General features: G+C 72.2%; 46 protein-coding genes and 2 pseudogenes (1 of these 48 running past the window's edge). 31 read left to right on the top strand and 17 right to left on the bottom strand.

The features are described 5' to 3' along the window. Positions 1 to 109: 109 nt before the first annotated feature. The 4 genes from tsf (at position 110) to I4Q55_RS11450 (ending at position 3,654) form a co-directional block, all read left to right on the top strand. Positions 110 to 925 (top strand): translation elongation factor Ts, encoded by an 816-nt coding sequence (tsf, locus tag I4Q55_RS11465; RefSeq protein WP_206786878.1) that lies wholly within the window; start codon positions 110 to 112, stop codon positions 923 to 925. A gap of 117 nt (positions 926 to 1,042) precedes the next feature. Continuing rightward, positions 1,043 to 1,786: a UMP kinase gene (gene pyrH, locus I4Q55_RS11460; protein WP_013223864.1), complete on the top strand. Its 744-nt coding sequence runs from the start codon at positions 1,043 to 1,045 to the stop codon at positions 1,784 to 1,786. Between the two features lie 48 nt (positions 1,787 to 1,834). Continuing rightward, a complete protein-coding gene (gene frr, locus I4Q55_RS11455) occupies positions 1,835 to 2,392 on the top strand; it encodes a ribosome recycling factor (protein WP_003065592.1) in 558 nt (185 codons plus the stop codon). A gap of 377 nt (positions 2,393 to 2,769) precedes the next feature. Further along, entirely contained in the window at positions 2,770 to 3,654 is an 885-nt protein-coding gene (locus I4Q55_RS11450) for a phosphatidate cytidylyltransferase (RefSeq protein WP_307793192.1), read from the top strand. On the opposite strand, the gene I4Q55_RS11445 is transcribed toward I4Q55_RS11450, so the two are convergent. Next, positions 3,651 to 4,496: a VOC family protein gene (locus tag I4Q55_RS11445; RefSeq protein ID WP_206786867.1), complete on the bottom strand. Its 846-nt coding sequence runs from the start codon at positions 4,494 to 4,496 to the stop codon at positions 3,651 to 3,653. The two genes, I4Q55_RS11450 and I4Q55_RS11445, sit on opposite strands and share 4 nt — an antisense overlap. Before the next feature lie 114 nt (positions 4,497 to 4,610). Here I4Q55_RS11445 and I4Q55_RS11440 point away from each other — a divergent pair, with 114 nt between their 5' ends. Continuing rightward, entirely contained in the window at positions 4,611 to 5,420 is an 810-nt protein-coding gene (locus tag I4Q55_RS11440) for a class I SAM-dependent methyltransferase (RefSeq protein WP_206786865.1), read from the top strand. Here the strand turns inward: I4Q55_RS11440 and I4Q55_RS11435 are convergent. After that, on the bottom strand, positions 5,360 to 5,980 hold the full coding sequence (locus I4Q55_RS11435) for a PadR family transcriptional regulator (protein ID WP_206786863.1): 621 nt from the start codon (positions 5,978 to 5,980) through the stop codon (positions 5,360 to 5,362). The genes I4Q55_RS11440 and I4Q55_RS11435 overlap by 61 nt on opposite strands. Positions 5,981 to 6,141: 161 nt before the next feature. Between I4Q55_RS11435 and I4Q55_RS11430 the strand changes: the two genes are divergently transcribed. From I4Q55_RS11430 to I4Q55_RS11405, 6 genes are all read left to right on the top strand, one after another. After that, a complete protein-coding gene (locus I4Q55_RS11430; protein ID WP_206786854.1) occupies positions 6,142 to 7,149 on the top strand; it encodes an iron ABC transporter permease in 1,008 nt (335 codons plus the stop codon). Next, complete coding sequence (locus I4Q55_RS11425) at positions 7,146 to 8,174, top strand: iron chelate uptake ABC transporter family permease subunit (RefSeq protein ID WP_206786852.1); 1,029 nt, start codon at positions 7,146 to 7,148, stop codon at positions 8,172 to 8,174. Before I4Q55_RS11430 ends, I4Q55_RS11425 begins: the two co-directional genes overlap by 4 nt. Positions 8,175 to 8,182: 8 nt before the next feature. After that, complete coding sequence (locus I4Q55_RS11420; RefSeq protein ID WP_206786851.1) at positions 8,183 to 9,001, top strand: ABC transporter ATP-binding protein; 819 nt, start codon at positions 8,183 to 8,185, stop codon at positions 8,999 to 9,001. Next, complete coding sequence (locus I4Q55_RS11415; RefSeq protein ID WP_206786849.1) at positions 8,991 to 9,998, top strand: ABC transporter substrate-binding protein; 1,008 nt, start codon at positions 8,991 to 8,993, stop codon at positions 9,996 to 9,998. The genes I4Q55_RS11420 and I4Q55_RS11415 overlap by 11 nt, the downstream gene beginning before the upstream one ends. A gap of 24 nt (positions 9,999 to 10,022) precedes the next feature. Further along, positions 10,023 to 10,433: an Lrp/AsnC family transcriptional regulator gene (locus I4Q55_RS11410; protein WP_206786847.1), complete on the top strand. Its 411-nt coding sequence runs from the start codon at positions 10,023 to 10,025 to the stop codon at positions 10,431 to 10,433. Positions 10,434 to 10,540: 107 nt separating this feature from the next. Then, positions 10,541 to 12,835 (top strand): pyruvate dehydrogenase, encoded by a 2,295-nt coding sequence (locus I4Q55_RS11405; protein ID WP_242545749.1) that lies wholly within the window; start codon positions 10,541 to 10,543, stop codon positions 12,833 to 12,835. Here the strand turns inward: I4Q55_RS11405 and I4Q55_RS11400 are convergent. After that, on the bottom strand, positions 12,828 to 13,391 hold the full coding sequence (locus I4Q55_RS11400) for a hypothetical protein (protein ID WP_206786845.1): 564 nt from the start codon (positions 13,389 to 13,391) through the stop codon (positions 12,828 to 12,830). The genes I4Q55_RS11405 and I4Q55_RS11400 overlap by 8 nt on opposite strands. A gap of 152 nt (positions 13,392 to 13,543) precedes the next feature. Between I4Q55_RS11400 and rlmN the strand changes: the two genes are divergently transcribed. From rlmN to I4Q55_RS11380, 5 genes and pseudogenes are all read left to right on the top strand, one after another. Then, the gene (gene rlmN, locus I4Q55_RS11395) at positions 13,544 to 14,650 is read left to right on the top strand and encodes a 23S rRNA (adenine(2503)-C(2))-methyltransferase RlmN (RefSeq protein WP_206786844.1); all 1,107 of its coding nucleotides are present in this window, start codon (positions 13,544 to 13,546) and stop codon (positions 14,648 to 14,650) included. 34 nt (positions 14,651 to 14,684) lie between these two features. Beyond that, the gene (locus I4Q55_RS11390) at positions 14,685 to 14,957 is read left to right on the top strand and encodes a hypothetical protein (protein WP_206787425.1); all 273 of its coding nucleotides are present in this window, start codon (positions 14,685 to 14,687) and stop codon (positions 14,955 to 14,957) included. Positions 14,958 to 15,093: 136 nt separating this feature from the next. Then, a pseudogene (locus tag I4Q55_RS50565) lies at positions 15,094 to 15,291 on the top strand (cold-shock protein); the annotation flags it as partial. Between the two features lie 30 nt (positions 15,292 to 15,321). Further along, on the top strand, positions 15,322 to 16,035 hold the full coding sequence (locus I4Q55_RS50960) for a cold-shock protein (protein WP_374194465.1): 714 nt from the start codon (positions 15,322 to 15,324) through the stop codon (positions 16,033 to 16,035). Between the two features lie 525 nt (positions 16,036 to 16,560). Next, the gene (locus I4Q55_RS11380) at positions 16,561 to 17,859 is read left to right on the top strand and encodes an NAD(P)/FAD-dependent oxidoreductase (RefSeq protein ID WP_206786831.1); all 1,299 of its coding nucleotides are present in this window, start codon (positions 16,561 to 16,563) and stop codon (positions 17,857 to 17,859) included. 92 nt (positions 17,860 to 17,951) lie between these two features. Here the strand turns inward: I4Q55_RS11380 and I4Q55_RS11375 are convergent, their stop codons facing one another. Then, complete coding sequence (locus I4Q55_RS11375; RefSeq protein ID WP_242545748.1) at positions 17,952 to 18,263, bottom strand: hypothetical protein; 312 nt, start codon at positions 18,261 to 18,263, stop codon at positions 17,952 to 17,954. A gap of 45 nt (positions 18,264 to 18,308) precedes the next feature. On the opposite strand from I4Q55_RS11375, the pseudogene I4Q55_RS11370 reads away from it, so the two are divergent. Beyond that, positions 18,309 to 18,455, top strand: a pseudogene (locus I4Q55_RS11370) (23S rRNA (adenine(2503)-C(2))-methyltransferase RlmN); the annotation flags it as partial. A gap of 31 nt (positions 18,456 to 18,486) precedes the next feature. Beyond that, on the top strand, positions 18,487 to 18,753 hold the full coding sequence (locus I4Q55_RS11365; RefSeq protein WP_103343090.1) for a hypothetical protein: 267 nt from the start codon (positions 18,487 to 18,489) through the stop codon (positions 18,751 to 18,753). Between the two features lie 10 nt (positions 18,754 to 18,763). On the opposite strand, the gene I4Q55_RS11360 is transcribed toward I4Q55_RS11365, so the two are convergent. Genes I4Q55_RS11360 through I4Q55_RS11335 form a run of 6 tightly spaced genes read right to left on the bottom strand, consistent with a single transcriptional unit; the run spans position 18,764 to position 25,009 of the window. Then, on the bottom strand, positions 18,764 to 19,555 hold the full coding sequence (locus I4Q55_RS11360) for a creatininase family protein (protein WP_206786829.1): 792 nt from the start codon (positions 19,553 to 19,555) through the stop codon (positions 18,764 to 18,766). Beyond that, on the bottom strand, positions 19,552 to 20,886 hold the full coding sequence (locus I4Q55_RS11355) for an FAD-binding oxidoreductase (protein WP_206786826.1): 1,335 nt from the start codon (positions 20,884 to 20,886) through the stop codon (positions 19,552 to 19,554). Before I4Q55_RS11355 ends, I4Q55_RS11360 begins: the two co-directional genes overlap by 4 nt. A gap of 11 nt (positions 20,887 to 20,897) precedes the next feature. Then, on the bottom strand, positions 20,898 to 22,088 hold the full coding sequence (locus I4Q55_RS11350; RefSeq protein WP_206786824.1) for an ABC transporter substrate-binding protein: 1,191 nt from the start codon (positions 22,086 to 22,088) through the stop codon (positions 20,898 to 20,900). A 26-nt stretch (positions 22,089 to 22,114) separates the two neighbouring features. Next, entirely contained in the window at positions 22,115 to 22,975 is an 861-nt protein-coding gene (locus I4Q55_RS11345; RefSeq protein ID WP_206786822.1) for an ABC transporter permease, read from the bottom strand. Then, positions 22,975 to 23,742, bottom strand: a complete 768-nt coding sequence (locus I4Q55_RS11340) for an ABC transporter ATP-binding protein (protein ID WP_206786819.1) — start codon at positions 23,740 to 23,742, stop codon at positions 22,975 to 22,977. Before I4Q55_RS11340 ends, I4Q55_RS11345 begins: the two co-directional genes overlap by 1 nt. Positions 23,743 to 23,752: 10 nt before the next feature. After that, positions 23,753 to 25,009 (bottom strand): amidohydrolase family protein, encoded by a 1,257-nt coding sequence (locus I4Q55_RS11335; RefSeq protein ID WP_206786816.1) that lies wholly within the window; start codon positions 25,007 to 25,009, stop codon positions 23,753 to 23,755. 109 nt (positions 25,010 to 25,118) lie between these two features. Here I4Q55_RS11335 and I4Q55_RS11330 point away from each other — a divergent pair, with 109 nt between their 5' ends. From I4Q55_RS11330 to I4Q55_RS11300, 7 genes are all read left to right on the top strand, one after another. After that, positions 25,119 to 25,772 carry a helix-turn-helix domain-containing protein gene (locus I4Q55_RS11330; protein ID WP_206786814.1) on the top strand — a complete coding sequence of 218 codons (654 nt, stop codon included), beginning with the start codon at positions 25,119 to 25,121 and terminating at the stop codon, positions 25,770 to 25,772. Beyond that, positions 25,769 to 26,074, top strand: coding sequence for a hypothetical protein (locus I4Q55_RS11325; protein ID WP_242545747.1), 306 nt, complete (start codon positions 25,769 to 25,771; stop codon positions 26,072 to 26,074). The genes I4Q55_RS11330 and I4Q55_RS11325 overlap by 4 nt, the downstream gene beginning before the upstream one ends. 7 nt (positions 26,075 to 26,081) lie before the next feature. After that, positions 26,082 to 27,377, top strand: coding sequence for an amidohydrolase family protein (locus I4Q55_RS11320; protein WP_206786812.1), 1,296 nt, complete (start codon positions 26,082 to 26,084; stop codon positions 27,375 to 27,377). A 104-nt stretch (positions 27,378 to 27,481) separates the two neighbouring features. Beyond that, positions 27,482 to 27,643 carry a hypothetical protein gene (locus I4Q55_RS11315; RefSeq protein ID WP_206787477.1) on the top strand — a complete coding sequence of 54 codons (162 nt, stop codon included), beginning with the start codon at positions 27,482 to 27,484 and terminating at the stop codon, positions 27,641 to 27,643. Next, positions 27,640 to 28,119 (top strand): hypothetical protein, encoded by a 480-nt coding sequence (locus I4Q55_RS49085; protein ID WP_242545746.1) that lies wholly within the window; start codon positions 27,640 to 27,642, stop codon positions 28,117 to 28,119. The genes I4Q55_RS11315 and I4Q55_RS49085 overlap by 4 nt, the downstream gene beginning before the upstream one ends. Positions 28,120 to 28,214: 95 nt before the next feature. Beyond that, the gene (locus tag I4Q55_RS11305) at positions 28,215 to 28,595 is read left to right on the top strand and encodes a hypothetical protein (protein ID WP_206786806.1); all 381 of its coding nucleotides are present in this window, start codon (positions 28,215 to 28,217) and stop codon (positions 28,593 to 28,595) included. A 9-nt stretch (positions 28,596 to 28,604) separates the two neighbouring features. Continuing rightward, positions 28,605 to 29,642: a hypothetical protein gene (locus I4Q55_RS11300; protein ID WP_206786804.1), complete on the top strand. Its 1,038-nt coding sequence runs from the start codon at positions 28,605 to 28,607 to the stop codon at positions 29,640 to 29,642. 138 nt (positions 29,643 to 29,780) lie between these two features. On the opposite strand, the gene I4Q55_RS11295 is transcribed toward I4Q55_RS11300, so the two are convergent. The 3 genes from I4Q55_RS11295 to I4Q55_RS11285 form a co-directional block, all read right to left on the bottom strand. Next, a complete protein-coding gene (locus I4Q55_RS11295) occupies positions 29,781 to 30,869 on the bottom strand; it encodes an MAB_1171c family putative transporter (protein WP_206786802.1) in 1,089 nt (362 codons plus the stop codon). Beyond that, entirely contained in the window at positions 30,866 to 31,381 is a 516-nt protein-coding gene (locus tag I4Q55_RS11290; protein WP_206787414.1) for an ImmA/IrrE family metallo-endopeptidase, read from the bottom strand. The genes I4Q55_RS11295 and I4Q55_RS11290 overlap by 4 nt, the downstream gene beginning before the upstream one ends. Positions 31,382 to 31,555: 174 nt before the next feature. Then, positions 31,556 to 33,187, bottom strand: coding sequence for a DUF2079 domain-containing protein (locus I4Q55_RS11285; RefSeq protein ID WP_206786798.1), 1,632 nt, complete (start codon positions 33,185 to 33,187; stop codon positions 31,556 to 31,558). A gap of 169 nt (positions 33,188 to 33,356) precedes the next feature. Between I4Q55_RS11285 and I4Q55_RS11280 the strand changes: the two genes are divergently transcribed. Further along, complete coding sequence (locus I4Q55_RS11280; protein WP_307793183.1) at positions 33,357 to 34,559, top strand: MFS transporter; 1,203 nt, start codon at positions 33,357 to 33,359, stop codon at positions 34,557 to 34,559. 10 nt (positions 34,560 to 34,569) lie between these two features. On the opposite strand, the gene I4Q55_RS11275 is transcribed toward I4Q55_RS11280, so the two are convergent. Further along, positions 34,570 to 35,001, bottom strand: a complete 432-nt coding sequence (locus I4Q55_RS11275; protein WP_206786797.1) for a MerR family transcriptional regulator — start codon at positions 34,999 to 35,001, stop codon at positions 34,570 to 34,572. A 24-nt stretch (positions 35,002 to 35,025) separates the two neighbouring features. On the opposite strand from I4Q55_RS11275, the gene I4Q55_RS11270 reads away from it, so the two are divergent. Then, a complete protein-coding gene (locus I4Q55_RS11270) occupies positions 35,026 to 36,414 on the top strand; it encodes an MFS transporter (RefSeq protein ID WP_206786794.1) in 1,389 nt (462 codons plus the stop codon). Here the strand turns inward: I4Q55_RS11270 and I4Q55_RS11265 are convergent. After that, entirely contained in the window at positions 36,389 to 36,673 is a 285-nt protein-coding gene (locus I4Q55_RS11265; RefSeq protein WP_206786793.1) for a ubiquitin-like small modifier protein 1, read from the bottom strand. The two genes, I4Q55_RS11270 and I4Q55_RS11265, sit on opposite strands and share 26 nt — an antisense overlap. Before the next feature lie 3 nt (positions 36,674 to 36,676). After that, positions 36,677 to 37,759: an exo-alpha-sialidase gene (locus I4Q55_RS11260; RefSeq protein WP_206786787.1), complete on the bottom strand. Its 1,083-nt coding sequence runs from the start codon at positions 37,757 to 37,759 to the stop codon at positions 36,677 to 36,679. Positions 37,760 to 37,930: 171 nt separating this feature from the next. On the opposite strand from I4Q55_RS11260, the gene I4Q55_RS11255 reads away from it, so the two are divergent. From I4Q55_RS11255 to I4Q55_RS11240, 4 genes are all read left to right on the top strand, one after another. After that, the gene (locus I4Q55_RS11255) at positions 37,931 to 38,302 is read left to right on the top strand and encodes a YciI family protein (protein WP_206786785.1); all 372 of its coding nucleotides are present in this window, start codon (positions 37,931 to 37,933) and stop codon (positions 38,300 to 38,302) included. A 141-nt stretch (positions 38,303 to 38,443) separates the two neighbouring features. Further along, the gene (locus tag I4Q55_RS11250) at positions 38,444 to 39,322 is read left to right on the top strand and encodes a M48 family metalloprotease (protein ID WP_206786781.1); all 879 of its coding nucleotides are present in this window, start codon (positions 38,444 to 38,446) and stop codon (positions 39,320 to 39,322) included. Between the two features lie 84 nt (positions 39,323 to 39,406). Next, the gene (locus I4Q55_RS11245) at positions 39,407 to 39,757 is read left to right on the top strand and encodes a YciI family protein (RefSeq protein ID WP_206786776.1); all 351 of its coding nucleotides are present in this window, start codon (positions 39,407 to 39,409) and stop codon (positions 39,755 to 39,757) included. Between the two features lie 5 nt (positions 39,758 to 39,762). Beyond that, positions 39,763 to 41,028: an RNA polymerase sigma factor gene (locus I4Q55_RS11240; protein WP_307793182.1), complete on the top strand. Its 1,266-nt coding sequence runs from the start codon at positions 39,763 to 39,765 to the stop codon at positions 41,026 to 41,028. Between the two features lie 132 nt (positions 41,029 to 41,160). On the opposite strand, the gene I4Q55_RS11235 is transcribed toward I4Q55_RS11240, so the two are convergent. Beyond that, positions 41,161 to 41,445, bottom strand: the end of a protein-coding gene (locus I4Q55_RS11235; protein ID WP_206786770.1) for an enoyl-CoA hydratase/isomerase family protein. It continues 336 nt past the right edge of the window; only the last 285 of its 621 coding nucleotides appear in the window; its start codon lies off the right edge, out of view — the gene reads right to left on this strand; its stop codon occupies positions 41,161 to 41,163.

Raw genomic sequence — 41,445 nt, 5'->3', positions numbered from 1 at the left:
CCGGCCCCCCCCCCCACCGGCCCCCCCCCCGCCGGGGGGGCCGCCCCCGGGGGCCGCCCCCACCGGCGTAGCAACCCACAGATTTCCTGCAAAGGACGGATTTACCAGAATGGCGAACTACACCGCCGCTGACGTGAAGCGCCTGCGCGAGATGACCGGCGCCGGCATGATGGACTGCAAGAAGGCCCTCGAGGAGAACGGCGGCGACTTCGACAAGGCCGTCGAGTTCCTCCGCATCAAGGGCGCCAAGGACGTCGGCAAGCGCGCCGAGCGCGCCACCGCCGAGGGCCTGGTCACCGGCGACGGCGGCGTCCTCATCGAGCTCGACTCCGAGACCGACTTCGTCGCGAAGAACGCCGACTTCCAGGCGCTCGCCGCGAAGATCGTCGAGGTCGCGAAGACCCTCAAGACCTCCGACGTCGAGGCGCTGAAGGGTGCCGAGCTCGACGGCAAGACCGTCAACGAGGTCGTCCAGGAGCTGTCGGCCCGCATCGGCGAGAAGCTCGAGCTGCGCCGCGTCGTGGCCTTCGAGGGCCAGACCGCCACCTACCTGCACCGCCGCGGCTCCGACCTGCCGCCGGCCGTCGGCGTGCTCGTCGAGTTCACCGGTGACGACGCCGAGGCCGCCCGCGGTGCCGCCATGCAGGTCGCCGCGCTGCGCGCGAAGTACCTGACCCGCGAGGAGGTGCCGGCCGAGATCGTCGAGAACGAGCGCCGCATCGCCGAGCAGACCGCCCGCGAAGAGGGCAAGCCGGAGCAGGCCATGCCGAAGATCATCGAGGGCAAGGTCAACGCCTACTACAAGGACAACGTCCTGCTCGAGCAGCCGTCGGTCAAGGACAACAAGAAGACCGTCAAGGCCCTGCTCGACGAGGCCGGCGTGACCCTGACCAAGTTCGCGCGCTTCGAGGTCGGCCAGGCCTGACTTCAGGCCAGGGCGTAGGTTCTACACCCACAGTGCCCCGTCTCCGTCCATCGGGGACGGGGCACTGTCGGGTCCAGAGAAGAAAAGCACGCGCGAAGGGCGTAGGAGGCGACATAGATGGGTGACCGGGTCGAAGGTGGCTACCGGCGGGTGCTGCTGAAGCTGGGCGGCGAGATGTTCGGCGGTGGTTCGATCGGTGTCGATCCGGACGTCGTCCACTCGGTCGCCCAGCAGATCGCCGACGTCGCCCGCACCGGTGTCCAGGTCGCGGTCGTGATCGGCGGCGGCAACTACTTCCGGGGCGCGGAGCTGTCGCAGCGCGGCATGGACCGCGACCGCGCCGACTACATGGCGATGCTGGGCACCGTGATGAACTGCCTGGCGCTGCAGGACTTCCTGGAGAAGGAGGGCCTGCCCACCCGCGTGCAGACCGCCATCACGATGGGCCAGGTCGCCGAGCCCTACATCCCGCGCCGCGCCGAGCGTCACCTGGAGAAGGGCCGCGTCGTGATCTTCGGCGCCGGGGTCGGCATGCCGTACTTCTCCACCGACACCGCGGCCGCGCAGCGGGCGCTCGAACTGGGCTGCGAGGCCGTGCTGATGGCGAAGGCCGTCGACGGCGTCTACACCGCGGACCCGAAGGCCGACCCGACCGCCGAGATGTTCCGCGAGATCACCCACCGCGAGGTGCTGGAGCGCGACCTCAAGGTCGCCGACGCGACGGCGTTCAGCCTGTGCATGGACAACAACATGCCGATCATCGTGTTCAACCTGCTCACCGAGGGGAACATCGCCCGCGCGGTGAGTGGTGAAAGAATCGGCACGTTGGTCAGCACCCCCACTGCCGGGGTGCCGGCCTAGACCTGCTGGGATCAGCAAGCGCCACCCATCACAACTACGGGAGTGACCGTGATCGACGAGACCCTCCTCGATGCCGAGGAGAAGATGGAAAAAGCGGTGTCCGTCGCCAAGGACGAGCTGCAGTCGGTTCGCACCGGCCGGGCTTCGTCGGCGATGTTCTCGCGGATCGTCGTCGAGTACTACGGCTCGCCGACCCCGCTCAACCAGCTGGCCAGCGTGAACGTGCCGGAAGCCCGGATGGCGCTCATCAAGCCGTACGACCAGTCGCAGCTCGGCGCGATCGAGAAGGCGATCCGGGAGTCCGACCTCGGGGTCAACCCGAGCAACGACGGCCAGGTCATCCGCATCGTCATCCCGCAGCTCACCGAGGAGCGGCGCAAGGAGATGGTGAAGGTCGCCAAGGGCAAGGGCGAGGACGCCCGCGTCTCGATCCGCAGCGTCCGCCGCAAGGCCAAGGACGAGCTCGACCGCATCGCCAAGGACGGCGAAGCCGGTGAGGACGACGTCGCGCGCGCGGAGAAGGAACTGCAGAACCTGACCGACACCTACGTGCACAAGGTCGACGAGCTGGTCAAGCACAAGGAAGCCGAGCTGCTCGAGGTCTGATGGCACAGGTGAGCGAGGAACGCGAGGACCGGGTGGACGCCACCGGAGCACACCCGGCGGCCGCGCCCGGGACGCCGGAGCCGGGTGACGCCGGCACCCCGGCCACGCCGGAGTTTCCGGGCACGGCCGGGGCTTCGGCGACCTCGGAAACCGGTGGGACGGCGGCGACGCCGGTCGTGCCGGAGACCTCGGGCACCGGCGAGGCGGCGCGGTTGTCGGCCGCCGGCACCGCCGAGGCGGACACGCCGGCAGCCTTGCGGACTGGCGAAGCGGGCGGCGCTGCGGCGGACACGCCGGCAGCCTTGCGGACTGGCGAAGCGGGCGGCGCTGCGGCGGACACGTCGGCAACCTTGCGGACCGGCGAGGCGGGTGGCGCTGTGGCACAACCGCCCGCGGCTTCGGACTCGGGCGCGTCGGACACGCCGGCGCCGGCGGAGGCCGTCAAGAAGGCCTCCAAGGCCGGTCGCAACCTGCCCGCCGCCATCGGGGTCGCGTTGCTGCTCGGCGCCGCGATCATCGTTTCGCTGCTCACCGTTCGCTACCTCATGATCGGGATCATCGCGATCGCGATCGCGGTCGGCACCTTCGAATTCGCCGGGGTGCTGCGCCGGGTCGCCGACATCCGGGTCGCGATGATCCCGGTGCTCGTCGGCGGGCAGGCGATGATCTGGCTCGCCTGGCCGTTCGGGCGGGAAGGCGCGCTCACCGCGTTCGTCCTCACCGTGCTCGCTTGCCTGCTCTGGCGGCTGCCCGGCGGGGCGAAGGGCTACCTGCGCGACATCAGCGCCTCGACGTTCGCCGCCGCCTACCTGCCGCTGTTCGCCGCCTTCGCGGCGATGCTCGTGCCGCCGGAAGACGGCGTCGGGCGGGTTCTCACCTTCCTGATCGGCGTCGTCGCGTCGGACACCGGTGGCTACATCGCCGGTGTGCTCGGCGGGAAGCACCCGATGGCGCCCACCATCAGCCCGAAGAAGACCTGGGAAGGCTTCGCCGGTTCGCTGATCGGCGGGGTCGTGGCCGGGGCGCTGACGCTCAGCCTGATGCTCGACGGCCACGTCTGGCAGGGCGTGATCTTCGGTGTCGCCATCGTGCTCACCGCGACCCTCGGCGACCTCGTCGAGTCGCTGATCAAGCGCGACCTCGGCGTCAAGGACATGGGCACGCTGCTGCCCGGGCACGGCGGGATCATGGACCGCCTCGACTCGCTGCTGCCCTCGGCCGTCGTGTCCTGGCTGCTGCTTTCGGCTTTCGTTCCGGTCTAGTCGTCGTACGGGTCGTCGACCTCGGCGCGGCCCCAGCCCTCGGTGGCGCGCGAGTGGTCGATCACCGCGAAGACCGCGCCCTCCGGGTCGGCGAGGATCGACATCCGGCCGAACGGGGTGTCGTAGGGCTGGATCACCACCGTGCCGCCGTGCATGATCGCCTCGCCCGCGACCGCGTCGACGCCGCGGGCCGGGTCGATGTCGAAGTACACGAGCCAGTGCGGCGGGGTGTCCAGGCTGTACTCCGAGCCCATCACGTACCGGTACAGCACCGGCTCGTGCTCGATGAGCCATTCGACGTAGTCGAGCGTCTCGCCGTCGCCGATCTGATGGCTGCCGTAGGTGAACAGCTTGGTGTAGAAGTGATCCGCCGCGACGCCGTCGTGGGTGTTGAGGTCGGCGCCGCTGAAGGTGTTCGGGATGCCGGTGATGAACTCCCAGTTCGGCGGCACCTCCCAGAACACCACCGGCGCGCCGCACGCGTCGAGGGCGTGCATGATCGTGCCGCGGTCCGGGATGGTGACCGGCCCGAGGGTGATCTGCCCGCCGAGGTGCTCCACCCACTCGGCCGCGCTCGCGGTGTGCGGCACGGAGATGTGCGGCACCCACCCCAGCGGGGCGCCCTGGGCCGCGCGGTAGAGCCCGCCGACGGGGACGGTGTTGAGCGCCGCGATGGCGTACCGGCCGTCGGAGGTCGCCGGGTCCCGCTGAGTGGTGTACTCCCAGCCGAAGAGGGCACCGTAGAATCTCTCCGCCACGGCCTGCTCGCGGCAGGCCAGCTCGATCCAGCACGGAATTCCGGCCGGGACCGGGGACGGGGTACTGGACGGGCCGATTGCCATGGGTGCTCCTCCCGATACCCACCGGATTCTAGGCGTGATCGGGGAGTTTTTCCGCCAAGAATCCGCCACCGGGAGAGCACGGGCCGGCGACGAGGACCCGGAAGGAGCAGCGGGGTGCGGTGGTCGTCGCGGCGCGCGGAGGTCGTGCCCAGCCCCAACATCTGGTACTACCAGGCCGATTACGAGCTGGAGAACCGGGCGCAGGACAGCACCGGCGAGATCTGGCGGGTGCTGCGCGAGGAGCACGACTGGACCGGCCGGGACGTGCTGGACGTCGGCTGTGGTGACGGGTTTCACTTGCCGCGCTTCGCCCGTGACGCGCGATCGGTGCTGGGGGTGGAGCCGCACGAACCGTTGGTGCGCAGCGCACTCGAGCGGATCGAGGGACTGTCGAACGTGGACGTCCGGATGGGCCGGGCCCAGCGGCTGCCGGTCCGCAGCGCGAGCGTCGACGTCGTGCACGCGCGCACCGCGTACTTCTTCGGGCCCGGGTGCGAGCCGGGGCTGGCGGAGGCCGAGCGGGTGCTGCGGCCGGGCGGCGCGATCCTGATCGTCGACCTCGACGTGACGAGCGAGCCCTATGGTCGCTGGATGCGCGCCGACCTACCGCACTACGACCCGGCCGCCGTGGAACGGTTCTTCGCCCGGGCCGGGTTCGGCTGCCGCCGCGTCGCGACCGAATGGCGGTTTGCGACCGCCGCGGACCTCGAAGCGGTGCTGAAGATCGAGTTCAGCAAGCGGGTCGCCGAACAGGCGATCGCGGAGTCCTTGCAGCGTAACGGGAATCGCGGCGAAGACCTGACGCTGCCGGTGGGCTACCGCGTCCACACGCGGGTGAAGCCCACCGGCCTCGTCCTGCCAGGTCACTCGGCCGCCGCCTCGCCCGAAGCGGACTCGTCCTCGTCTTCGCCGAGGATGCCGTAGAGCGAGCGCCGGGCGTCGTTGAGGACCTCGGCCGCGCGGGCCTGCTGGCTTTCGGTGCCCGCGCGCATGATCTGCACGACGGCGGCGGCGAGGTTCTTGCCCGCCTTCGCGAGCCCGACCTCGACCGGGTCGACGTCCTGGGCGATCTGCTCCCACGGCGGCGTGCTGTCCTGCTGCTCCGCGGCGGCGCGGCCGGCGTCGGTCAGCTCGAACAGCTTCTTGCCGTGCTCGTCCTTGCTGATCACCAGGCCTTCGTCGGCCAGCAGCTGCAGCGTCGGGTAGACCGAGCCGGGGCTGGGCCGCCAGAAGCCGCCGGAGCGCTCGCCGATTTCGCGGATGATCTCGTAGCCGTGCCGGGGCTGCTCGGCGAGCAGCGCCAGGATCGCGGCGCGGACGTCACCGCGGCGGCTGCGCCGTCCGCCGTGACCCCGCCGGTGCGGGCCGTGGCCGCGACCGCGGCCACCGGGGCCGAAGCCCGGGGGGAACTCGCCGAAACCGCCGAAGGGCCCGAAAGGTGCGCGCCCACGCTCGTGGGCGAAGGGGTGTCGTTGCCTACGCATGTCGTGTTCCTTTCTCGAACTGTTGCGACACGTTCACGATATATCGAAAACAGTCGGCTGGCAACCCGCCTCCGGTGAGCTCGCTCACGGAACTTGAGTCTCCAAGATCCGGCGACCTAGATTAGGCACGCCTAACCACCTGTTAGCAGAGGTAACGACCAGTGCGGACCCGCTCGCTCCCGCTCACGGCCGGGCTGCTGGTCCTCACCGCGGCCGTGGCCGCCGCCGTGCTGCTCAGCATCGGTGTCGGCACCCGGGGTCTGAGCCCGGGCACCGTGCTGGACGCGCTCTTCCACTTCGACGCGGGCAACCCCGACCACCTCGTCGTCCGCGAACTCCGGCTCCCGCGCACCCTCGCCGGGGTGCTCGCCGGCCTCGCGCTGGGCCTGTCGGGCGCCGTCATCCAGGGCGCGACGCGCAACCCCCTGGCCGATCCGGGACTGCTCGGCGTCAACGCGGGCGCCGCCCTGTTCGTGGTGCTCGGCATCGGCACGTTCGGCCTCACCAGCGTCGGCGGGTACGTCTGGTTCGGCTTCCTGGGCGCCGCGGCGGCCGGGGGTGTCGTCTACGGCATCAGCTCCCTCGGCCGGGCCGGCGCGACACCGGTGAAGCTCGCCCTCGCCGGCGCCGCGGTGACGGCGGCGCTGGCCTCGGTGACGAGCGCGCTGCTGCTCACCGACCAGACGACGTTCGACCAGTACCGCTTCTGGCAGGTCGGCTCGCTGACCGGCCGCGACGCGGCGACGATCACCCAGGCCGTGCCGTTCGTGGTGGCCGGCGTGCTCCTCGCGCTGGTCGCCGCCCGCCAGCTCAACGCGCTCGCCCTGGGCGAAGACGTCGCCCGCTCGCTCGGTCAGAACGTGCCCGTCGCGCGGCTGGTGTGCGCGCTCGCCGTCGTCGTGCTCTGCGGTTCCGCGACGGCGATCGCCGGGCCGATCGCGTTCGTCGGGCTGACCGTCCCGCACGCCGCGTGGCTCGTCACCGGGCCCGACCACCGCTGGCTGCTGCCGTACTCGGCGTTGCTCGCGCCGCTGCTCCTGCTGGTCTCCGACGTCGTCGGCCGCGTGGTCGCGCGCCCGGCCGAGGTGCAGGTCGGGATCGTCACCGCGCTCGTCGGCGCGCCCGTGTTCGTCTTCCTGGTGCGGCGCCGGAAGGTCGTGGCGGTGTGAACGCCGTCGAGGTGGTCGCCGCCGCGCGTCGGCGCGGCTCGGTCCGGGCCGTTGTCGTTTCGGCCGCGCTGACGCTCGCGATCGTGGTCGTCTTCGCGGTTTCCCTGGCCGTTGGCGACTTCCCGGTGCCGCTCGGCGACCTCCCCGGCCTCCTCTTCGGAGGGGACGGTGTCGGTCGCGCCGCGTACGTCGTCACGGAGCTGAGGCTGCCGCGCGCGATCACCGGCGTCCTCGTCGGCGTCGCCTTCGGGACGTCGGGCGCGCTCTTCCAGCGCCTGCTGCGCAATCCGCTGGCCAGCCCGGACGTCATCGGCGTGACGCAGGGCGCGAGCGCGGCGGCGGTCGTGGCGATCGTGCTGTTCGGCGCCGGGGGAGCGGTCGTCTCGGCCGCGGCGCTGGCCGGCGCGCTGCTCACCGGCGTCACGATCTACCTCCTCGCCCGCCGCGGCGGCGTGCACGGCTACCGGCTGGTGCTCGTCGGCGTCGGCATCGGCGCGGTCCTGTCCAGCGTCGTGTCCTACCTGATGACCTGGGCCGACGTCACCCTCGCCCAGCAGGCCCTGGTGTGGCTGACCGGCAACCTCAACGGCCGGAGCTGGGACCACGTCGTGCCGCTCGCGGTGGCGCTCGTCGTCCTGCTGCCCGCGGCGCTGCTGCGGAGCCGCGCCCTCGCCGGGCTCCAGCTCGGCGACGACACCGCGGCCGGGCTCGGGCTCGACGTCGAACGCAGCCGCGTCACCCTGCTGCTGATCGCCGTCGCGCTCGCGGCCTTCGCGACGGCGGCCGCCGGCCCGGTCGCGTTCGTCGCCTTCGTGGCCAACCCGATCGCGACCCGGCTCGTCGGCGGGGCCCGCGCGGGACTGCTGCCCGCGGCGCTGACCGGCGCGCTCGTGGTGCTGCTGGGCGACTTCGCGGCCCAGCACCTGCTCGGCGAGCAGGTGCCGGTCGGCGTCGTCACCGGCGCCGTCGGTGCCCCGTACCTGCTGTGGCTGCTGGCCACCGCCAACCGCGCCGGCCGAGTGTGAGGAACGCCGTGACACTGCACACCGAGAACCTCGACCTCGGCTACGGGCCGCTGCGCGTGGTCAAGGACCTCTCCGTCCGGATCCCGCCCGGCAAGGTCACCATGATCGTCGGGACCAACGCCTGCGGGAAGTCGACGCTCCTGCGCGGCCTCGCCCGGCTGCTCACCCCGACGGCGGGCGCGGTCTACCTCGACGGCAAGGGCATCACGACGTGGCGCAGCAAGGACGTCGCCACGGTGCTCGGCCTGCTCCCGCAGTCGCCGACCGCGCCCGAGGGCATCACGGTCGCCGACCTCGTCGGCCGCGGCCGCTACCCGCACCAGGGCGTCTTCCGCCGCTGGAGCGCCGAAGACGACGAAGCGGTGGCCCGCGCGCTGACCGCGACCGACACCGTCGAGCTGGCCGCCCGCCCGGTCGACGAGCTGTCCGGCGGGCAGCGCCAGCGCGTCTGGATCGCCATGGCCCTGGCGCAGCGGACGCCGTTGCTGCTGCTCGACGAGCCCACGACGTTCCTCGACATCGCCCACCAGGTCGAGGTCCTCGACCTGCTGTCCGACCTGAACGCCGAGGACGGCCGCACGATCGTCATCGTCCTGCACGACCTCAACCTGGCCGCCCGCTACGGCGACCACCTGATCGCGATGAAGGACGGCCGGATCGCCGCCGAAGGCGCGCCCGCCGAGATCCTCACCGCCGACCTCGTCGCCGACGTCTTCGGCATGCCCTGCCAGGTCATCGAAGACCCGGTCTCCGCCACGCCCCTGGTCGTCCCGATCGGCAGGCGGCGGGCCACACCCCGAGAAGAAGGAACCCCCGATGCGTCCTAAGTGGACACCTTTGGCCGCCGTCCTCGTGTCGGTCACGCTCCTCGCCGCCTGCGGCCAGCCGGAGAAGCCGAGCAGCTCCGGCGTCGGCGACACCGACGTCGCCACCGGCGGCCGGCTGTTCTCCACCGCGGACACCGAGACGGCCAAGCTCGGCGCGGACGTCGGCCCCGGCGTCTTCCCGCGCACGGTGACCCACGCGCTCGGCAAGACGAAGCTGGACAAGAAACCCACGCGGGTCGTCGTGCTCGACAGCGGCGAGCTGGACGACGTCCTCGCGCTCGGCGTCACCCCGGTCGGCATGGCCACCACGGCCGGGCAGAGCGGTGTGCCGTCCTACCTCGCCGACCGCGTCAAGGGCATCCCGGCGGTCGGGGACATCAACAACCTCAACCTCGAGCAGATCGCGGCGCTGACACCGGACCTGATCGTCGGCAGCAAGCTGCGCGCCAAGGACCTCTACCCGCAGCTGTCGAAGATCGCGCCGACGGTGTTCAGCATCCGGCCCGGGTTCCCGTGGAAGGAGAACCTGCTGCTGGCCGGGGCGGCGCTGGGCGACGAAACGAAGGCCGTCGGCCTGCTGAACGACTACCAGAAGCGCGCCAACGAGGTGAAGGCTTCGGTGAAGGGCGCGCCGAAGATCTCGCTGCTGCGCTTCCTCTCCGGCAACATCCGGCTCTACGGCAACCTGTCCTTCATCGGCGTGATCCTCAAGGACGTCGGCCTCGCGCGGCCGGCCAACCAGAACATCAACGAGCTCGCGGCGCAGATCTCCAAGGAGCGCATCGACGAGGCCGACGCCGACTGGATCTTCTACTCCAGCTACGGCGCGGGCCCGAGCGCGGACGAGAAGGCCGTCACGAGCAGCGGGTTGTGGGCCGGGCTCGGCGCGGTGAAGGCGCAGCACGCGATCCCGGTCGCCGACGAGGTGTGGTTCCTCGGGCTGGGCCCGATCGGGGCGATGAAGGTTCTCGACGACCTCAAGAAGTACCTCGGCTGAACAAGGTTCTGAGAAGATCGGCGCGTGCCGGACACCATCGACGAGATCGACGCGCGCCTGCTCGAAGCGCTGGGTGATGACCCGCGGGCCACGGCGGTCGCGCTGGCCGAGCGGCTGGGCCTGTCCCGCAACACGGTGCAGGCCCGGCTCGCGCGGCTCGAGCAGCGCGGCGTCCTCCGGTCGTTCGAACGCCGCATCGACCCCGCGCGGCTGGGCTACCCGCTGCGGGCGTTCGTCAACGCGCAGGTCGACCAGCGGCGCCTCGCCGAGATCGTCGTGGCCGTCGACGCCGACGACCTCTACCGGATCGCCGGGCACATCCTCGCTTCGCCCGGGGTGGAGCGGACGAACATCTCGCTCGTCATGCGGGAGCTCGTCCCGTACCGCCTGACGCCCCTGCTGGAGCGGGTGCATTCTGCGCAGCCGGAGGCCTGAGCTCTCCGGCTCCACTGCGCATTCTGCGCACTTTCGACCGCATCGGTTGTGCGATGCGTCCACCGGTGCTGTTCTGGTGTGCGCTTCCTGCACGAAAGGTGTCGACGATGACCCATGCCCCCGTGACCGCCCCGGCGCTCACCGCGATCGAGCAGCGGGTCCTCTGGCTCGCCACCGCGATCGTGCACCAGGCCAACCGGGTCCGGCCCAACCCCTCGGGGCTGAAGGTCGGCGGGCACCAGGCGTCGTGCGCGTCGCTGGTCTCGATCATGACGTCGCTGTGGTTCCGGCACCTGCGCCCCGAGGACCGCGTCTCGGTGAAGCCGCACGCGTCGCCGGTGCTCCACGCGATCAACTACCTGCTCGGCGAGCTGGACGAGGTCTACCTGCCGACCCTGCGCGAGTTCGGCGGCCTGCAGAGCTACCCGAGCCGCGCGAAGGACCCCGATCCCGTCGACTACTCGACCGGCTCGGTCGGCATCGGCGCCACCGCCCCGATCTGGGGCGCGCTGGCCCGCCGCTACCTGACGACCCGGGGCTCGGACGCGGGCACCGGCCGCCAGTACTCGCTGGTCGGCGACGCCGAGCTGGACGAGGGCGCGATCTGGGAGGCCATCCTCGACCCGGCCGTCGCCGAGCTGGGCGAGATCGTCTGGATCGTCGACCTCAACCGCCAGTCGCTCGACCGGGTCGTCCCGAACATCGCCGCCGGGCGGCTGCAGGGCATGTTCGACGCGGCCGGCTGGCAGGTCCTGACGCTGAAGTACGGGCGGCTGCTGGAGGAACTGTTCACCCGGCCGGGCGGCGCCGAGCTGCGTGCCCGCATCGACGCCATGCCGAACCCCGAGTACCAGCGGCTGCTGCGCTGCGACGCCGCCCAAGTGCGCGACCGGCTGCCCGCCGGCAACGCGGCCCTCGCCGGGCTGGTCGCTTCGCTGGACGACGAGACGCTGCTGGCCGCGATCCGCAACCTCGGCGGCCACGACCTCGGCTCGCTCGACGAGGTCTTCGCGTCCATTGCGGACGACCGGCCGACGGTCATCTTCTGCTACACGGTCAAGGGCCGCGGCCTGCCGACGCAGGGACACCCGCAGAACCACTCGTCGCTCCTGACCGTGGCGCAGATGGAAGAGCTGGCCGCTTCGCTGGGTACGGACCTCGCTTCGCCGTGGGAGGGCTTCGCTCCCGAGTCACCCGAAGCCGCGTTGTGCGCTGAAGTTGCTTCGCGCCTTCGCCGTCCGGACGTTCCTTCGGCGCCTTCGCTGAACCTGCCCGTCGACATCGGGCGTACGCCGTCCGGGACCGCGACGACGCAGGCGGCGCTGGGCCGCGTCTTGCTCGACCTGACGCGCGAAGCGCCCGAAGCGGCGAAGCGCGTCGTGACGGTCAGCCCCGACGTCAGCTCGACGACCAACCTCGGCGGCTGGGTCAACAAGGTCGGCGTCTGGTCGGCGACCGAGCGCCGCGACTGGTTCGAGGACGACCCCGAGACGATCATGCACTGGCGGGAGAAGCCGACCGGCCAGCACGTCGAGCTGGGCATCGCCGAGACGAACCTCGTCGGCCTGCTCGGCGAGCTGGGCGCGACCTGGAGCCGCTGGGGCGAGCCGCTGCTGCCCATCGGCGTCATGTACGACCCGTTCGTCGAGCGCGCGCTGGAGCCGTGGTCGTTCGGCATCTACGCGGGCGGCCAGTCGATCCTGATCGGCACGCCGTCCGGCGTCACGCTCGCCCCGGAGGGCGGCGCGCACCAGTCGATCACCACGCCGTCGATCGGCATCGAGCAGCCCGGCTGCGTCAGCTACGAACCGGCGTTCGCGATCGACACCGAGTGGACGCTGCTGGCCGCGCTCGGCCGGCTCGGCAAGCCGGGCGGGACGTCGTCGTACTTCCGGCTCTCGACGCGGCCGGTCGACCAGACCCTGGCCGCGGTGCCCACGGACCCGGCCGCCCGCGAACGCCGTCGCCGCCAGGTCGTGGCGGGCGCGTACCTGCTGCGGCGTGCCGCTTCACCCGCGGTCACGCTGGCGGCGATGGGCGCGCTGGTGCCCGGCACCCTGGCGGCGGCCGAGCGGCTGGCCCAGGCCGGCGTCGAGGCCGACGTCGTGTGCGTGACCAGCCCGGGCCTGCTGTTCGAGGCGGTCCAGGCCCGGTCCGGCCGGGGCGGCGCCGAGTCGTGGATCCTCGACCAGGTCTTCCCGGCCGCGCGGGCTCGCCCGTTGGTGACGGTGCTCGACGGTCATCCGCACACGCTGGCGTTCCTGGCCGGGATCAACCGGGTCCCGTCGGTCGCGCTCGGCGTCACCGGCTTCGGGCAGTCGGGCTCGCTGGAGGACGTCTACCGCTACCACGGCATCGACACGGACGCGATCATCCGGGCCGCGCTCGACGCCGTCAGCTGAAGGTCGCGCCGGCGAGCAGGGTGTCCATCTTGGCGTCCCAGCCCGGGAAGGAGCCGTACTGGACGATCAGGACCCGGCTCGTCGGCAGCCACCACATCCGGACCTGGTTGTTCTGCGCCGAGTTCTCGCAGGTGACCTGCCAGCGGGCGTACTCGGCCTTCTTCGGCCCGATCGGCGCGAACCCGGAGTCGAGGAGCTTGCTGCCGGTGGCCTCCGCGGCCTTCCCGGGCGGCGACGCGGGCGTGATGCAGGTCGGCGTGTCCGTGCCGGTGTACCAGCCGAAGGGCCGTTTCGCGCTCGGCGGGTTGATCGGCGCGGCGGGGTCCGCCGTCCGCAGGTCGAGGACGCGCGCTTCGCAGACGACGGTGCCTTCGGCGATGCAGCCGTCCAGTAGGCCGTCCGGGCTGTGCGCGGTGTAGGTCGCGCCCGGCGGGAGCGGCAGGTGCAGCGACCCGACGTTCGCCTGCGGCACGCTCGGCGCGTTCTCGGCCGGAGCGCCGCAGGCGGCGAGGCCCAGGGTGACCGCGACCACCAGGACAAGGTGCCGGAAGGACACGCGCTCACCTCTTTCGTCGGACGCCGCGTTCACGGTGGATCATCCCGGTGGGTGAGGCGGCCCCGCCGGCCGGGGGCCGCCCGTGACCTGGGGTACACGTCGTGGGGGCGCCGAGGGCGGCCCGGGCAGGCACGTGGGACACTGGACCGGTTATGACTGCCCTCCCGCTTGTCTTCGACGCGCCCAAGCGCGGCCTGCCGCCGCGCCACCTCGCCGACCTTTCGGTGTCCGAGCGCGCGGCCGCCGTCGCCGAGCTGGGGGAGAAGCCGTTCCGCGCGAAGCAGCTGTCGAACCACTACTTCTCCCGCCTGACAGTCGACCCGGCGGAGATGACGGACATCCCGGCGGCGTCGCGCGAGCGCCTGGTCGAGTCGTTGATGCCGACGCTGCTGACCGAGGTCCGCGCCCTGGCGGCCGACGACGGCGCGACCCGCAAGACGCTGTGGCGCGCGCACGACGGCACGCTGCTGGAGAGCGTCCTGATGCGCTACCCGGACCGCGCGACGCTGTGCATCTCGAGCCAGGCGGGCTGCGGCATGGCGTGCCCGTTCTGCGCGACCGGCCAGGGCGGCCTCGACCGCAACCTGTCGACGGCGGAGATCGTGGACCAGGTCCGCTCGGCGGCGGCGGTCATGCGCGACGGCACGATGCCGGGCGGGCCCGGCCGGCTGTCGAACATCGTCTTCATGGGCATGGGCGAACCTCTAGCGAACTTTGTCCGAGTCGTGAAGGCCGTTCGCCGAATCACGGACCCCGCGCCGGGTGGCCTCGGCATCGGGCAGCGGTCGGTGACGGTGTCAACCGTGGGTCTGGCGCCGGCGATCCGGAAGCTTGCCGACGAGAAGATGCAGGTGCGTCTCGCGGTGTCGCTGCACACGCCGGATGACGAGCTGCGGGACACGCTGGTGCCGGTGAACAATCGCTGGTCGATCGACGAGGTCCTCTCCGCGGCCCGGTACTACGCCGATACCTCCGGACGGCGGGTCTCGATCGAATACGCCCTCATCCGGGACATCAACGACCAGCCGTGGCGGGCCGAGTTGCTCGCGAAGCGTTTGCGCCAGCACCTGGGCCAGCTGGTCCACGTCAACGTCATCCCGCTGAACCCGACGCCGGGCAGCAAGTGGGATGCCTCGCCGAAGCCGGTCGAGCGCGAGTTCGTGCGCCTGGTGAACGCGGGCGGAGTCGCTTGCACCGTCCGGGACACCCGTGGTCAGGACATCGCGGCTGCCTGTGGTCAGCTGGCCGCTGAAGGCTGATTCTGTTCGTTTCGATGATGGAGTGTTTGTCGTGATGTATGCGCCCAGCCTGTTGGATCCGGCTGCGGAGGAGCTTCGGCTCGCGGACGTGGTCGGCCGCGGCGCGACCGAGGTGGCGCGTGAAGCGCGGACCCTGTTGGGTGAGCGGTTCAGCTCGGTGACGTTCATGTACGTGTTGATGCGGGCGTTCGAGGTGGAGTACACCGCCGCACGGGACGCGTCGCGGTGGCACGAGTTCCATGGAGGGCCGCGGGCGCTGTCGGACGCTGATCTGGAGGAGCTGCTCGCTCCGTGGCTTGATCGCTGATCGGCCGCCTGAGGTGGGCGCCCGCGACCTCGTCGGCTCGAACCCGCACCACCCGCCGGTGGACCCGGCCCGACGGACCGGAGGTCCGTCGGAGAGACTGGGGGCCAGTGCCCGCCCTCTCGACCTGGAGCCTTTGATGCCGCAAGGGACCGTCCGTTGGTTCGACGCCGAACGTGGTTTCGGCTTCCTCGCGCCCGAGGACGGCTCGCCGGACGTGTTCGTGCACGCCTCCGAGATCGTCGGGGACGGCGGCGCGAAAGTGCTCCGCGAGGGTCAGGCCGTCGTGTTCGAGGTCGGCGAGAACGACCGCGGGCCCCAGGCGCTGCGCGTTCGCGTCACCGCCGATGCGGCCACCGGCAGCGCCGTGGGCCTGCTCGGCACCATCAACTGGTACGAGCCGGCCAAGGGGTACGGCTTCGCCTCACCGGACGGCGGCGGCGCCGACATCTTCGTGCACAGCTCCGCCATCGTGACCGGCGGCGTGGTCACCGAGGGGCAGCGGGTGGCCTTCCTGATCGTCGAAGGCGAGCGCGGCCCGCAGGCCGGGCACGTGATCCCGCTGGGAGCAGGGGCCGGCTCACCCGCTGCGGCCGGTATCGCGGACGGTGCCGACGGCACGGTGGCCTGGTACAACGAGGACAAGGGCTTCGGCTTCATCAACCCCGACTCCGGCGCCGGGGACGTCTTCGTTCACGCCCGGGCCCTGGCCGAGGGGCTGACGTGGCTCGCGGAGGGCGACCGCGTCGCCTACGACGTGGCCAGTGGAGACAAGGGCCCGCAGGCCCGCGACGTGCACCTGGTCCGGGGCGCCGAGCCCCAGACGGCGCGGTCGGCGCCTGCCGCGGCCGCAGGGCCGGCGGCGCGGGACGTGCCCGTACGAGGCGGCGAGGGCGTCGTCGCGCGCTACGACGCCGACCGGGGCTTCGGCTTCATCACCCCGGACGCAGGCGGCGACGATCTCTTCGCCCACGCGTCCGTGATCATGGGGTCGGAGCCGCTGCAGAAGGGTGACCGGGTCCGGTACGCGGTGCGTCAGAGCGACCGGGGCCCGCAGGCCGACCGCATCGAACGCCTCTGAAGAGGCGGCCCCACCGATGGCTGATCAGAGCGCTCGTTCATCCCCGTCGATGGTGCCGTCGGCAACGCGGCTGCAGCCTCCTCCAGGAGATCGATCTCCCTCGTGGTGACGGGGTCGTCTTGTTCACTGGCTGCCGGAAAGCTGCTCAATGGGGCCACGTGCTGGCACTCTCGTGCACGAGGCCGGGCGCGCGCTGGTGAGCATCGTGACTGGCGGAGGCATGTATCGGATCGGGATCAGCGGCGCCGCGTCCGGGCGGACGGCGCGTTTTGGCACCGCCCCTGGCCGCTGTGGTTGCTGGTGGAGTGCAATGCGAACGGCCGCCGTCGGTGCCGGGGGCTGTTGGGCGCGGACGTCGCCGTGTTGCGGGACAACCTCAAGCCGGAGATCGGCGACGACCTGCTGGCGCGTGGCTTCCTGGTTCGACCACCAGTTGGGCCGGTTGGCTGATCTGCTCGGCGTTTGACCGAGCAGATCAGCACAGGTGAATAAGCGCACCGCTGCGGAAACTGTCACAGTCGCCCCATGACGCATGCGGTGGTGCTGGGCGCGAGCATGGGTGGACTACTGGCGGCGCGGGCGTTGGTCGGCTCCTACGACCGGATCACGGTGGTCGATCGGGATTCCCTGGCGGCCGACGTCGTGCACCGGCGGGGGGTGCCGCAGGCCAGGCATTTCCACACCATCCTGCTGCGCGGCAAGGATGCGCTCGACGAGATGTTCCCCGGCTTTTCGGCCGAGCTGGTCGCGGCGGGCGCGGTGCCGGTGGGGTTCAATGTGGACGCGCGGTTCGTGCTGGCGGGTCACCCGATGGTGCGCTCGGACACCGGCGCGGCGGACATCCAGGCGACCCGGCCGATGCTGGAGGGCGCGGTTCGGGCGCGGGTGGCGACCTATCCCGGCGTGCGGATCGTGCCCGACTGCGACGTGGTCGGGCCGGTGTTCGAGGGCGACCGAGTGACCGGCGTCCGGGTCGACCGCGACGGCGCGGAGGAGGTGTTGGCCGCCGACCTCGTCATCGACGCGATGGGCCGGTCCGGTCGGGCCCGGTCGTGGCTCGCGTCGGTCGGCCTGCCGACGCCCGCCGAGGACCGGATCGACGTCAACATGATGTACGCCAGCAGGCTCGTGCGGCCGGAGACACCGTTCCAGGACAAGCTGGTGCTGGTCGGCCCGGTGCCCGGTCGGCCGACCGGGTTCGCGTTCGCCGCGCAGGAGGGCGGCGACTGGATGGTCACCCAGGTGGGCATGGCGGGTGACCACCCGCCGACCGACGAAGCGGGCTTCCTGGCGTTCCTCAAGCGGTCCGCGCCACCGGACGTGCAGGACGCCGTGGCCGCCTCCGAACCGGTGAGCGAGATCCGCACGCACCGGTTCCCGGCGAGCCTGCGCCGCCGCTACGAGCACCTGCGGCAGTTCCCGCCGGGTCTGCTCGTATTCGGTGACGCGATGTGCAGCTTCAATCCGATCTACGGCCAAGGCATGACCGTCGCGGCGTTGGAGTCCGAGGCCCTGCGGCGGTGCCTGGAGATCGGCGACGCGAACCTGTCCACGCGGTTCTTCCGCGCCGCGGCCAAGATCATCGACCCGGTGTGGCAACTCAACGCGCTCGGAGACCTGGCGCTGCCGGAGATCCCCGGCCACCGCTCGCTGTCCACCAAGACGCTGAACCGATACGTGGCCCGGCTGCAACGCGTCGCCGCGCACGACCCCGTGGCCGCCGCCGCGTTCATCCGCACCATCGGGCTCCTGCAACCGCCGACGTCGATCCTGCGCCCGGACGTGCTAGCGCGCGTCGTGGTCGGGGGCCTGCGTCACACCTGAGCCGCCGAGGCCCGCGCACCGGCTCCTTGGGCACCGTGCTGCTGCCGTTCGCGTTCCTCGCGGTGAGCGCGGTCTACGTGATCGCGGGGTGGTCAGCCGCCGGGTGCAGCCGCGCAACCGGATCGGGCTGTTGTTGGTGCTCTGCTCACGCTGCCGCGTCGGCTGGTCGTCGGACGATGGCGAGGGTCAGGCGGTCGGCGTCTTCGGTGCCGGGCTCGGTGGTGTAAACGGTGATGCGCAGGTCGTCCAGGGCGACGAGCAGCGTGTCGCAGTCCAGGGTGATCGGGCCCGACCGCCGGGTCGTCGATGGTCTTGCGCCGGGACGGGTCGGTCAGGGGCGGCGGTGCCTCGGCGTCCCAGAGTTCGGCGAAGCGCGGGCTGCCGGAGGTCAGGTCGGCGATCAAGCGCCGCAGCGCGCGGTCGGCCGGGTAGCGCGAGGCCGTCAGGCGCCGGGGTCGAAGTTGGACGCGTCGCCGAAGCCGGTGGAGCGGGAGTTCGTGCGGCTGGTGAACGCGGGCGGAGTAGCGTGCACGGTGCGTGACACGCGCGGCCAGGAGATCGCCGCCGCCTGTGGGCAGCTTGCTGCCGAAGGCTGAGTTTCGTTTCGGTTATGGAGAAATCGTCGTGATGTATGCGCCCAGCCTGCTGGACCCGGCTGCGGAATCGTTGAAGCTGTCGGACGTCTGTGGTGCCACGCAGGTCGCCCGCGAAGCCCGGACGTTGCTGGGTGAGCGGTTCAGCTCGGTGACGTTCATGTACGTGCTGATGCGCGCGTACGAGGTCGAGTACAACGCGGCACGCGACGCTTCGCGCTGGCACGAGTTCCACGGCGGGCCGCGGGCGCTGTCGGACGCCGACCTGGAGAAGCTGCTCGCTCCGTGGCTCGACCGCTGACCGGACGCGGTCAGCCGGTGGTTGCCGCGGGCTTGTGCTCGAAGCGGGCGATCTCGAGGAGGGATTCGACCGCCTGGCGCACCGACGCTTCCCAGAGCACCTCGCCGTAGGCGGGGGTCGCCTGGGTGGGGTCTCCGACGACGCCGGGGGTGCCGAAGTCGTTCGACAGCCAGCCGAAGCTGACCGGGCGCCCGTTGAAGCCGATGTGCTCGAACTCCGCCAGGTGCTCGGGCACCCAGCGCTCGGCGCGCGAGAGGTCCACGAGGTCGGGGCGGAGGTGCAGGACGAGGGAGGTCTCCGCGGCGCCGCCGTGGATGCCGAGCCCCCGCTCGTCGAGCCCTTCGCCGGCAGGCGGGTCCGTGCGGGCGAGCGAAGGCATGAGGAACGTCTTGAGCCCGAAGCGTTTCCGGATTTCCCGCAGCGCCACCTGCAGGAGCGCGACGTTGCCGCCGTGCCCGTTGACGAACACGAGTGTCCGGGCCCCCATGAGCTCCACCGCCCGCCCGATTTCGACGACCGTGCGGAACAGGGTCTCGGTGTCGAGCCAGACCGTGCCGGGTGCCCAGCTGTGCTCGTCCGATTTCGTGTAGGTGAGCGTCGGGAGCTGCCAGACGTCGACGCCCGCGGCGGCGGCGCGCTCGACGGCGGCGCCGGCGACCGCTTCGGCGAGCAGGGCGTCGGTGCTGAGCGGCAGGTGCGGCCCGTGGTGCTCGATCGCCCCGGTCGGGAGGACCACGATCGAGTCCTTGCCGATCCGGTCCGCGAGAGCCGGGCCCGCGAGTTCGGCGATGGCGCGGCTCATATCTTGGCCTGCGCGGGCAGGGTGACGGCGAGCTCGGGCACGCCGAGGTGGCCGGGGTTGAGCAGCCCGTCCGGGTCGGTGCGTTTCTTGAGCGCGAGGAGCTCTTCGACTCCGTGGTCGACGTAGAACTGGTGCGGGCTGTGGACGCGCACGCCGAGTTCGACGAGCTTCGCGTATCCGGCGTAGACGTCCGCCGCTCCCGTGTACTCCGCGACGAGCATCCCGATGGGGAAGCGATGTGCGGCTTCGATGTGCAGGATGCCGCCGGGGTACACGGCCTCGACCTCGTGGATGCGGTCGATCAGTGCTTCGCCGCCGACCTCGACGTGGAAGTACTCCTTGCCGGGGCTGTTCTTCTTGAGCCACCAGATGGGGTGGTTGTAGGAGAGCATCGAAACCTTGATCGTCTGCTGGACCCCTTCGCGGACGTCTTCGACCGAGCCACCGGCGGCGGAGATGAGCGACGACGCGGCATCGAGCGCCGTCACGTCGACGATCGCGCGCAGGTTCGCGCGCCCGGCGGGGATCGCCGGGTCCGCGGGGAGCCGTTCCGCCACGGCGGCCCGGTCCGCGCTCACCAGCCGGGGCAGCGGATCGAGCCCGCGGAGCGCCCGCACCGCGCCGAGTGCCTCCTCGAAGGTGGGGAAGCTCGCGTAGACGGCCCGCCAGTCCTGGGCCGGTTCGAGCCGGACCGTCGCGCGGGCGATCACCCCCGCGGTGCCGTAGGTGTGCACGAAAGTCTGCGCTTCGTCGCCCTCGACGTGGGTGAGAGCCGGCGTGGTACCCGGCAGGGCGACGTCGAGCGCGACGACGAAGCCTTCCCAGTTCGTGCCGTGCGCGATCGATCCCGTGCCGCCCGAACCCCCGGAGAGGAAACCGCCCACAGTGGACTGCGCGGTCGACGGATACATCCAGAGCTGCTGGCCGCTCGCGTCGGCAGCGCGTTCCAGGAGCGCCAGGGAGGCGCCGGCTTCGGCCGTGATGACGCCGTCGCCCACTTCGACGACGGCGCGGGCGCGCGTCGTGTCGAGGATCAGGCCGCCGTGCAGCGGGATGCCCTGCCCGTAGTTGCCCGTCCCCTTGCCGCGGGCGGTGACGGGGACGCGGTGGCGGGTCGCGGCGGCCACGACCGCCGCGATCTGCTCCGCGTCCGCCGGATAGGCCACGAGGTCGGCGAGGCCGAGCGGGAGCTGCTCGGAGAGGATGGGGCTCATCGTGGCCTCGTCGACCGAGGCGCGCTCGCGGGTCTTGAGGTCGGTGCTCACGCCGCGCTCGCCGAGCAGTTCGACGAGTTCGGCCCGCAGCGCCTCGAGGCTCTCAGTGCTGGTCATGGCGCTCCTGTTCACCAGCCGAGGCTGATCTTCGGGTCGAGGAACTGGTTCGTGACGAGGTCGGCCGCGGTGAGGCCACTCTTGACGTGGCCGCCCGTCTTGGAAAAGACCGGCGCCGCGATCTTGATGAACTCGGATACGCGCTTGTCGTCCATCGCGCCGACGTGGCCGGTGCCGGCGTCGGTCGCGATCTTGAGGTCCTTCATCTGCGCGACGGCGGCCTTGCCCACCGCGGCGTTGTACGTCCAGCCGTTGTTGTAGGCCTGCACGAGCTTGACGATGAGGTCGTTCGTCGCCGCCGGGTTCTGCAGGAAGTCGACGTCCGCCTGCTGCATGACGGGCACGAGCTTCTTGAGGCACGGCGAGAGCGAGGCCAGTTCGCTGGTGCGGACGGACATCGTCTGGGGGTACGGGGACCAGCCGGTGTCCGCGACCAGCTGGAACTTGAGCGGCTTGCCCCACGCGGCGATTTCGTTCTGGTAGACGTACGGCTCGGCGGTCGCGAAGCCCTGCTGCGCGTCCTTGCCCTTGGCGGTCACGAACTTCGCCGGAGCGCCGTCGTAGCTCCCGTCGAGGATGCCGGCGGGCAGGTAGCCCGCGTCGGTGAGATAGTCCATGTAGGCGGCGCCGTTGAAGTACCGGACGACGCCGCCGTTCGCCTGGAGCCGGATGCCGAGGTCCTTGATGGTGGTGACGTCGGGGTAGGTCTTCGGGTCCCACATGATCATCATCGGTGACTTGTCGTTCTGGGCGAACACGGCCGTGGTCGGCATGTCCCCGGAGAACTGGACGGCCTCGTCGGTGGAGACGTAGCCGAGGGTGATCGACTTGTCCTGGTTCATCTGGGCCGAGACCTTCGAGAAGCCGATCGCCGGCCCGCCGGCGCGGACCTGGAGCTTGACGCCGGTCGGCCTGCCGTTGGCGTAGAGGTCGCTCGTCACGGACTTCTGGCTGGCATCGATCGAGGGATTCGGGCCGAGCAGCTGGTAGAGGTGCCCGTGGTCGGCCTCGGGATTCCAGTCGGTCTGGACGACGACCGTCGACGGGCACACACCGGCGAGGTCGACGGCGGGCCCGGTCGGGACGGGCGCCGGGGGCGCTGCGCCGGCGTCGGCCGACCCGCTTCCACCGCAGGCGGTGAGGGCGACGGCAAGCGTGGCGACGGACAGGATGACGGCGGCGGGGCGGGGTCGGGTGCGCATGGGGCTCCGTTTCGGGGACGGGGAGGTCAGGTGAAGTCGAACCAGCGGCCGACCGCGAGCCGGCCGATGAGCCCGAAGGCGAGGAAGACGGCGATGCCGTAGAGCGAGGCGATGATGATCGTCGCGTAGAGCTCGGGCCCCATCAGGCGGGACGCCGTGACCTGGATGAGGACGCCGAGGCCGGGATCGCCGCGCTGGAAGAACTGGTCGCCGACGATCGCGCCGATCACGGACAGCCCCGCGGAGGTGCGGAGGCCGACGAAGATCGAGGGGAGCGCGGCTGGGATCTGCAGCTTGACCAGGCGGGTCAGCCGGCTCGCGCCTTGGAGCGCGAAGAGCTCGCGTTGCGCGTGGTCCGCGGAATGCAGGCCGAAGAGCGTGTTGGAGACCATGGGGAACAGCGCGATCATGACGGTCACGATCACGCGGGAGAGGAAGGCGTAGCCGAACAGCGCCCCGATGAGCGGCACGAGCGCGAGGATCGGCACGCACTGGAGCACGACGGCGTACGGGTACAGCGCCTTCTCGAGGCCCTTGGCCTGGGCCATGACGGTGGCCCACAGGATCCCGAGGACGATGGCGGCGCCGAGACCGGTGAGCGAGACGAGCGTCGTGCGGCCGAGTGCGGCCCACAGCTCCGCGTTGAACCCGGTCGGGGCGCCGTCGGGGCGGGTGTCGTCGATGATCGCCGTCAGCACGAGGTGCGGGTACGGCACGAGGTAGGGCGACTCGACCACCTGGTCGTAGTACGCCGCCACCGCGTACCACAGCCCGGCGAAGACGCCGAAGGCCACGACGGGCTGCCACCACGACGCCGGTTTCCGGATGCGTCGCGGCTGCAGGGCGGCCGTGGTGCGGCGGGCCGCGGTTTCCTGGAGCGTGGGCATCAGCGGTGCCCCTTCCGGAGCGCGTGCGAAACGTCGCCGACGAGCTCGGCGAACTCACGAGTGAAGCGGATGTCGGGATCCCGCGGCATCGGGAAGGGCACGTCGAACCGCGTGACGATGGAGCCCGGCCGGCCGGACATGACGACGACCTTGGTCGAGAGGTAGACGGCCTCGGAGACCGAGTGCGTGACGAACAGCCCCGCGAAGCGCTGCTCGGTGAACAGCCGCAGGAGCTCGTCGTTGAGGCGTTCACGCGTGATCTCGTCGAGCGCCCCGAACGGCTCGTCGAACAGGAACAGTTCGGGGTCGAGCGTGAGCGAGCGCGCGAGTGAGACGCGCATCTTCATGCCGCCCGAGAGCTGTTTCGGAAGATGTTTCTCGAAGCCGCCGAGGCCGACGAGCCCGATCGCGGCGGCTGCCTTCGCGGCCCGGTCCGCCTTGGCCGCCCGGTTGAGCTCGGCGAGGAGTTCGACGTTGCCCTGGACCGACCGCCACGGAAGGAGCGTCGCGTCCTGGAAGACGTAGCCGATGCGGCTCGTGCTCACGTCGGCCGCGCCGCCCGAAGCCGATTCGAGGCCCGACGCGATGCGCAGGAGCGTGGACTTGCCGCAGCCGCTCGGGCCGACGATCGAGACGAAGTCGCCGCGGTCCACCGTGAGGTCGACGCCGCCGAGCGCCGCCGTGCCGTCGGGGAAGACGAGGTCGACGTCGCGGAAGTTCAGCAGGGGCGGGCGGATGGCCGGCTCGGCCGCGGTCGTGGCGGACATGCGGTTCCCTTCAGGAAGCGGGGACGAACCCCGGCAGCGCCGGGAGTTCGCGGTGTGTCTCGGTGATCGCGACGACGCGGCCGCGGTGGACGACGATGCGGTCGGCGGGCGCGGTGGCGATCGCGTCGACGAGGTTCACGGCCCGGATGGCGAGGAAGTCGGCCGGGGCGCCGACCGCCGTCCCCGCGGCCGGCAGTCCCATGACGGATCGCGCCCCGGTGCTCACGAGCCCGTAGGCCTCTTCGGGGGAGAGGTGGCCCGCCGTGACGAGGAGCGACGCGGTTTCGAGTGCGTCGCCGCGGCCCACGGGGTTGAACGGATCGCGCACGTTGTCCGCCCCGGCGCCGAGGCGGACGCCCGCGTCGAGAAGCTCGCGCAAGGGCGCGAGACCGCGCGGCGTCGAAACGGGGTGCTCCCAGCCCTGGAGGTAGAGGTTCGTGCTGGGCAGGGTGACGATGCCGACGTCCGCGGCCTTGACGTCCGCGATGATCGCGTCCCGGCGCGCGGCTTCGAGGGTGCCGAGCCGCACGCAGTGGCCGGCGGTGCGCGGGCGGGCGGCCGGCCAGTCGCGCACCGCGCGGGCGTAGGCGTCGAGGGTGACGGGGCCGGAAAGGTTTTCGTCGGCGTGGAGGTCGGCGCCGATCCCGCGTCGTTCCGCGAGCGCGAGCAGCCGCGTGAGGTCCGCCGCGGGATCGGGAGCGAGGTGCGGAGCGCCGCCGACCAGGTCGACGCCGACGTCCAGGACCGCTTCCACGTGGTGGTCGGGGCAGTGCGGCCCGGCGAGCGCCACGAGCTGGATGTCCATGAGGCCCGCGAGCTCCTCCCGGACCTGGACCAGGGCACGGGCCGCGCGCGTCACGTCTGCGAGGCCGGCACCGCCGTCTTCGAGGACGTCGACGTGGGATCGGATCGCGGTGGTGCCCGCCGCGAGCATCGCGAGAGCCTGAGCCCGGGCGCGCTCGACGATCGACTCGGTACTCATCGCCGACGCGTGGCGCCGCCACGCGTCGATCGCGGAGCCGAGGTCACCGAGCTTCGGGCCGACGGCGTCGAAACTCCGGGCCTTGTCGAGATGGGCGTGGGGCTCGGCCGGGGCGGGAAGCAGCAGCCGGCCACCCAGATCGAGCGTCGGCCCGTGGGGCTCGGCCGTGCCCGCGGCGGTGATCGCGCTGACCACGCCCGAGGCGAACGCGACGTCCACGAGGCGCCCGTCGGGCAGCTGCGCGTTGCGCACCCCGGCGAGCGGGCGGGGCAGCGGGTTCGCCATGCGTTTCTCCGGGTTCGGCGTGTTGCGGAACTGCGGGGATGGTGCGAATGTTGATCGCATCAACATTGGCTGACGGTACGGAGCCGAGATTTCCGATGTGTAAAACCCCGTGTTCTTTGTGTTGCCCCTGCGGTCCGGCGGGGCGGCGGCGGTCGCCGTGAAGGAAGCCGGTCACGCGTCCTCACGCGTCGTCGACGAGCAGGCCGAGCGGGTCGGCGCGTGCATCCGTGAGCTGCGCCGGTCCCGTGGCCTCACGCTCGTCCAGCTGGCCGGGCGGACGGGACTTTCGCATCCGTTCCTCAGCCAGCTGGAGCGGGGACACGCCCGGCCGAGCATGGTTTCGCTCGACCGCATCGCGAAGGCGCTCGGCACGACCCAGGTCGAGCTCATCGCCGCCGGTGCCCCGGGCTTGCCGGACACCGACGTCGGGCGACCCGACGTGCTGCGCGCCGGTGAGGGCGCCCGCAACCAGCTCCCGAACGGCGAGGTCAGGCTGCTGACACGCGGCAGGCGGGCGTTCGACCCGATCGAGTGGACCGGCACCAACTCCGAGTTCGGCGACTACTTCCGCCACGCGGAGGACGAGTTCGTCCACGTCGTGAGCGGGACTCTCCTGCTGGACCTCGAGAAGGACGGGACGGTCCGGCTCGACGCCGGAGACTCCGTCTACTACCCGGGCGGCACCCCGCACCGCTGGTGCTCGCCCGACGGATCACGGTTCCACCTCGTCGTGGTGAAGCAGAAGCTCCTGGAGGACGGATGATCGACCTCGTACTGCCGACAGGGGACGAGCGTCGGTACTCGCTCTGCGGGGCCTTGGCCGCGGACGCCTGGCGGGTCGCCGTCCGGCGGGCCGAAGCGGGCCGCGGGGGATCGGCGTATGTCCACAATGTCCTCGAGGCCGGGACGGCACTGCGAGCACGCGGGCCGGTCAGCCACTTCGAGTTCCGGCCGGAGGCCCCCGCGCTCTTCGTCGCCGGCGGCATCGCCGAGGAGGCCGCGAACCGCACGATGATGATCTACGTCTCGCGTGCCCGCGGCGGCCGGCTCGTCCCGGATCTGTGACCGGACCATGCTCACGATTCGGGACGCGGAACGCATTCTCGTCAATTCGTCCACAGAGGACAGCGGCGACTTCGCCCTCGGCAACGGTTCCCCGCACGAGACGGTGCTCGACGCCGCCGGCTGCGTTGTCACGCCGGGGCTCGTGAACGCCCACCACCACCTGCTGCAGAGCGCGTTCCGCACCCTGCCCGGCACGCGGGGCGTTCCGATGGCCGAGTGGCTGCCCGCGATGGCCGCCGCCTACGGGAAGGTGGGCCACGACCCGGAGGCCTACGCCGTCGCCGCCGCGGTGGGTGCCGCCGAAAGCCTCCTGTGCGGCGTCACGACCATCGCCGACCACCACCTGAACTGGCCGCACGGCGCCCCGATCGCGGACACGGTCGCCCTGGCCAGGGCGACGACCGAGGCCGTCCGGTCCCTCGGCGCCCGGCTCGTCTTCGTGCGCGGCTCGGCACGGGACGATCCGGAGTGGGCGGGTGAGTCCGCCGAGGCCATCGTGACCGCGCTCGTTCCCGGGGGCACCGGCGGGGTCTCGCCGGACGGCATGCTCCAGGTCGCGGTCGGCCCCGCCGGGGTCCATTCCGACGCGCGGGAGACGTTCGCGGCCCTCGGCGCGGTCGCGGCCCGGCACGGCCTGCGCCGCCGGACCCAGGCCAACGAGCAGGTCGACACCGCGATCGCCGCCGAGCGCTACGGGCGCAGGCCACTGCAGCTCCTCGATGAATGGGGCTGGCTGGAACCGGACGTCACCGTGGCCCACCTGTGTGACGTCACGCCCGGAGAGATCCGCCTTCTCGCGCGGGCGGGCGTGACCGCGACGCACGCGCCGGGATGCGACGTGCCGATGGGGTGGGGCGTCGCGCCGGTCGCCAGGCTGATCGAGGCGGGCGTCGTCGTCGGCCTGGGCACGAGCGGCGGGGGCAGCAATGACGCCGGGCACCTGCTCGCCGACGCCCGGCTCGCCCTCCAGGTCTCCGGTCTGGTGGGGCCGCAGCTTCCCGCGCGCACCGTGCTCGGGATGGCCACGGCGGGTTCCGCGTGGGGGCTGGGCCGAACCGAGCTCGGGCAGCTGGGTGCCGGTTCGGCGGGGGACCTGTGCGTGTGGGACGTATCCGGCGTCGCCGACGCGGGCGTGCACGATCCCGTCGCGGGACTCCTGTGGGCTTCGCCCGGACGGCGGCCGAAACACGTGGTCGTCGGCGGGCGCGTCGTCGTGCGGGACTACCGGCTGGTTGCGGCCGACGAAGCGGAACTCACCGCGCGCCTGCGCGAACGGCTCTCCCGCACGCCGCCCGCGAGCTGACTTCGCGGGGGTTGCCCAAGCCGGCCGGGTTCTGCCCGTGGGGAAAAGGCTGTGAGAGGGGATTCACCGCGACGAAGAAGACAATCAAAACGGCCGGTGTGCGGATGGTCCGCTTCCAGCTGGTCACCCGCCAGGCGGGCGGTCCGGACAACAGCCGCTACGTGCCGCTCGACGGCGAAACCTACCGGCTTCCGCTGCAGAAGGGCGGCAAGGTGCTCAGCGCGGCGACCCTGTGCCCCCAACGACAAGAAGTGGTGAGCACATGACATCCGGAGCGGGGCACCGGCTCCTCGTGGTCCTCGGCGACCTGCGGACCACCACCGGGTGGACGGTGGTGGTCACCGACGAGATCGGTGCCTTGACGAGGTGGCGGCTGAGCGGAGCGACGTGGCAGGCCGTCGTGACGGTGGAGCCGCGGCGCTGGCTCGGGCTGGAATTCGAGGCGCGTGACCCGGTGACCGGCAGGCGCGCCGGCTACGACATCGACACCGACCTGTACGACATATCGCGGGACGACCAGCGCGGATTCGCGGAGGAAATCGAACGGGACATCATCGAATTCCTCGACGACCTGCGGAGGGGAGCCGTGCTGCGCGGGAACGACGGGACGAAGTTCGTGCTCGTCTTTCCGCTGGCCGGTTCCTGTGTCCGCGTGGTCAAGGGGCGCGTCATGACCAGCGCTTCCACGCACGCCGATCTGGCGGCGGCGCGGAAGGGCGGTGACTACGTCCCGCTGGAATGAGGCCCTCAACAGCCCGGATCGGGCGAAATCGTGCGAATCGCCCCGTCCGGGAGTTAGGCTGCTGATCCGGGAAACACACGCGGTGGGGGGATCTCGTGGATCTTGTCGTGGACATGCCGGAACTGCGCAGGTTCGGCACGAGTGTGCTCGGTGGCGACGGTCACGGCGACGGCGGCGGGGTGATCGACTACCTGCAGGCGGGCCACAGCCTGCTCCGGGACATCGCGACCGAAGCCGAACAGGGCGTGCTGCAGGGCGGCTGGGGGAAGACCGGGCAGTTCCAGGAGGGGCTCCTCCGGTTCGCGCGCGAATTCGCGCTCAAGATGACGGACTTCGTCGACGAGGAGGGTGAATTCATCCAGTTCCTCAACGGCCTGCGCGACCGGATGCTCCAGTCCGCCGACGCGTACGAGGGAGCCGAGGCGCAGAACGTGCAGGCTCTCGACGCGATCGCCAAGAAGCTGAACCCGGGCTAGGGGGACGACATGGCCCAGCGGTGGTACACGCCGGACGACGGCGGCCCGGTCGCCGATCTCGATCCGGTCTTTCGTCATGGTTACGCGCCGGCCCTGCACGGAATGCTGAAGGCGTTGAGCGTCGTCAACACCGACGGTCCGCCGTGGGGGCCGAGGTGGGCCCAGTTCGACGACCCGTTCTACAAGCCGACGGAGCTGCGCTCGGCCATGGACAACCTCGGGTGGTCGGTCGCGTACTGCACGCTTCACCCGATCATGCAGGGCTCGGTCCACGGCGACGGCAGCCGGGACCTCAGCGTGAGCGAGTTCTTCAGCCACGCGGAGATCCTCAGCGGCCAGGACGTCGGCAAGGTCAAGGGCTACGCCGGCCGGGACCACCCGGAAGCGCTCAAGCTCCAGGACGGCGGCTGGATCGAGCGTGCGGGCAACGCGCTCGAGAACGCCCGCGCTTCCGGCCGGGCGCTGACCGAGTACGGCCGGCTCGAACCACTGCAGCTGGGCAACGGCTGGTGGGGCGCGCACTGGAGCGGGCCGGTCGGTTCGGTGCCGCACGACGCCCAGGCGCGTTGTTCGACCATCAACGAGTGGCACGAAAACCTCCGCGCGTCGGCCCTGACCGTGCTGGCGGAGTCGCTCACCCGGTTCGGCGCGATCATCCACGGCGCGCGGTTCAACCTGAACAGCTTGATGGGCGCGTGCGTGGCCCAGCTCGAGAAGTTCGACGCCGAAGCCGAAGTGCCGCAAGGCTTGTCCACCGGCTGGAAGACCTACCGGGGCATCGTGGACCTGGCGACCGCCGGTCCGATGGTCCCCTTCGTGATCGCCGACAAGATGGTCGAGGTGCTCAGCGGCAACGGCACCGAAAACCTCGACGCCGGCGGCTTCTACGGCACGCTCTACAGCTTCCTGCAGAAGGCGGACGAGCTGATGCGCCGCACGACCGACGAGGTCGACGCGCTCATCGACGAGATGCGGAAGAAGTTCGTCATCGCGGACAAGGACCTGGGCGCGCCGTCCTGGACCGGGACGGCGCCGGAGATCGCCTGAGTGCCGCTCGCCGGCCCGGGATGGCGCAGCGTGCACGGTGCGTGACGCCCGCGGGCGGAAGATCGCCGCCGCCGGTGGGTGGAAGGCCGGGTTTCGTTTCGGTTGGGGGCAAATCGTCGAAGCTGCTCGCGCCGCGGCTCAGGCGGCCGTCGCCTTCAGGGACTCGGACAACGTCACCAGCTCGCGGACGTCGTCGTCCAGGCCACCGCCCTCCGGCACCGCCAGCGGCATCCCCTGCTCCGGCACCGGCTCGCGGCGGGCGTGCGCGCGCAGCGCCTCCGTCAGCCGATCCGGCAACGGACCGTCCAAGCGCGCCACGTACGGGCTGATCCGGACCAGCCCGTCGCGGCATTCGATCACCCGCCGGTAGTAACGGCGGTGGACGCCGAGCACGCTCAGCGTGTCCCAGCGGCCCAGTGGGGTGCGGCTCAGCGCGTCCTCCGGGAACGCCTCGTGCAGCTTTGTCCACAACGGACGGAGCCGGTGGTACGTGCGCAGGTGCTGCCACCACACGCGGGCCGCCGCCAGGCGGGTGGCGACGCCCGGGTAGGACAGGCCGACCACCAGCAGGATCGCGCTCGGGAACACCAGCCAGACCGTCGCCTGGACCAGCAGCCAGGGGATCGCCGCGCCCGCCCAGTGCACCAGCACCACCGCGATCAGGGTCGCGCCGCCGACCGCGCCGAACGCGAACCCGACCGACGCCACCGACAGCCCGCGGGCCAGCCGCGGGGCCGCGCCGCGGGCGTAACGCCGTGCGAAGAAGCAGGCGCTCGCGATGCCGTACGTCAGGTACAGGTCGGCCGCGAGGTAGAACACCGAAACCGCGCCACGCGGGTACTGCACCGGCGGGACGTCCGGCATGAGCACCGTCACGGTGGCCATCACCAGGATCGCGGCGCCCAGCGGGATCGCCTCCAGCCGGGCGCGCCGCCGGGCGCGGGAGCCCGGCCGGGCCGAGAACAGGAAGAAACACGCCAGCGAGAAGACCAGCCCGCAGAGAAAGACGTGCTGGAACAGCAGCGGCACGATCGGCCCGGGATACGGCTGGTTGACGTCGCCCGCCAGCAGGCCCAGCGGGTACGCGGCCGCGAAGCAGGCCAGGCAGGCGGTGACCATCCAGCGCGCCACGTCGCCCGGTGCACGCGTCAGCTGGTAGATCTTCCACAGCAGTGCCGGGAACAGGATGACGGCCTGGACCACGAGCAGCGTGATCTTGCCGCTCACAGCCAGCCCAGCCGTTCGTCCAGCGCGGCGTCGATCCGCCGCGCGGCACCCGCGTCCGACGACGGCGGGGCGACCCGGTCGAGGACCGATGCCCACTCGAGGATGATCGTCGCCACCGTCTCGGCCTCCCGCTCGTGGTCGGTGTCGTAGGAGGTGCGCAGCAGGGCGCGCCCCACCGCCTCCGGTTCCAGGCCCGGCGCCAGCTTGCCGACCAGGTCGCGGTTCTCCGCGGTGGCGCCGTGGCCGGCGATGATGTGGCCCAGCTCGTGCAGGATGATGTGGCGCTGGTGGGCCTTGCTCGTGTCCTGTTGGTAGACGATGTAGTCGGCCTCGGCGGTGGCGATCCAGGCGCCGAACGGCCCCGGCACCGGGATCCGGTGCGGCAGCAGCCGGATCGGGCGCCCGCGCTGCCGGCCGACGCCGCGGCACAGCTCGAGGACGTCGAGCGGCGGCCGGATGCCCAGTTCGTTCAGCAGCCGCCTGCAGCGGCGTCGCAACTCGCGTTCCTTCACCAGCCGCCTTGCCATCGCCGTCGGACCACCCGGACGGTCTTACGGTAGACGACGCCACCCCAGTCGATCATCGCCCGCCCTGGGGACCCGGACCCGCCGGCCGTCCGCCGGCGCGGTTTCGCAGAGTGACGCGCGGCGGCGGTGAACTGCCGCTCGCCGAGCCCGGGGTGAGTGTCAGCCGATCCGGAACAGGCGCCCGCCGTGGGCGGCGAGCACGGTCGGCGGCCCGGCCATGGGGCCCGCCGTCGCCTGCCAGGCCGTTGCGCCGGAGGCGGCGGCCGAGCCGGCGGGGAGCGGCAGGCCCGCGGTGCCGCCGCCGGTCACCGTGCCGGCCGGGTCGGTGACGAGGATGCAGTCCGGTGGCGTCCCGTCGACAGCCACCCAGCCGGTGACGATCGCGCCGGGGGCGGCGGGCGGCGCGTCGAGTGCTCCGCGCACCGGCTGGGCCGTGCTCAGGTCGACGTGGCTGCCCAGTTCGGGACCGTGGCAGCCCAGGGTGAACGCGCTGCTGAACGGATAGGCCCCCAGCGCGCGGGCGGCCGGCGCGGCGGCGCGCTGGATGTGCAGGGCTTCCAGCGCCGCGGGGGCGTCGACGCGCAGCGCGACCGCGGCCAGGCCGAGCGGCGCGTAGCTGCGGCGGACCTCGTCGGCCTTGGCGCCGCCGATCGCGTGCGTCACCAGGGCCAGGGTGACGACGGCCGCGACGACGTAGCGGTGTGGCCACTGTGGACGGTGCAGGGTGGCCAGCACCGTCAGCGCGCTCGTCGCCAGCGCCGCGACCAGGACGTACCGGCTGATGAGGCCGACGTTGCCGCCGGGCACGTTCGCCGTCGTGCGGCCGAGTGCCAGCATGGCCGCCAGGGCGAAGGCATAGAGCGCCAGGCCCGCCCAGCCGGCGTCCGCGGCCGGGCGGGCGGTGACGGTCCGGCGCAGCAGGAGGCCGAGCAGGGCGAGCGTGCACCCGCCGGCGATCACCGCGACGACGGCGACGTCGGCCGACCACAGCCCGCCGACGGCGGCCGTGACGACGGACAGGCGCCCGTCGGGGTCGAAGGCAGCCGTGGCGCCCGACTGCGTCCCGGCGGGCTTGGTGAGCCACCACGCGCCGAGCACCACCACGCCGGCCGCGGCCGGGAGCGCGATCCGGAGCCGGGATTCCCCGCGCAGCCAGGCGACGAACGCGAGCACGAACCAGATCGGCAGCGCGGCGCCGAAGCAGAGGCACCCCACGACGGCGGCCGCGGCCGCGCCGGCCAGGCGGCCGCGGTGGGCACACGCGACGGCGATCGCGCACGACGTCACCGCGGGCACCCAGCTGATGCCGTTGGTGCCCTGCAACCAGAGCTCGGTGGCGTGGGAGGAGAACAGCAGCCACGCCAGCGCGGCCGTCAGCGCGTCGCGGGCGGGGTGCTTCGGCAGCATCGTGCGCAGGGCCACCACGGCGACCGCGAGCAGGAGGACCGACAGGACGGTCAGGACGCGGTTGTCGCCGCCGAACCAGGCCGCGTCGGCGTAGAAGAGGAGCGACGGGACGACGAACGGCTGGTCGAGGTGGTAGGTGAAGACCTGGCCGAGCAGGAGCCGGCCGTTGTCGTCGGTGATCTTGGCGAAGACGTGCCAGTAGTCGAGCAGGACGTGCATCCGCGGCGCACGCACCGCGGCCAGCAGCGCCAAGCCGGCGGGCAGCGCCGCGAAGAGCCACCACGCGACGGCCGGCAGCCGCTCCGCCGCCCGGGCCGCGGCGGCACGCGGGACCGGCGCGGTGACGTCCGGTCCGGGGGTGCCGGCGAGCGCGGGCTGGGTCATGGGTCTCCTGCCGGGAACGAGGTGCGGGACCGGCGGCGATCGTATCGGGTGGCCCCTTCCCGCCGGACTCGCCGCCGATGTCGATTCGCCGCTCGTGGAAGGGTTTGCCCGGCCGCAGGCCGCTCGGAGATCATCTGGGCGTCGTTGCCCCGGCGAAAGGGAACCCCGCGTGCCGACCGCCTGCCCGGCCCCCGCGACCACCGAGTACTCGAAACGGCGACGCGCCTTCGCGCTCGGCGCGCTGGCCCTGGGGGCCTTCGGGATCGGCCTCACCGAGTTCGTCGTCGTCGGGCTGCTCGGGCCGCTCGGTGCCGACCTGCGCGTCTCCCTGCCCACCGCCGGGCTGCTCGTCACCGGCTACGCCGCGGCGGTGGCGATCGGCGCGCCCGTCATGACCGCGGCCGGCGCCCGGCTGCCGCGCAAGACGATGCTCGTCGTCCTGATGAGCCTCTTCATCACCGGGAACGTGCTAGCCGCCCTCGCGCCCGGGTACGGCGTGCTCATGGCCGGGCGGGTCGTTTCGGCTCTGTGCCACGGTGCCTTCATGGGGATCGGCCCCATCATGGCCGCGAGCCTCGTCGCTCCCGGGCGCCGGTCGCGGGCCATCGCGCTGATGATGACCGGGCTCACCGTGTCGAACGTGGTGGGCGTGCCGTTCGGGACGGCGCTGGGCCTGCAGCTCGGCTGGCGCTCGGCGTTCTGGGCCATCGCCCTGATCGGCGCGGCCGCGCTCGCCGCGATCGCGGCCTTCGTGCCCCGGCGACCGGACGGCGCGAGCCACGGGCTCGGCGGCGAGCTCGCGGTCTTCCGCCGTCCCCAGGTGTGGTGGGTGCTGACGACGACGATGCTCGGGTGGGGTGCGGCATACGCGGCCATCACCTTCCTGGAGCCGATGCTGACGCGGGTCGCCGGCTTCGGCGCTTCGGCGGTGCCGTGGCTGCTGCTGCTCTTCGGGGCCGGGCTGACCGGCGGCAACCTGCTCGGCGGCCGGCTCGCCGACCGCGCGCTCGTGCCCACGCTCTACGGCACCGTCGTCGCGGCGATCGCGGCACTGGCCGGCTTCGCCTTCGCGGTGCACTACCAGGTGCCGGCGGCGATCATGGTGTTCGTGCTGGGTGCCACCGGGTTCGCCATGGTCCCCGTCTTCCAGACCCGCGTGATGGACGTGGCGCGGGAGGCGCCGTCGCTCGCCTCTTCGGTGAACGCCTCGGCCTTCAACGTCGGCATCGCCCTGTCCGCCTGGCTCGGCGGCCTGGCGATCGACGGCGGTCTCGGGCTCGTCGCCCCGGTGTGGATCGGCGTCGTGCTGGGGGTCGCCGCGCTCGCCACCGCGGTCGCCTCCCGCGCCGCCGAACGGCGGGCCGCGCGCTGAGGCCGGGGAATCAGCGCGGCTCGGCCGGCGCCCACAGACCGTCGGCGTCGCCGGCTTCCAGCCGGCCCCGGTACACCCCGATCTTCCGGTCGATCAGCTTCAGGTTCTCCGCCAGTTCCGCCAGCCTCGCCAGCACGTCGGCACGGTGCTCCTCCAGCAGCGCCAGCCGCTCCGGCTCGTTGCCGCGGCCGGCCGCGACCAGGTCCGCGTAGCGGCGGATCGTCTTGATCGGCATGCCGGTGGCCCGCAGCTTGGTGCAGATCTTGATCCAGTCCAGGTCCAGCTGCCGGTAGCGGCGGCGGCCGCCGCTGGTGCGGTCGACGCGGGTCACCACCAGGCCCGCCCGTTCGTAGTAGCGCAGCGTGTGCGCGCTGACCCCGGTGCGGCGGGCCGCGTCCGCGATGGTCAGCCCCTCCGCGGGGATCGGGTTGACTTCGAGCACGCTCTAAATCCTAGCGTCGACGGCATGACCGTTCCGACCACAAGCCGTCCAGGCCTGGTGCTCGCGATCTGCTGCGCCGGCATCGTCGTCGTGGTGATGGACATCTCCATCGTCACCGTCGCCCTGCCTTCGATCCGCCGTGACCTGGGCGCTTCCGTGGCGAGCCTGCAGTGGACCGTCGACGCCTACACGCTGGTGCTGGCCGCGTTCCTGGTGCTCGCCGGTTCGGCCGCCGACCGGTTCGGCCGCCGTCGCGTCTTCCAGTGCGGGCTCGCCGTCTTCGGCCTCGGGTCGCTGCTGTGCAGCCTGGCGCCCGGCATCGGCTGGCTGATCGCCGCCCGCGCGCTGCAGGCCGCCGGCGGCACCATGCTCAACCCGGTCGCGATGGCCATCGTCGCCACCACCTTCCCCGCGCCGGCCGAGCGCGCCCGCGCCATCGGCGTGTTCGGCTCGATGTCCGGGCTGGCGCTGGTGCTCGGGCCGATCCTCGGCGGCGTGCTCGTCGACGGCTTCGGCTGGCGGGCCGTCTTCTGGGTCAACGTGCCGATCGCCGCCGCCGCGCTCGTCGCCACCAGCCTGTTCGTGCCCGAGTCGCGCGCGCCGCGCGCCCGCCGCTTCGACCCGGTGGGGCAGGTCCTCGTGCTGCTGGTGCTGGGCAGCGTCGTCTTCGCCCTCATCGAGTCGCACCGGCTGGGCTGGACGTCACCGGGGATCCTCGGCCTGCTCGCCGTCGCCGGCCTCGGCGTCCTGGGCCTCCTGCGCCACGAACCGCGCCGCGCCGATCCGCTGCTCGAACCGCGGCTGTTCCGCAGCATCCCGTTCAGCTCGGCGATCCTCATGGCGCTGCTGGCCCTGTGCGGGTTCGGGGTGTTCCTCTTCGTCGCCACCCAGTACCTCCAGGAGACGCGCGGCATGACGGCGCCGGCGGCCGGGCTGTGCCTGCTCCCGGTCGGGCTGGCCGTCCTCGTGCTGTCCCCGCGCACCGGACGCGTGGTCGGCACCCGGGGCCCGCGGTGGCCGCTGGTCGTCGCCGGGACGGCGCTGGCGGCGGGCGGCGCCGCGGCCGCGTGGCTCGGCCCGGCGACACCCCTGCCGGTGGTGCTCGCGACCTTCCTGCTGTTCGGCGTCTTCCTCGGCACGGTCAACCCGCCGATCACCAACACCGCCGTCTCCGGGATGCCGGGCTCGATGGCCGGGGTGGCGGCCTCGCTGGCGTCTTCGGGCCGGCAGACCGGCACCACCCTGGGTGTCGCGCTCGCCGGTTCCGCGCACGGCGTGTGGTGGCTGGTCGCCGGGCTCGGGACCGGTCTCGTCGCCTTGGCGCTGTTCGGCACGGGCCGCCGGGCGGCCGCCACGGCGCACCGGGCGGCCACCCTGTTCGACGAGCTCAGCCTCCCGCGACCGACGGGATGATCTGCACTTCGGTGTCCGCCTTCAGCACCGCCTCGGTGCCGCCGCGGTGGCGGCACTCCTCGCCGTCGACGTAGAAGTTGACGTACCGGCGCAGCCCCGCCTGTTCGTCACGCAGCCGCCGTTCCAGCGCCGGGTACCGCTCGGCGAGCGCGTCGAGCAGGGCGCCGAGCGTGGCCGGCTCGGCGACGTCGACGGCCAGCCGGGAGTCGCCGCCGGCCTTCTCCCGCAGTACCCCGGGCAGCAGCACGGTGATCCGCACGGGTCACACCCTCGCGGCGCGGACGCTCAGCACGTCGGGCAGGTGTGCCGCGACGAGCTGCCAGCTGTCGCCGTCGTCGCGGCTGGCGTAGACGTCACCGGTCCGCGAGCCGAAGTACACCCCGGCCGGGTCGGCGTCGTCGGTGCACATCGCGTCGCGCATGACGCCGGCCCAGTACCCGTCCGGCAGGCCCTGGCCGAGTGCCTCCCACGACTTGCCGGCGTCTTCGCTGCGGTACACCCGGCAGCGGCCGTCCGGCGGGAACCGCATCACGTCGGCGACCAGCGGGAACGTGTAGATCACCTCGGGCCGGTGCGGGTGGACGACCATCGGGAAGCCGAAGTCGCTCGGCAGGCCGTCGGCGATGGACTGCCAGGTCGCGCCCGCGTCGTCGCTGCGGTAGACGCCGTGGTGGACCTGGGCGAACAGCCGGTCCGGTTCGGCCGGGTGCCGCGCGACCTTGTGCACGCAGTGGCCGTACTCGGGGTACGGGTCGGGCACGTGGACCGCCTTGATGCCGGTGTTGCTCGCCTGCCAGGACTCGCCGCCGTCCTCGGTGCGGTAGACGCCGCCGGTCGACATCGCCACGGTGACGCGGGCGGCGTCGGTCGGGTGCGGGAGCACGGTGTGGATGGCCTTGCCGCCGCCCCCGGGCGTCCAGTGCTCGCGGTGCGGGTGGTCCCACAGGCCGCGGACGAGCTCGTAGGTGCGGCCGCCGTCGGTGGAGCGGAACAGCGCGGACGGCTCGGTGCCGGCGTAGACGACGTCCGGCTCGCTCGCCGCGCCGGGCACCAGCTGCCACGCTCTGGCCAGCGACTCGCCGGTGTCCGCCGGGAACGCGATCGGGGCGTGGTCGGGTTCGGCCCAGGTCGCGCCCAGGTCGTCGCTGGTGGCGACGCTCGGCCCGTAGTGCTCGCTGGTGACCCCGGCCAGCAGCCGCGGGGTGGCGCGGCGGGTGTCGATGCCGACCGCGTACACCTCCGTCATCGGGTGGTGCGGGCCGGTGACCTCCCACGTGGCCCGGTCGTCGGTGCTGGTGGCCAGCCACAGACCCTTGCGCGTACCGATCGCGAGCAGAACGGACATCCGGGATCTTCCTCCGGTTCGCCGGGTGACTCAGGTCACAGGTACTCTGCCGGAAAAATCTCCCCGGGGAAATGTCGAACGCCCGCCGAGGCCGTTCGACGCGGGGGTGAAGGCCGGTCACCGCGTCCGGGAACGCACCGGACCCCGGCCGACGAACACCAGGGAGCACACATGCGGTTTCTCATGATGCACCGGGTCGACGAGCGCGACCCGCAGTCGTGGAACCCCAGCCAGGAGTTCATCGAGAAGATGGGCGCGTTCATCCAGGAGTCGGCGGAGAAGGACATCCTGATCACCGCCGAGGGCGTCCACCCGACGGAGAAGGGCTCGCTGGTCCGCAAGCCGCGCGGTGCCGCGATCCGCGTGACCGACGGCCCGTTCGCCGAGGCCAAGGAGGTCATCGGCGGGTTCGCGCTGATCAACGCGGCGGACCGGGCCGAGGCCGTCGAGTTCGCCAAGCGGTACGTCGAGCTGTTCGACCAGGAGATCGAGGTGGAGATCCGCCAGGTCGTCGAGTTCGACGAGCTGCCGACGCAGGACTGACGTCGCCCGGTGGCGCCGGGCCGGACGTACCCGGTCACCGGCGCCACCGGCAACGCGGTCTTCGCTGTCCCGCGGATGGGCGTTGTGCGCCGGGCCCGGTTCGGGCCAGGGTGGGTGCCGGCCGTCAGGAGGGGAGCGGACTTGAGCGGAGACCGGGCCCGGCCCGACCTGTCCGCCGCGCTCGCCGTCGTGCTCGCGGTGCCCGTCGTCGCCGGCAGCCTGCTCGTGCTCGCCGTCGCCGGGAAGCTCGTCTGGCCCCCGTACTTCTGGGCCCTCCCCGCCGGCTGGGCGCTGCTCGGCGGGATCACCTTCGTGCCCGCCGTCGAACACTTCCTGCTGCCGCTGACCTTCGGCATGCGGCAGCCGACCACGCGGGAGCTCGCGCGGCTGACCCCGAGCTGGCAGGCCGTCTGCGCCGCCGCCGGGGTCGACGGCGACCGCTACCGCCTGTGGGTCGACCGCTCCCGCGAGCTCAACGCCTTCGCCGCGGGCGGCCGGACCGTCGCCGTCACGCGGACCGCGCTGGAGCTGCCGCCGCCGAGCCTGGAGGCGATCCTGGCGCACGAGCTCGGCCACCACCTCGCCGGGCACACGCGGATTTCGCTGTACGTCTGGTGGCTGGAGCTGCCGGCCCGGCTCCTGACGCGCCTGCTCCGGCTGGTCGCGCTGGCCGTCCCGTACGTCGGGCGCGCGTTCGCCGCCTTCGGGCGGTCGGTCGCCGTGCTCGTCACCGTGCTGCTGTCGCTGGGCATCCTGACCGCGCTCGCCTTCCTCGACCCGTGGCTGCTGCTGGCGCCCCTGCTCGGTCCGGTGCTGGCCTGGTCGAAGCGGCTCGGCGAGTACCGGGCCGACCTGGTGGCGGCGCGGCTGGGCTACGGCCCGGAGCTGATCTCGCTGTTCCGGGAGTGGATCCGGGCGAGCGGCGGCGACGAGCGGCGGATGTGGGCCCGGCTGCTGGCCGGGCATCCCGCCCACGTCGACCGGATCAAGCGGCTGAAGGACCGCGGTTTCCGAGGCTGAGAAATTTTTCTGCGAAGGTGTGTCCAACGGACCGGCCGCCGTTCGTAGTGGTGGCGTACGGCAACCGAGCCACTGGAGGATCCCGTGAAGTACCTGATGCTGATCAACGCCTCGCTCGACGCCGACGGCGCGCCCACCGGCTGCAGCACGCCCGAGGACTGGATGCTGTTCGACAAGTCCCTCAAGGAGGCCGGGGTCTACGTCGGCGGCGACTCGCTCGCCGACTTCACCACGGCCGCCACGGTCCGGGTGGACGAGCACGGCGAGCGGATCGTCACCGACGGCCCGTTCGCCGAATCCCGCGAGGTGCTCGGCGGCTACTTCGTCGTCGACGTGCCGGACCTCGACGTCGCGCTCGACTGGGCGGCGCGCTGCCCGGGCTCGCGCGACGGCGGGTCGATCGTGGTGCGGCCGCTCGCCGGCTACGAGGGCTGACGGCGGTGGCGGGGCGGGCGGGCGCGCCGGCCGGGGCTTCCGGGCTGACGCTCGAGGCGGTGTTCCGGGAGGAGCGCGGGCTGCTGCTCGCCGCGCTCGTCCGCCGGTTCGGCGACCTCGACCTGGCCGAGGAGGTGACGTCGGAGGCGATCGAGGCCGCGCTGGTGCACTGGCCGGCCGAGGGCGTGCCGCCGAAACCGGGCGCCTGGCTGATGACCACGGCCCGGCGCAAGGCGGTCGACCGCCTGCGCCGCGACCAGGCCTACGCGGCCCGGCTCGCGGTCCTGCAGGTCGAGGCCGACCGCGCGGCGCCCGCCCCGCCGTCGTCCGGCGACGGCGACCTCCCGGACGAACGGCTCCAGCTGTTCTTCACGTGCGCCCACCCGGCGCTGCCGGCCGAGGACCGCGCGGCGCTGACGTTGCGCTGCCTGGCCGGGCTGACGACCCCGGAGGTGGCGCGGGCGTTCCTGGTGCCGAGCGCGACGATGGGCAAGCGGATCGTGCGCGCGAAGAACCGGATCCGCGCGCTGCGGATCCCGTTCCGGGTCCCGGACGCGGCCGAGCTGCCCGGGCGGCTGCCGGGCGTGCTGCAGGTGGTGTATTCGATCTTCACCGAGGGCTACGCGGCGAGTTCGGGGCCGGACCTGCAGCGGCCGGCCCTGGCGGAGGAGGCGATCCGCCTGGCCCGCATCCTGCGCCGCCTGCTGCCGGGGGAGCGCGAGGTGGCGGGCCTGCTGGCGCTGATGCTGCTGATCCACGCCCGCCGGGACACCCGCACGGGCCCGGACGGCGACCTGGTGCTCCTCGACGACCAGGACCGCACCCGCTGGGACCGCCCGATGATCGAGGAGGGCGCGGCACTGGTGGTGACGGCGCTGACCGGCGGGCCCCCGGGAAGGTACGGAGTCCAGGCGGCGATCGCGGCCCTGCACGACGAGGCCCCGGACGTGGCGGGCACGGACTGGCCGCAGATCGTGGCGTTGTACGACGTGCTGCGCGGGCTGGCGCCATCGCCGGTGGTGGAGCTGAACCGCGCGGTGGCGGTGGCGATGCGCGACGGGCCGGAAGCGGGATTGGCGTTGCTGGAGGGACTGGCGGGGGAGCCGCGGTTGCGGGAGTACAGCCCGTTTCCGGCGGCTCGGGGGGATTTGCTGAGCCGGCTGGGCCGGTTCGAGGAAGCGGCCGAGGCGTACCGGGAGGCGTTGTCCCTCGCCGGAACCGAGCCGGAGAGGCTGCATCTGCGGGGGCGGCTGGCCTCCGGCCCCCGGTAGCCATTTTACCGGGAGCCACCGACAGTTCCGGCGGCGAGCGCTTGAGCCTGCGGAGCCGGGTCACCCGCCCGGCCGGCGACCACCCGGAATTGTCGGTGGCCCCCGGTAAGCTGGACACCGGGGGCCGGAGGCCTACGCCGCCCGCAGCGCGGCCACGGCCGGTGCGAACATCGTCGCCTTGATCGCGCCCAGCGTTCCGCGGTCCTTCCCCGCCAGCCCCTCCACCCGGGTGCGAGCCACCTTCACCACTTCGCCCTCGGCCGCGACCTCGTCCACCAGCCCGATCTCCGCCGCCTCCGAGCCGCCGAACCGCCGGGCCGTCGTCATCGACGCCATCGCCGCCGACGGCGTCAGCTTCCCCTGGATCAACGCCGCCATGCCCGGCGTGAACGGGATGTTGATGTCCGCTTCCGGGAA

Origin of the sequence: Amycolatopsis sp. MtRt-6 (assembly GCF_017308975.1) — a bacterium.
GTDB lineage: Bacteria > Actinomycetota > Actinomycetes > Mycobacteriales > Pseudonocardiaceae > Amycolatopsis.
The sequence above is the reverse complement of the archived record's forward strand: the minus strand, read 5'-3'. Positions and strand labels throughout refer to the sequence as shown.

Excerpts from the sequence above, each read along its gene's own strand:
- tsf (WP_206786878.1), top strand. The coding sequence starts at position 110 with ATGGCGAACTACACCGCCGCTGACGTGAAGCGCCTGCGCGAGATGACC.
- pyrH (WP_013223864.1), top strand. The coding sequence starts at position 1,043 with ATGGGTGACCGGGTCGAAGGTGGCTACCGGCGGGTGCTGCTGAAGCTG.
- I4Q55_RS11445 (WP_206786867.1), bottom strand. The coding sequence starts at position 4,496 with ATGGCAATCGGCCCGTCCAGTACCCCGTCCCCGGTCCCGGCCGGAATT.
- I4Q55_RS11435 (WP_206786863.1), bottom strand. The coding sequence starts at position 5,980 with ATGCGTAGGCAACGACACCCCTTCGCCCACGAGCGTGGGCGCGCACCT.
- I4Q55_RS11415 (WP_206786849.1), top strand. The coding sequence starts at position 8,991 with ATGCGTCCTAAGTGGACACCTTTGGCCGCCGTCCTCGTGTCGGTCACG.
- I4Q55_RS11405 (WP_242545749.1), top strand. The coding sequence starts at position 10,541 with ATGACCCATGCCCCCGTGACCGCCCCGGCGCTCACCGCGATCGAGCAG.
- rlmN (WP_206786844.1), top strand. The coding sequence starts at position 13,544 with ATGACTGCCCTCCCGCTTGTCTTCGACGCGCCCAAGCGCGGCCTGCCG.
- I4Q55_RS11390 (WP_206787425.1), top strand. The coding sequence starts at position 14,685 with ATGTATGCGCCCAGCCTGTTGGATCCGGCTGCGGAGGAGCTTCGGCTC.
- I4Q55_RS11380 (WP_206786831.1), top strand. The coding sequence starts at position 16,561 with ATGACGCATGCGGTGGTGCTGGGCGCGAGCATGGGTGGACTACTGGCG.
- I4Q55_RS11365 (WP_103343090.1), top strand. The coding sequence starts at position 18,487 with ATGTATGCGCCCAGCCTGCTGGACCCGGCTGCGGAATCGTTGAAGCTG.
- I4Q55_RS11360 (WP_206786829.1), bottom strand. The coding sequence starts at position 19,555 with ATGAGCCGCGCCATCGCCGAACTCGCGGGCCCGGCTCTCGCGGACCGG.
- I4Q55_RS11355 (WP_206786826.1), bottom strand. The coding sequence starts at position 20,886 with ATGACCAGCACTGAGAGCCTCGAGGCGCTGCGGGCCGAACTCGTCGAA.
- I4Q55_RS11350 (WP_206786824.1), bottom strand. The coding sequence starts at position 22,088 with ATGCGCACCCGACCCCGCCCCGCCGCCGTCATCCTGTCCGTCGCCACG.
- I4Q55_RS11345 (WP_206786822.1), bottom strand. The coding sequence starts at position 22,975 with ATGCCCACGCTCCAGGAAACCGCGGCCCGCCGCACCACGGCCGCCCTG.
- I4Q55_RS11340 (WP_206786819.1), bottom strand. The coding sequence starts at position 23,742 with ATGTCCGCCACGACCGCGGCCGAGCCGGCCATCCGCCCGCCCCTGCTG.
- I4Q55_RS11335 (WP_206786816.1), bottom strand. The coding sequence starts at position 25,009 with ATGGCGAACCCGCTGCCCCGCCCGCTCGCCGGGGTGCGCAACGCGCAG.
- I4Q55_RS11325 (WP_242545747.1), top strand. The coding sequence starts at position 25,769 with ATGATCGACCTCGTACTGCCGACAGGGGACGAGCGTCGGTACTCGCTC.
- I4Q55_RS11320 (WP_206786812.1), top strand. The coding sequence starts at position 26,082 with ATGCTCACGATTCGGGACGCGGAACGCATTCTCGTCAATTCGTCCACA.
- I4Q55_RS11315 (WP_206787477.1), top strand. The coding sequence starts at position 27,482 with ATGGTCCGCTTCCAGCTGGTCACCCGCCAGGCGGGCGGTCCGGACAAC.
- I4Q55_RS49085 (WP_242545746.1), top strand. The coding sequence starts at position 27,640 with ATGACATCCGGAGCGGGGCACCGGCTCCTCGTGGTCCTCGGCGACCTG.
- I4Q55_RS11300 (WP_206786804.1), top strand. The coding sequence starts at position 28,605 with ATGGCCCAGCGGTGGTACACGCCGGACGACGGCGGCCCGGTCGCCGAT.
- I4Q55_RS11285 (WP_206786798.1), bottom strand. The coding sequence starts at position 33,187 with ATGACCCAGCCCGCGCTCGCCGGCACCCCCGGACCGGACGTCACCGCG.
- I4Q55_RS11270 (WP_206786794.1), top strand. The coding sequence starts at position 35,026 with ATGACCGTTCCGACCACAAGCCGTCCAGGCCTGGTGCTCGCGATCTGC.
- I4Q55_RS11260 (WP_206786787.1), bottom strand. The coding sequence starts at position 37,759 with ATGTCCGTTCTGCTCGCGATCGGTACGCGCAAGGGTCTGTGGCTGGCC.
- I4Q55_RS11255 (WP_206786785.1), top strand. The coding sequence starts at position 37,931 with ATGCGGTTTCTCATGATGCACCGGGTCGACGAGCGCGACCCGCAGTCG.